Genomic DNA, 57,671 nt, shown 5'->3' on the forward strand with positions numbered 1-57,671 from the left:
GAGCCAGGATCAAACTCTCCATTGTCCTTTTCTATCTTCAGACAATTTCATGTCTTCTTGACTCTTTCTTTTTTCCTATCTTTATTGACGTGTTTACTGTTCAGTTTTCAATGTCCCTGCGCCCTCTCGTCGAGTGCTCATCTATAATACCATCTATCCTCTACCTTTGCAAGTCTTTTTTTTACTTTTTTTCGTTTTTTTTATTCCTATTTTTACAAAATTCTATTTTTCATTGGATTTATCAATGTTTTTTTATTTGTAATTTTATAAAGATTCACTCATAAATTTAAAAAATAAAACCCCATTAACTGAGTTAATCCTCCGTCATTGGGGTTTTGCTTGAATCACTAATCTTTTAATTATTTGATTTTTTTATAAAGATCAATAAATTCTTGTGCTAAATCAATAACAACTAATGCAGTCATTAAATGATCTTGAGCATGTACCATTAATAAGTTTAATGGAGCTTTTTCTCCTCTAATTTCAGCCTGAATTAATTCAGTTTGTGCATGATGTGCTTCATTTACAGTTTCTTTTGCATTTTGTAATGATTCATCAGCCTTATCTAAATCACCAGCTTTTGCATATTGAATAGCTTCGATAGCAGAGCTACGTGCACTTCCACTGTTTACGATAAGGTTAATAACTACTTGTTCTTGTTCATCCATTTTCAATTTCTCCTTTAACAAACAAATTCAGAATTACTCTGTATATTTATTTTATCAAATCAACTTTATAATTTCAACTATAAACACTAAAGAAAAGAAAAATGTTTAAGTGCTTTCAATATACCATCGCAATCAACATTATCCGTAATATAATCGGCAACTGCTTTTGTTTCATCAGCAGCATTACCCATGGCAATTCCTAATCCAACAAAAGAGATCATTTCAATATCATTTCGTCCATCTCCAAATGCAATCGTATCTTTAATATTTTTGCCTAAAGCTTCAACAAGCTTTTGAATTCCTTTTGCTTTAGATTCACCTTTTAAAGTTAAATCAAAAGATAATCCACTTTGATGCTGTTGAATATCAAAATAAGGTGATAATGTTTGATACATTATTTCTCTATCATCAAGAGAATTTAAAACAATCATCCCAATATATGTTTCAATCTCATCAATTTGATATGAATCAATAATAATTTCATCTTTCATTCCCCAATTATTCTTAAACTCAATATGTTTAGGATTTTGTTTATTTAAAACATAAATATGATCATTGCCTTCAAAATAGTATGCCAGGTTTCTTTCAACACATAGCTGATGTGTTTTTTCAATAGCTTCTTTTGGAACAACCTTTTTATATATTTCTTTCCCTTTATATTCTACATAAGCACCATTACAAGTTACATAACCACTAAAAGGATAATCCATAACTCCATCCACAATAAAGCATTTACATCTTCCAGTCGCTAAAAAAACATCATGTCCCTGTTTCTTTAGTTGATCCATCCCATAGCGGACATCATTTGGGATACGATATATACCTTTATTACATTCAATAAGTGTTCCATCTATATCAAAGAAAAATAATTTTTCCATACTCAACCTCCATACCTTAACATCATAACCTTTTTATAAAAAAGTGTAAACAAAAAAGGTATCAATAAGATACCTTTTCATGAAAATTATTCAATAACTTCAGTAACTGTTCCAGAAGCAACAGTTCTTCCACCTTCACGAATTGAGAATTTAGTACCATTTTCAAGTGCGATAGCATGGATTAATTCAACTGTTAATTCTACGTTATCTCCTGGCATAACCATTTCTACACCATCTGGTAATTCGATAACACCAGTGATGTCAGTAGTTCTGAAATAGAATTGTGGTCTATAGTTAGAGAAGAATGGTGTATGACGTCCACCTTCATCTTTTGATAAAACGTAAACTTGGCATACGAATTTTTTGTGTGGATGTACTGATCCTGGTTTAGCTAATACTTGTCCACGTTGAATTTGATCTCTGTTGATACCTCTTAATAATACCCCTACGTTATCTCCTGCTTCAGCGTAATCTAATAATTTACGGAACATTTCGATACCAGTAGCAACTGTATTTTGAGTTTCATGAATACCAACGATTTCGATTGGGTCATTTAATTTTAATTGTCCTCTTTCAACACGTCCTGTAGCAACTGTTCCACGTCCAGTGATTGTAAATACGTCTTCAACTGGCATTAAGAATGGTTTATCAGTATCACGAGTTGGAGTTGGAATATAAGTATCTACAGCATCCATTAATTCATGAATAGCTGGTACCCATTTTGGATCTCCTTCTAATGCTTTTAAAGCTGATCCACGAATAATTGGAGTGTCATCTCCTGGGAATCCGTATTCATTTAATAATTCACGAACTTCCATTTCAACTAATTCGATTAATTCGTCATCATCAACCATATCACATTTATTTAAGAATACGATGATGTAAGGTACACCTACCTGACGAGATAATAAGATGTGTTCTCTTGTTTGTGGCATAGGTCCATCAGTAGCAGCTACTACTAAGATAGCTCCATCCATTTGAGCAGCACCAGTGATCATGTTTTTGATGTAGTCAGCATGACCTGGACAGTCAACGTGTGCATAGTGACGAGTTGCTGTTTGATATTCAACGTGTGCAGTGTTGATTGTGATTCCACGTTCTTTTTCTTCAGGTGCAGCATCGATTGCAGCATAATCCATTGCTTGAGCATTTCCTTCTTGTGCTAAAACAGTAGTGATTGCTGCAGTTAAAGTTGTTTTACCATGGTCAACGTGACCAATTGTTCCAATATTAACATGCGCTTTAGAGCGGTCAAATTTTTCTTTAGCCATTTAAGCTTCCTCCTATATAAATTTCATTAAATTTTTACATATACATTCTAAATGATTTATCTCAAAAATGCAATACTTTTAGTGGATTAATTATTTCCACCATTTTTCTTAATAATACTTTCTGCAATTGACTTAGGAACTGGTTCATAACGATCAAATTGCATAGTGTAATTTCCACGTCCTTGTGTAAATGATCTTAAATCAGTAACATATCCAAACATTTCAGATAAAGGTACACTTGCTTGTACTAAAACAGCGTTTCCTCTTTCTTCTTGTCCTTCAATCATACCACGTCTAGAAGAGATATCTCCCATAACGCTTCCTAAGTATTCAGAAGGTGCAGTGACTTCTACAGCCATAATTGGTTCCAAGATAACTGGATCACATTTTTTACCAGCTTCTTTTAATGCTAAACTTGCAGCTACCTTATATGCCATTTCTGATGAATCGACATCATGGTAAGACCCATCAAATAATGTTGCTTTAATATCTAATACTGGATATCCAGCAATCATACCATTATCTAATGCTTCTTCAAGACCAGCTTTAACAGAACCAATGTATTCTCTAGGGACAGTTCCACCAACTACAGCATCAACGAATTCAAATCCTTTACCTTCATTTGGTTCGAATTTAATCCATACATGTCCGTATTGTCCACGTCCACCAGATTGACGTACGAATTTACCTTCACAATCAGCAGTTTTTCTAATTGTTTCACGATAAGCAACTTGTGGTGCCCCAACATTAGCTTCAACTTTGTATTCTCTCTTTAAACGATCAACGATAACGTCTAAGTGTAATTCCCCAACTCCGGCAATAATTGTATCACCAGTTTCAGGATTTGTAGTGACTCTAAATGTAGGGTCTTCTTCAGCTAATCTTGCTAAACCGTTACTTAATTTATCTTGGTCTTGTTTTGTTTTTGGTTCAATTGCTAATTCAATAACTGGTTCAGGGAATTCCATTTTTTCTAAGATAATGAAATTCTTTTCATCACAGATAGTATCCCCAGTTGTTGTATTTTTAAATCCAACAGCTGCAGCAATATCTCCAGCGTAAACTTCGCTAATTTCTTTACGTGTATTAGCATGCATCTGTAAGATACGTCCTAAACGTTCTTTTTTATCTTTAGAAGAGTTTAAAACATATGATCCAGATTCAATATGTCCTGAATATACACGGAAGAATGTTAATTTACCAACAAATGGGTCAGCCATAATCTTAAATGCTAATGCAGAGAATGGCTCATCATCACTTGCATGTCTTTCGATTTCGTTACCATCTTCATCTTCACCTTTAATTGATGGAACATCAGTTGGTGCAGGTAAGAAGTCGATAACAGCATCTAACATTAACTGTACACCTTTGTCTTTATAAGCAGATCCACATAATACTGGGAATAATTCAACAGCTAATACTCCTTTACGGATTGCTGCTTTAATTTCTTCTTCAGTAACTGGTTCTTCTTCTAAGACTTTCATCATTAAATCATCATCAAAAGATGCAGCTGAATCAATCATTTTTTGACGATATTCTTCTGCTTGAGCTTTCATATTTTCAGGAATTTCAGAATAAACAACGTTTTCACCCTTAGCTCCTTCAAAATGAACAGCTTTCATTTTAATTAAGTCAATAACACCTTCAAATGTATCTTCGGCACCAATTGGTAATTGAATAGCTACAGCGTTAGCATCTAATCTTTTTCCAATAGATTCAACAGACATTAAGAAATCTGCCCCAGTTGCATCCATTTTGTTACAGAAGACAATTCGAGGAACTCCATAAGTTGTTGCTTGACGCCAAACAGTTTCTGTTTGTGGTTCAACACCAGCTTTTGAGTCTAATACAGTAACAGCACCGTCAAGTACACGTAAAGAACGTTCTACTTCAACAGTGAAATCGACATGGCCTGGAGTATCAATGATGTTAACACGGTATCCATTCCATTGTGCAGTTGTTGCTGCTGAAGTGATTGTAATACCACGTTCTTGCTCTTGTTCCATCCAGTCCATTTGTGAAGCACCATCATGTGTTTCACCAATTTTATGAATTTTTCCAGTGTAATAAAGAACACGTTCAGTTGTTGTTGTTTTACCAGCATCAATGTGAGCCATGATTCCAATATTACGAGTTTTTTCTAACGAAAATTCACGAGCCATATTTTTCTCCTTTCAAATATTTCCTCTAAATCATATATTACCAACGGAAATGTGCAAATGCTTTATTAGCTTCAGCCATCTTATGAGTATCTTCTTTCTTTTTCACAGAAGCACCAGTTCCATTAGAGGCATCAATAATTTCATTAGCAAGACGATCAATCATGCTTTTTTCGTTTCTTAAACGAGAATAGTTAACTAACCATCTTAATCCTAATGTCATTCTTCTTTCTGGAGATACTTCAACAGGTACTTGATAGTTAGCTCCTCCAATACGTCTTACTTTTAATTCAAGTACAGGCATGATATTGTTGATTGCTTGATCAAATACTTCCATTGCAGGATTTCCAGTTTTTTCTTCAACTTTTTTAAATGCTTCATATAAGATGTTTTGAGCAACACCTTTTTTACCATCAAGCATGATATTGTTAATTAATTTTGTAACTACCTTAGAATTATAAATTGGATCAGGTAGTACATCTCTTTTTGCTACGCGTCCTCTTCTTGACATCAGTTTTTCCTCCTATCTCTTATTTTTTAGGTTTTTTAGCTCCATAACGAGAGCGTCCTTGCATACGATCTTTTACACCAGCACAGTCCATAGTACCACGAATAATATGATAACGAACCCCTGGTAAGTCCTTAACACGTCCTCCACGAATTAACACAACGCTGTGTTCCTGTAAGTTGTGCCCAATTCCTGGAATATATGCAGTAACTTCCATTCCGTTTGATAAACGAACACGGGCATATTTACGTAAAGCCGAGTTAGGTTTCTTTGGTGTCATAGTGGCAACACGAGTACAAACACCACGTTTTTGAGGTGAACTAATATTAGTTGGTTTCTTTAATAATGAGTTGTAACCTCTATTTAACGCAGGTGATTTTGATTTAGATGTTTTTTCACTACGTCCTTTTCTGACTAATTGATTAATTGTAGGCATGTTTTTCTCCTTTCCTTTCTTCTTAACACACAATTCCGGGTGTTTCATTTTTTGATGAGATAAAATGCACTCTTAGTCGAGTACCGAAAGCAATTATATACGACAAAATTTATAAAGTCAACACTTTTTACTCTTTTTATCAAAGAAAAACAAGATCTTTTTTAAGACCTTGTTTCTTTATTTTATTCTGTTGTTGAAAATTCTTCATCAATTTCAGTACTGCTTAACAAACTTTCTGATAAAGTTTCAGCTTGTAAATGTTCAGCTTCTTCTAATTCCTTTTCTTTGCGTGCTTCTTCTAACTCTCTAGCAATCGTTTCAGGTGATTTTAAAGGTCCTCTTAATCCTGTACCAGCAGGTAATAATTTACCAATAATAACATTTTCTTTTAGACCTTTTAATTCATCAATTTTTCCTTTAATTGCAGCATCCGTTAAGATTTTTGTTGTTTCCTGGAATGATGCAGCAGATAAGAATGATTCTGTTTCAAGTGAAGCTTTTGTGATCCCTAACAAGATTGGTCTTGCAACAGCAGGATGTTTTCCAGCCTTTAAAACTTCCTTATTCAATTCTGTAAATCTTTGAACATTAATATGTGTTCCAGGCAATGCTCCAGTATCTCCACCTTCAACAATACGCATCTTTTTCAACATTTGATGAATAATAACTTCAATGTGTTTATCTGAAATTTCAATACCTTGTAAACGATAAACTTTTTGAACTTCTTTCAAGATATAATTTTCTACAGCTTTGACATCAGCAACAGCTAATAATTCTTTTGGATCAATTGATCCTTCAGTAATTTTAGAACCAATACCAACTTCATCACCTACAGAAACTCTTAATTTTGCACCATAAGGTGTTAAATAACTCTTTGTTTCAAGTAAGTTAGAAACGACAACTTCAGCTCTACCATTGTTATCAATGATATTAGAAACTTCACCATCAATTTCAGAAATAATAGATTTTGCTTTTGGATTTCTTGCTTCAAATAACTCTTGAATACGAGGTAAACCTTGAGTGATATCGGCACCACCAGCAACTCCACCCATGTGGAATGTACGCATTGTTAACTGTGTACCAGGTTCACCAATTGATTGAGCCGCCATAATACCAATAGCTTCTCCTAATTCAACTTGTTCACCAGTTGCTAGATTACGACCATAACATTTTCTACAAATTCCATTTTTCGCTTTACATCCAAAAATAGAACGAATTTCAACTTCTTTAATACCTGCATCAGTAATATTCTTAGCAATCGCTTCATCAATCATTTCGCCAGCTTTAACAAGCGTTTCACCTGTTTCAGGATGAACAATATCCTTTTGAGAATAACGTCCCACTAGACGGTCATATAATGGCACAATAACCGAATTATCTGAAGTATTGTACAATTCTGTAACAACAAATCCCTGATCTGTACCACAATCATCTTCAGTAACAATGACTTCTTGAGCAACATCAACCAAACGTCTTGTCAAATATCCTGAATCGGCTGTTTTTAAGGCTGTATCAGTAGATCCTTTACGAGCACCATGTGTAGAGATGAAGAATTCAGATGCAGTTAAACCTTCTCTAAATGAAGATTTGATAGGCAACTCAATTGTTTCACCTTTTGGATTAGACATCAATCCACGCATACCTACTAACTGTGTAAAGTTTGAGATATTACCACGGGCACCTGAATCAGACATAATGAAGATTGGATTACGGTCATCAGCTTCAAACTCATCTTTAACGACAGCCTGAACCTGATCTTTAACAGATTCCCATAACTTAATAACGATATTATGTCTTTCTTCATCAGTGATTTTCCCTTTACGATATAATTTCTTGATTACTTCAAGTTTTTCATCAGCTTCATCAAATAAAACGTATTTACTTTGTGGAACCTGAATATCATAAACAGAAACTGTAATACCAGCAATTGTAGAATAATAGAATCCTTGATCTTTTAATTTATCCAACATCGCTGTTGTATCACTAATTTTTGTAGGATCAAACATTTCATTGATAATGTTTCCTAAAGCTTTTTTACCCAATGGTTTAATTAAAGGTTGTGCTTTAATATGTGCTTTAATATCAGTACCCATTGGTACGAAATATTTATCTGGTGTTGCAACTAAATTTTCTTTACTAGAATCATTGATAAATGGGAATGCCCCATCAAAAATCTGGTTAAAGATAATTTTACCAACACTTGTAATTAAATAGCTATTATTTTGTTTTTCAGTAAATGTCTTATTCTTTAAAGATTTTCCTCTAATTGCAATTCTTGTGTGTAAATGTACAGTTTTTGCATCATATGCCATTAAAACTTCATTCACATCTGCAAAAACAGTTCCTTCACCAACAGCCCCTTCATCTTCTAATGTTAAGTAATAGTTACCTAACACCATGTCCTGAGAAGGTGTAACGATAGGTTTTCCATCTTTTGGTCCAAGGATATTGTGAGAACCTAACATTAACTGTCTAGCTTCTTGAATAGCTTCTTCCCCTAATGGAACGTGAACTGCCATCTGGTCACCATCAAAGTCAGCGTTGAACGCTGGACATACTAATGGATGCAAACGAATAGCACGTCCTTCAACCAATTTAGGTTCGAATGCCTGAATACCTAATCTATGCAATGTAGGCGCACGGTTTAATAAGACTGGATGTTCTTTGATGACTTCTTCAACGATTGGCCAAATCACATCATCCATCTTATCAATTAATCTTTCAGCAGCTTTGATATTTGTTGCAATCTGCTCTCTCACTAATCCACTAATCACAAATGGTTTAAATAAATTCAATGCCATTTCACGTGGAATACCACATTGATACATTTTTAAGTCTGGACCAACAGCGATAACTGAACGTCCTGAATAGTCAACACGTTTCCCAAGTAAGTTTTGACGGAAACGTCCTTGTTTTCCTTTTAACGTATGGCTTAATGATTTTAATGGTCTTCCTCCAGCACCTGTAATTGGTTTAGAACGACGTCCATTATCAATCAAAGCATCAACTGCTTCCTGTAACATACGTTTTTCATTTTGGACAATGATTGATGGTGTTCCAAGTTCTAATAATTTCTTTAAACGATTATTACGTGTAATCACACGACGATACAAATCATTCAAATCACTTGTCGCAAAACGTCCACCATCCAACTGTAACATTGGTCTTAAATCAGGTGGAATAACTGGAAGCACATCAAGAATCATCCATTCAGGCTGATTATGTGAAGTTCTGAAAGCTTCAATAGCTTCTAGTCTCTTCAATAATTTAGAACGTCTTTGTCCCTGTGCTTCTTTTAAATCTTTTGTTACTGATTCAAATTCTTCATCTAAATCAACTTTTTGAAGTAAGATTTTAATCGCTTCTGCCCCAGTTTTGGCTTCAAACTGATGACCAAATTTTTCATAACAGTTACGATAATCTCTTTCAGATAAAACTTGTTTATATTCTAAAGGTGTACTTCCTTTATCAGTGACAACATAAGAAACGAAATAAATGATTTCTTCAAGTTGTTTTGGTGACATATCAAGAATAAGCCCCATTCTTGATGGAATACCTTTTAAATACCAGATATGTGCGACTGGAGTCGCAAGCTCAATATGTCCCATACGTTCACGACGTACAGAAGATTTTGTGACTTCGACACCACAGCGATCACAGATTACGCCTTTATATCTGACTTTCTTATATTTTCCACAGCTACATTCCCAATCCTTAGATGGTCCAAAGATTCTTTCACAGAATAGACCATCTTTTTCAGGTTTTTGAGAACGATAATTAATAGTTTCAGGTTTTTTAACTTCACCATAAGACCATTCACGAATTTTTTCTGGAGAAGCTAATCCAATCTGGATTGCTGAAAAGTTATTGACATCTGCCATTCATTGTTTCCTCCTATTCTTCGTTACTTTCTTCTTCATCATCAGTGAAGAGTTCATCAATTACAGAATCCAAATCATCAAATGATTCTTCATCTTCAGAGAAATCACCTTCTACCTCAGCCACTTCTTCTTCAGTGACTTCTGGTTGTTCAGGAGTTGTATCAATTGAAGTTGGGAAACGACGTTCTTCATCTTCAATCTTTCTTGCATCTATTTCTTGACCATCTTTATCTAACATACGAATATCTAAAGCTAATGCCTGTAATTCTTTTGTTAAAACTCTAAATGATTCTGGCAAACCAGGTTCAGGTAATTTTTGACCTTTTACAATGGCTTCATAAGTTTTGACACGACCAACAACATCGTCAGATTTAACCGTTAAGATTTCTCTTAATGTATAAGCTGCACCATATGCTTCAAGTGCCCAAACTTCCATTTCCCCAAATCTCTGTCCACCGTTTTGAGCCTTACCACCTAAAGGCTGTTGTGTAACTAATGAGTATGGACCTACTGATCTGGCATGTAATTTATCGTCAACCATGTGGGCTAATTTAATCATATACATAACCCCAACTGAAATATTAGAATCAAAATATTCTCCAGTCATACCAGAAATAACTGGTTGTTTTCCATCAACTGACATTCCAGCTTCTTTCATGATATTCTCAAGATCTTTTGAGTTAATACCATCAAATGCAGGAGTTGCAAAGTACATTCCTAACTCTCTAGCAGCATATCCTAAATGTAATTCCAATACCTGACCAATGTTCATACGTGATGGTACCCCTAATGGATTTAACATGATATCAAGAATTGTACCATCTTCCAAATGTGGCATATCTTCGATAGGTAAGATCTTAGAGATAACCCCTTTGTTACCATGACGTCCGGCCATTTTATCTCCTTCAGAAATCTTACGTTTTTGAACGATATACACTTTAACAACTTTATTAACACCTGGTTGTAATTCATCACCATTTTTTCTAGAGAAGATTTTAATATCATGAACAATACCAGCACCACCATGAGGAACTCTTAATGAATTATCTTTGACTTCTCTTGATTTTTCACCAAAGATTGCTAGTAATAATTTTTCTTCAGCAGATAATTCTGCCTGTCCTTTAGGTGTTACTTTACCAACTAAGATATCCCCTTCTTTCACTTCAGCACCAATCATAATGATACCTTCGCTATTCAAGTTTTTACGGGCATCTTCCCCAACGTTTGGAATATCACGCGTAATTTCTTCAGGACCTAATTTTGTATCACGACATTCAATACTATATTCTTCAATATGAATAGATGTATAAACATCTTCTTTCACTAATCTTTCAGACATGATAACAGCATCTTCGTAGTTATAACCATTCCATGTCATAAAACCAACCAATACGTTTTGTCCAAGGGCTAATTCACCTTGTTCCATAGATGGACCATCAGCTAAAATTTCCCCTTTGACAACTTTATCTCCAGCTTTTACGATTGGTCTATGATTAATGCAAGTTCCCGCATTGGAAATCGCAAATTTTGTTAAACGATACTTATGTGGACCTGTATCTTCTTCAACAATAATCTTTTTCGCATCAACATATGTGACAATACCATCTTTTTTAGCCACAACTGCAGCTCCAGAATCTCTAGCAGCCTGATATTCCATACCAGTTCCTACAAGAGGTGTGTGTGGATTTAATAATGGTACGGCCTGACGTTGCATGTTGGCACCCATCAAAGCACGAGTCGCATCGTCATTTTCTAGGAAAGGAATACATGAAGTGGCTACAGAAACGATCTGTTTTGGAGAAATATCAATAAAATCAATTTCTTCAGGCTTAGCCATAATATTTTCTCCCAAATGACGGGCAATAACTTGTTCATCCAAGATTTTTCCATTTTCATCATGTTGAACTTTTGCTTGTGCAATGACATAATTCTTTTCTTCATCGGCTGTTAAATAACGCACATCATTTTCGTCAATCACACTATGATTCACTTTACGATATGGTGTTTCAATAAATCCATATTTATTGATTTTTGCATAAGAAGCAAGTGTAGAAATTAACCCGATATTTGGACCTTCAGGTGTTTCAATTGGACAAATACGACCATAGTGAGAGGCATGAACGTCACGGACTTCATAACCAGCACGATCTCTTGATAAACCACCTGGTCCTAATGCTGATAAACGACGTTTATTTGTTAACTCGGCTAATGGATTAATCTGATCCATAAATTGAGATAACTGAGATGATGAGAAAAATTCTTTCATAGCGGCAGTTAATGGACGAATGTTAGTTAATGACTGAGGAGTGACACTATCAATTTCAGATAATGACATTCTTTCTTTAACGACTCTCTCCATTCTTGATAAACCAATTCTAAATTGATTTTGAATTAATTCACCAACAGAACGTACACGTCTATTTCCTAAATGATCAATATCATCTAATAAACCAATACGACTCATTAAGTTGACTCTATCGTCACTTGCTAAATCTAATGAATCATAAATATCAACAAGATTCAACATATATGAATAGGCAGCAATCATATCAGAAATTGTAATATATTTACAATCTAATGATAAATCTGTCCCAACAACTCTCATTTTCTTTGATTTTGTTTCATCAACATAGACTTCAAGCACTTGAATACGTCCATGTGATTTTAAGAAATCATTTGTTTTAATGTCCATTGTATGAGCTCCAGCCTGGAAAACAGGAGCTAAAAGGTCAACTTTATCTTTTGTTAATAAAGTTCCTTCTTTCATGACAACATTTCCATCTATATCTATAACATCCTGAGCTAAAACACGGTTTGTAATTCTATCTAATAAACTCAATTTTTTGCCAAGTTTAAAACGTCCTGCACGCGCAAGATCATATCTTTTTGCATCAAAAAATCTTGTATATAATAAAGTATTAGCACCTTCTAGCGTTGCAGGTTCTCCTGGTCTTAATTTATTGTAAATTTCAATTAAAGCTTCATCAGTATTGTGAGTTGTATCTTTGGCTAGAGTATTTCTAATAAACTCATGATCACCTAACACTTCAATAATATCTTCATCACTGCTTAAACCTAAAGCACGTAATAAAATTGTACCAGGAATTTTACGTGTACGGTCAATACGTACATTTAAAATATCTTTTGCATCATTTTCAAATTCAAGCCATGTTCCTCTTGAAGGAATCATGCTTCCTGTAAAGACTGTCTTACCACTTTTATCCATGGCATCAGCAAAATATGCACCTGGTGAACGCACTAATTGTGAAACAATAACACGTTCAGCACCATTAATGATAAAAGTACCAGCATCAGTCATTAATGGAAAATCTCCCATAAAGACTTCGTTTTCTTTAATTTCGCCAGTTCCATTATTCACTAAACGTAAAGTAGCACGAATAGGAGCAGAATAATTTGCATCTCTATCTTTAGCTTCATCTACTGAATATTTTGGCTCATCAAAACGGCAATCAACAAACTCTAAAGTTAAAGTTTCATTAAAATTGCTAATAGGATAAACATCGTTAAAAACTTCTTTGATACCTTCGTTCTTAAACCATTCATAAGAATTTGTTTGGATTTCTACTAAATTTGGTAATTCTAAAGACCCACTAATTCTTGAATAATTACGACGATTAATACGACTTTTTGCCTGAGTTACATTTTTTTCCAAGCCCGCTTCACTCCTTATCAATTATCTCTATCTCCTTATTTAAAGCACGCAAAAAACACTGCTTTTTATATATGAGTAGGCATTTTATTATACTAGCATAGAGGCCAGTTGAAGTCAATACCAAATCATAAATTTCAAAATAACTTTTGAAACAGTAAAAAACAGTGTTATTTTACAGATTTTAAAATAAAATATCCTTTATCACGTTTTATAATTTCACAATTCCCAAAAACATCTTCCATTTTTTTCTTAGCTGAAGGAGCGCCTTGTTTTTTTTGAATAACAATAAATAATTCTCCTTGATTATTTAAATGATCATAGGCTTTTTCTAATATTTCAAAAACAATCTTTTTCCCTGCACGAATAGGCGGATTAGAAACAATAATATCAAATGTATCTTTTACATTTTCATAAACCGAGCTTTTATAAGCAATAATATCATTTTCCTGATTATATTCAATAGACTCATTAGCCAATGCAATAGCACGTTCATTCACATCAACCATTTCAACATGTAACCATGGATAGACTTTCTTTAAAGAAATACCTAAAGTCCCATAACCACAACCAACATCTAATAATGTTTTTTGATGAGATTGTATATTCATGCTTTCCAATAAAACACGCGAACCATAATCAATACGTTCTTTTGAAAAAACGCCACTATCACTTATAAAAACCAGATGATGTCCTCTATATTGAAAAGAAATTTGTGTTTTTTGAGATTTTAAATCAATATTATTTGTATAATAATGTGTCATCTTCTATTCTCCTAAGATAAAAAGCCCTTTGACAAGGGCTTTTTTATTCCAAGAAATTATTTAACTTCTACAGTTGCACCAGCAGCTTCTAATTGTTCTTTAATCTTAGCTCCTTCTTCTGCAGGAATATCTTTCTTAATTTCAGCTGGAACTTTGTCTACTAATCCTTTAGCATCAACTAATCCTAAACCAGTGATTTCTCTTACTGCTTTGATAACAGCAACTTTAGTAGCACCAACATCAGTTAATGTTACAGTTACGTTAGCAGGTGCAGCATCTGCAGCAGCTTCTCCACCAGCAACAACAGCTACAGGAGCAGCAGCAGTTACATCAAATTTTTCTTCGATTGCTTTTACTAAATCATTTAATTCTAAAATTGTAGCTTCTTCTAAATAAGCTAAGATATCTTCATGTGTTAATTTTGCCATTTTATTTTCCTCCGTTCATTTTTAACTATTCAGCAGCAGCTTCTTCAGCTGCATCTCCACCTTTTGCATCAGCAACAGCTTGAATAACTCTTGCCACTTTTGCAACAGGTTCTTTCATACATGCAAGTAACATTGAGTACATACCTTCACGATTAGGTAATTTTGCCACTGCCATAACTTCTTCTTTTGGTAAGAATTTACCTTCGATATAAGCAGCTTTAATTTGTAATGCTTCATGGTCTTTTGCAAAATCAGCTAAGATTCTTGCAGGAGCCACTGCATCATCTTTACCAAACGCTAAAGCATTTGGACCAACAAGGTATTCTTCTAATTCGTTCATACCTTCTTGTTCAACAGCTCTTTGAACTAATGTGTTTTTATAAACTTTAAATCCCACATTTTCAGCTCTTAAAGCTCTACGTAATTCAGTAACTTCAGCCACTGTTAATCCACGATATTCTACAACAACTGTTGATTGTGAAGCTTTTAATTGTTCACTAATTTCAGCAACAACCTGTTGTTTCGCTTCTAAGATTTCTTTTGACATTGTTACACCTCCTATTGATTTTATATATGCAACAATATATCCGTGAAAAACTCCCTCAGTAAACACGAGGGAGTTGTCAATTCTTTGACAATATCACCTCGGCAACTTCATTAAGGTTTCCCCGTTGCTGTCTACGGTATATTGATTGCGTCTTTTTGTTATGATTTCAATTACATTGAAGCAACTTTTACTGAAGGACCCATAGTTGAAGAAACAACGATGTTCTTCATATAAGTTCCTTTTGCAGAAGATGGTTTAACTCTTAATAATAAGTCGTAAACTGTTTTAAAGTTTTCTGCAAGTTTTTCATCATCGAAAGATACTCTTCCGATTGGCATATGAACATTACCATCTTTATCAGTACGGTAAGTCACTTTACCAGCTTTTGTTTCTTGAACAGCTTTTGCTACATCCATAGTGACTGTTCCAGTTTTAGGGTTAGGCATTAATCCTTTAGGCCCTAAAATACGTCCTAATTTTCCTAATTCAGCCATCATATCAGGTGTTGCAATCATAACTTCGAAATCAAGCCATCCTTTTTGGATATCTTCAAGAATTTCTTTTCCACCTACAACATCTGCTCCAGCAGCTTTAGCTTCTTCAACTTTAGCTCCTTGAGTGACAACTAAAACTTTTTTAGTTTTTCCAGTTCCGTGTGGTAATACAACTGCACCACGTAATTGTTGATCAGCATGTCTTGTATCTAATCCTAATTTAAATACAACATCCACACTTGCATCAAAATTAACTTTACTTGTTTTCTTTACTAAAGCAACTGCTTCATCAATTGGGTAAGCTTTACCTTTTTCAATAAGAGCAGCGGCTTCTTGATATTTTTTACTTCTTTTAGCCATTTTCTTATCTCCTCTTCATTAAATTAAGCATCTAAGCCTTCAACTTTTACACCCATATTACGAGCAGTACCAGCTACGATTTTCATAGCTCCTTCTAAATCGTTAGCATTTAAATCAGGCATTTTGTATTCAGCGATTTCTTTTAATTTTTCAGCTGATAAAGTTGCAACTGTTTGTTTAGAATCAGAAGCAGCTTTCTTAATTCCACATGCCTTTTTGATCATTTCTGCAGTTGGAGCAGTTTTTAATACGAAATCAAAACTTTTATCTTCATAGATTGTCAAAACAACTGGTACAGTTTCTCCCATACGATCTTTAGTTTGATCGTTGAAAGCAGTACAGAATTTTGGCATCTGAATTCCAGCACCTGCTAAAGCTGGCCCTGGTTTTGCTCCCCCAGCAGGGAATTGAATTTTCATAACTCTTGTGACTTTTTTACTCACGCGACACACCTCCTATAAAAATTTGTCCGTGCTGTGGTACAGGACAGTCAATCCTCCCACGCATAGTAACACATATTGCGTCGTTTAATTATTATACATAATCTATTAAGGAATGCAATAGTTTTTTATTGAATAAATCAACTTTTTTATCAAAAAAAGACCATATTTCAGGTCTTTTCATTATAATTCAACTTTTTCTAACTGAACAAGCCCAATTTCCATTAAATTTTGATTACCTAAGAAATCAATCAAAACAGAAGCTTCTTCTTTTTCATGATCAATAGATTCCACTTTTCCCTGTTTTCCAGCAAATGGACCAGAAACAACACGAACTTCATCACCAACACCAAAATCAACTTCAACTTGAGATGTTTTGATACCCATACTTTTTAAAATAGGATCAATTTCTTCCTTAGGTAATGGGAATGGTTTCGCTCCACCACCAGAAGATCCAATGAACCCAGTTACTCCTGATGTATTACGAACAATATACCATGCTTCATCTGTCATGATCATTTCTACCAGTACATAACCAGGAAACATATTTTTCGTTTTATTAATTTTTTTACCATCTTTAATTTCAGTTTCTACGTGTTCAGGAATCACAATATTAAATAGACAGTCCTGTAATCCCATTGATTCAACACGTTTTTCTAAATTTTCTTTAACTTTATTTTCATGACCTGAATATGTATTCACAACATACCAGCGTCTTCCTTCATCATTCATTCCAGACATCTTAATTCAACCCCAATGCTTTTAAAATTAATGCAATAACTGCATCGCTACCATAAAAGTAAATTCCAAACAAAAAGCAAAAAACCAAAACAACAACTGAATTATAAGCCAATTCTTTTTTTGTTAACCAATGAATATTCTTGATTTCAGCACGAATACCCTTTAGTGTACACCATTCTTTGATTTTCATGTCTACCTCCTATTTTGTTTCTTTATGGATTGTATGTTTTCCACATTTTTTACAATATTTTCTTAACTCAAGTCTTTCTACATTTAATCTTTTATTTTTAGTGACTGAATAATTACGTGATAAACACTCACTACAAACCAAGATTACTTTTTGTTTCATGTTCATCACTCCTTTACCGTTAATATAATTTAACATATTTATTTTAGCTCGTCAATGGCAACTATTTTCTTTGAATAGCGATAAACCGCATTATAGACACTTTTTACTGAAATATGAAGCTTTTTTGCAATTTCTACTTCGTCATAACCAGCCTTTTTGTAATTCATAACCATCTTTTCACGTTGCGATGTTTTGGCATCAATCTGTAAAGCATAGTAAGTGGCTGTTTCTTTAACAATCAGATGAACTTCAGGCTGATAGCGCTCATGAATATCAGCGACCAGATCTATATAGCGTGTATCTTCATCTTCACTCGTATAACTATCCAAGGAAAGAATTGTCATTCCTGCACGATAACAAACATCCTTATTCACACGCATTAAACTTAAAATGCGTTTGGTAATAGCAATCTTCATAAATGTCGATAAGCTTGCTTTTTGGTCATCACGATAACTATCCAGAATATCATGAAAACCCATCATAGCCATTTGAATAAAATCTTCATATTCATAACCATTTATAAAATATTTTGTAAAAGCTAATACCCATTTTGAAACTCTGCGATAATAGCGTTTATAAAGTATATCTTGAGCTTCCTCACTGCCACATCGCATTAAATAAACCAATTCATCATCATAATTGTAGCCTTGCATGCTACCTCCTTTCTACTTTAAAGGATGACGTGAATTGTAAATCTGATAAAGTATAATCGCTGAAGCAACAGAAGCATTTAAAGACGTAACATGTCCCGTCATAGGTAAAACAACATTCATATCACAATGCTTTTTAACCAGACGTGATATACCAAACCCCTCTGAGCCAATCACAACGACAAGAGGCATATTGTAATCAATGGCACGATAGTCCTGTGATTCATCTAAGTCACAACCAACGACCCAAAAACCTTTTTCCTTTAAATCGTCTAAAGTTCTTGATAAATTCGTCACTTGTGCAACTTTCACATAATCAATGGCTCCAGTAGATACTTTAGCTACGGTTGCAGATAATCCTACACTCCTATTTTTACCAATAATAACACCATCGACTTCAATAGCATCACAAGTTCTTAAAATAGCTCCTAGATTATGTGGATCTTCCAAACCATCAAGCATCAGCAACAATGGTTGTTTCCCTTGTGGAATAGCATTGAAAATTTCTTCAAGCGTATAATAACGATAATCTTGTACTGCTGCCACAATACCTTGATGAACAACAGATCCAACAAGTTGATTTAACTCATCTTTATGACGCACCATATGCACCTTCACATGTTTAGCTTTTGCAAGGGAAAGAACTTTATCATCTTTTGCATTTTTCATCAAATAAACCTCATAAACTGGTTTATTTCCCTTTAAAGATTCTATAACTGTGTTTTTTCCATAAATATATTGTGTCATATTTTTCACTCCATGCGTCTCAAATTTTTCTCATGTTTTTCTCATTTTCACAAACAAATAATTTAAATAACTCAAAAATTTCTGTTATTCTCTCTTGCTTTTTTAATAAATACAAATGTCCTATTAACGCTTCAAAACCTGTCGACTGATTATAGATAAATACTGATGTATTTTTCGGTACATGTCGACTCTTTGCATTTCTCCCTCTTTTATAAATACTTATTTCTTCTTCACTTAACCATTGTTTCAAAATAGCTTCCTGCATAAATGCCGCCTGAGCTTTGGCACTGACAAATGACTTAGAGGCCTGCTGTAATAAATCTGGCTTCATGATGCCTTTTTCAACCAATAGATATTCTCTCACATAAACCTCAAAAACACTATCACCTAAATACGCTAAAGCTAATACATTTATTAATTCTGGTTTCATTATAAAATTCCTTTATTCTGTAATTCTTGTCTTAATAAATCTGCCTGTTCAAAATTCTTTGCACTTTTTTCTTTTTGCCATTGCTGATATAAAGCAATTTCACTATCACTTAACTGTTTTGGATTATAAACAAATCCCATTGTATCTAACATACAAAGCAACGTCTGATAATTCTTTGATATTTCTAAATCATCTTTTTCTTTGACTCTCATCAATTGATTCAAAACTTTCACTTGTCCTAAAATTTGTGACAATGCTAATGAAGTATTCAAATCATCACTCAATGCTTCCACCATTTGATCCACAATATTTTTATAATAATCTTTATGATCAATATGTTGAATCTGTAAATATAAAGACACTTGTTTAATAATATTTTCTACTTTTTCAACTTCTTTTTTCACATTATTCAAAACTTCATCTGTAAAATTCAATGGATTACGATAATGTGTAGAAAGCATGAGCCATTTATAAACATTGCAGCCAAGCTGTTCTAATAAATCTTTAGCCCATAAAACATTTCCTAAAGATTTTGACATTTTCTGATTATTAATGTTAATCATCTGATTATGCATCCAGATATGTGCAATCGGATGATGATGACATGCCATAGACTGTGCAATTTCATTTTCATGATGTGGGAATTTTAAATCCTGTCCACCACCATGAATATCAATGCGTCCATTTTCAAAGATATCATTAATCATAACAACACATTCTGTATGCCATCCTGGTCTTCCTTTAGACCATGGACTATCAAATTGAATTCCTTCATCTGTTTTTTTCCATAATGCAAAATCTGTTGAGCTTTCTTTTTTATCATTATCATCCACACGTTCACTTGCTCCAGCAATCAAATCTTCAATTTTAATCCCTGATAACATCCCATATTCATGAATTTTTGTAACTCTAAAATAAACGTCACCATCAACTTCATATGCATATCCCTGTTCAACAAGACCAGCAATAAAATCAATAATAGGCTGCATCGTTTCAGTTACACGTGGAGCATAAGTTGGAAACAACAAATTTAAACCTCTACGAACATCTTCATAGGCTTTAATATATTTATCTGTTAATTCTTTTTCACTGACACCTTCTTCTTTAGCAGCTTTTATGATTTTATCATCTACATCCGTAAAATTAGAAACAAATGTCACCTTATAACCTAAATATTCAAAAGTTCTTCTCAATATGTCAAACACAATCATTGGACGTGTATTACCAATATGCACATAATTGTAAACCGTTGGTCCACAAACATAAATACTGACTTCTCCCTTTTTAATTGGAACAAACTCTTCCTTTTGATTTGTGAGTGAATTAAACAGCTTCATTCCCTTTCCTCCTTAAATAAAAAAGCATATGATAAAGATTTCACTTCTATTAACCTTATCAAATGCTTTATTAACTCTTTATCTATCAATACTATAACAAATTCATATGAGTTAATCAAGATTAATGATGAACTGTCAAAGATTCTAAATACTGTAAAGCCACACCACTTTGTTCATCATATACATTTTCTGGAGCTTGATAACTATAAATATAACTTGCTTCCTCAGTAAAATATACCATTTGTACAAATTTCATACCCGAAGCCTGATAAGTCCCTGTAAACCGATAACACTCGATACCACTTGGAATAACTTCCTTATAATAATAAACATCAATGGCACCTTCTTCTTCCAATTGTCCTCCATATAATTGAGGCAATTCATTTAAAACATTATCCGTATCATCAATGATTGTTGCGTAAATATACATTTCATCATTTTTTGTAAATCGAACATCTTTTTGATTTTCATTGTTCACATTTAATTGAAAATCTTTAGGGTAATAGAAGGAAACCTGATCAGCGACTTCATAAAGAGTTCCATCTCTTTCTAAAGATATATCTGTTTTCTCTTTTTCACATGCAAAAAGAGTCACAACCAATAATAAAACCGCCAAAATTTTGATTGAGATCTTCATTTTCCTCCCTCCTTATGGAAACATTGTACTAAACTCAACTCTGAAAATCAAATAAAATTTCTTTATCAAACAAAAGAGATAGGTTTCCCTATCCCCTTTATTAATCTAACAATGAATTAAAAACTTTCAAATAGGCATCAGCACTTTTATCCCAATCAAGTTTCGCTTCCATTGCACGATGAACCAATCCTTGCCATTTTTCTTTATCCTGATAAACCTTTAATGCATAGTCAATAATGTCCATCATTTCATGTGCATTATAATTTTTAAAGCTGAATCCATCACCTGTATTTTCATACTCATTATATGGTTCCACGCTATCCTTTAATCCACCTGTTTCTCTGACAATTGGTATTGTTCCATAACGAAGTGACATCATTTGTGATAAACCACAAGGTTCAAATAATGATGGCATCAAGAACATATCACAACCAGCATAGATACGACAAGATAAACCAAAGTCATATTTAAGATTTAATGATAACTTTTGATTATGATAAGCTGCTATTCCTTTAAGTGGTTCTTCATATTTTTGATCACCAGCACCTAAAATCACAACTTGAACATCACGTTTCATCAATTCTTCCATACGATTAATAATTAAATCTAATCCCTTTTGCCAAGTCAATCTTGTGACAATACCAATTAATGGGACATCTTTATTTTCTGGCAATCCACATTCTTTTTGTAAAGCTAATTTATTAATAACTTTCTTTTCATCAACATTTGTAATGTCAAAATGTTCTACAATTTCAGGATCTGTGGCAGGATTGATTGTTTCATAATCAATACCATTTAAAATACCATACAAATCATGACGACGCATTTGTAAGATATTCTGTAATCCTTCACCAAAGCTATCTGTTAATATTTCTTTAGCATAAGTTGGTGATACAGTCGTAATAATATCACTATAATAAATAGCTGCTTTCATCATATTGAAACATCCATCATTACGGCAGTTACCATTATAATAGAGATAATTATCTAATCCAAAATGATCACTTAACAATGCAGGATCACATTTTCCCTGATATGCAATATTATGGATTGTGAAAACAATTTTAATACCTTGATAATATTCATAATATGCATATCTTTCTTTATATAATGTGGCAATCATAGCCGTTTGCCAATCATGTAAATGTAAGATGTCTGGTTTAATATCAATGTGTGATAACAATTCTAAAACTGCAAAGTCAAAAAATGCAAATCTTTCATTATCATCATCATAACCATATAAACCAGGTCTTCTAAAGTATTGTTCATTATCAATGAAATAATAAGTGACACCATCATATTCAGCTTTAAAAACACCACAATAGCATTTTCTCCAACCAACCCAGATATCATAGTTTGTCACATATTCAATTGTATCTGCCAATTTCATATCCTGATATTTAGGCAAAACAACAATACATTCATGTCCTTTTTGAACAAGTGCTTTTGGAAGTGATCCTAAAACATCTGCTAAACCACCTGATTTAATATAGGGATTCGCTTCACTTGTTGCAAATACGATTTTCATTATACAACATCCCCTTCTTTAACATAAAGTGGTTCTCCTTCACCAATAAGCTCTGTTTTCTTTTCTACACGAGCATCTTTATCAATAACTACATTTTCCAAATGAGCTCCTGCGCAAACTTTAGAACCATTTAATATAATACAATTTTTCACAACGGCATTTTTACCAATTGTAACATTTCGTGATAAAATACATCCATCAACTTCACCGTCAATGATAGCCCCATTAGCCACAAATGATTTTTTAACAATGGCATTCTTTAAATATTTTGTAGGTGGTGTATCATTTGTATTGGTAAAGATTGGCCAAGTACTCTTAAAGACTTGTGTTGAAACATCCATATCCAAGAATTCCATGCTCACTTTATAATAAGCTTCATAAGAATCAATGCATCTTGCAAATCCTTTATATTCATAAGCCATGATTTTTCTTTCATCACATAAGTAAGCAAGTGTATCTCTTAAATTAAAGAATGAACTAATCTTTTGAGCATAGCTAATTAATTTTAATAATGTCTTTTTATTAATAACATATGTTTCTAAAGAAATATTTCTCTCTTTTCTATTTCCTTTATTATTCTTGATTTCCATAACTTGTTTACCTTTTAAACGTAAGAAATCAGAACCAACAAATGTTTCATCAGCATTATCGATTTTTTGATAAACCATTGTAATTTCAGCACCAGATTTTGCATGTGCATCAACAACATCAGCATAATTCATTGTTGTAATAATATGAGCTGGTGCAATCACAACATAATCTGCTTTTGATTTTTCAAGAAAAGCAATATTTTCCACAATATTATTAATATCATGATTATACATTGAACTATTTGCATATTTTTCATTATATAAAAGTGAAACTCCTCCAGATTTAGAGTTAAAATTCCAAGAGTTTCCATTTCCTAAATGTTTAAACAATGATCTTGGTTTTTCTTTAATAAGAATACCCACTGTATCCACATTAGAATTTGACATATTTGATAAAACAAAATCAATAATTCCATAACGACCTAAAAAGCTTACTGAAGCTACTGGCCTTTTTTCTGTTAAACCTTTATATGAAACATCAGAGTGTAAATTTATATATCCAACTACTTTTGCCATCTCGTTAACCCCCTCTTATTATGCATTGTCACTGACAAGTTCCACTTCTTTAGCTTCTTTATTGATGACGTCAGTTGATTTAATGACAACACCTTCATCAACAATAGCTTTGTAGATTTCTGCACCCTCTTCTACCAATACACCTGGCATTAAGACAGAATCAACAACCTTTGCACCTTCACCGATATATACATTGTTGAATAAGACAGAACCTTCTACATCACCATTAACGATACAACCTTGAGTAACAAGTGAATGCTTAATTGATGCTTCTTCACCAATAATTTGAGGTTTACTCAATGTATCTTCAGTATAGATTTTCCAATCCTTTTTCACATTATAAAGATCTAACTCTTTATCATCTAACAAGTCCATATTGGCTTGCCATAAACTTTCCACAGTTCCAACATCTTTCCAATAACCAGAGAATTCATAAGCATATAATTTTTTCTTATCTTCTAACATCATTGGAATGATATTCATACCAAAATCATGTTTACTATTGTCATCTTTTGCATCTTCAATCAAATATTTTCTTAATTCTTTATAAGTAAAGATATAAATACCCATAGATGCCAAAGTTGATTTTGGTTTTTCAGGTTTTTCTTCAAATTCATAAATTGAACCATCTTTATTTGTATTCATAATACCAAAACGACTTGCTTCTTTTAAAGAAACATTTAAAACAGCCACTGTTAAATCAGCACCTTTTTCTTTATGTGCTGCCAACATTTCAGCATAATCCATCTTATAAATATGGTCTCCTGATAAAATCAAAACATATTCAGGATCATATTGATCTAAGAAACTGATATTCTGATAAATGGCATCAGCTGTTCCTGCATACCATGTTGCTCCAACTCCACCTCTTTCACGAGCTGGCAAGATAGCAGCTAATGAGTTATTTCCATCAAGTCCCCACTTAGTTCCAGCACCTACATATGTTCCAAGCAAGACTGATTCGTATTGTGTCAAAACTCCAACAACATCAATTCCAGAGTTCGCACAATTACTTAAAGGAAAGTCTATAATTCTATACTTTCCTCCAAAATGTACAGCAGGTTTCGCTACTTTTGCAGTTAATGCTTCAAGACGTGTTCCACGTCCTCCAGCTAAAATCATCGCAACAATTTCTTTTCCCATAATTTTTCCTCCTCAATTGTGATTGTGAAAGTGCTTACCTATACCTCTATTTTATCACAATCTTTTTTAAAAAAATACTATTTCATGTCAATTTTAATTAAAAATTTTTATCAAATTTTTATCAATTTCATTCTGTTTTTAAATAATATTGAACTCATCAATATTTTTTTATTTTTAGCAACTTTTCTAAATTTTTTCATATAGTGAATAGAGGTGATTAGAATGTCTCCTAGAATCTTATACAACGATTCTGATGTTGATTTACTGGCACGCATTATGAAAGCTGAAGCATTAGGCGAAGGTGAAGAAGGTATGTTGATGGTCGGTAATGTTGTCGTAAATCGTGTCGTAGCTAACTGCGATGTTTTTAAAGATACACGCACAATTTCTGAAGTTGTTTATCAAAAAAATGCTTTTTCTGGGGTCGGACAACCATTATTCAATCAACCTGTTAACGCCAAAGAAAAAGAACTGGCTTTACGCAATATTGATGGTTATCGTATTGAACCAGCTACAAATGCCTTATGGTTTAAAAATCCTGGCAGCAATGTCTCATGCCCCCAACAATTTTATGGCGAACTCAGCGGACGTTACAAAAATCACTGTTTCTATGCACCTGGTGCTAAATTAAATTGCGACTTATAGGAGGATATATGGATACAAACAATCAAACAATCGTTCCCGGATCTCAAACTTCATCTCTACCAACTCCCATTTCTGAACAGACTTATTTAGAAAATATTTTACGTTTAAATATCGGAAAACTTGGTACTTTTTACTTCACATATACTGGCAGTGAAGACTGGCGCGATCGTGTATACAAAGGTATTATCGAAGAAGTAGGACGTGACCATTTTGTCGTACGTGACCCCAAAAATCAAAAATATTATATTTTTCAGTTTGTCTATTTCGTTTGGGCCGAATTTGATGAACCTATCAATTTTAATACACGATAGCAATTAAAAAAACCAATAAAGTTTCGTTCTTTATTGGTTTTTATTCACTTACTTTCTTTAATTCCTGATTTTTTAATTCAATCAGATATTTTCTCACTTTCGAGATAAAATGCAATGACCCCGTTACCACAATATGCTGTTTTTTTATATAAGCTGTCTGCATAGCCTCAATATAACTTTTAACAATTGTTAATTGAGGACGTGGTTCTATGGTCGATAAATCAATAGCTCTTTCATCCTGAAACGTTGTCACATAGACAGGATAACCTGCTTTTAACATTTCATCAATCATCTCATCAACATCACGATCATTCAAACAAGAAAAGATAATCGCTACATCCTTTTCTTTTTTGACTCTTAATGTCTGCAACAAAGCTTGGATTCCAGGCATATTATGTGCTCCATCAATATCAACCTGTACATCATGATAAGATAATGTTTCATAACGCCCTTTCCATGAAGCCTGTTCAATCGCTGGTTGTGTAACAACAGGATCAAACTTAATAAGTTTTGAAGCAATAGTTAAAGCAAGTCTGGCATTTGTCACCTGATAGATTCCTTGATTTTCCAAGGTAAATGCCATATCACGATATCTAAAATGAAATGGATAACGTGACACCTGATATTCTGGAACGACATACATCACTGCTCCCATAGCATCACATTGTTCTTGAAATCTTGCTAGAATTGTTCCCTTTGTTTCACTGGTAATAAACATCTGATTCGGTTTTATGATACCCATTTTTTCATTAATAATATCATAAATATCCCCTAATTGTTTTTGATGATCAAGCCCTATATTCGTAATAGCACTGACAATAGGATCAATGACATTCGTTTTATCATTCAAACCACCAATACCCGTTTCAATGATACGATAATCCAAATCCAAAGATTGAAAATAAGCCAACATGATTAAGACATCAATTTCAAACATAGATAACTGATCTTCTTCAATGATGCGATAATATTGATTCACGTATTTCAATAAATCTTCATCACTTATAGGAACATCATCAACACGAATACGATCATTATGACTGATCAAATAAGGTGATGTAAAAGTTCCAACTTTATACCCATGAGCATTTAAGATACTTCTTAAATAATTCACAGTTGAACCTTTTCCATTGGTTCCAGCAATATGTATCATATTTTTTTGTTTCATTAAAATGTGACATTTATTTAAGGTTTCTCGAAATTGATCAATTGTTCTTTTACTTCTTTTTGATTCTATATATGCAATGGCATCATTCACATGAGTAAACATTAACGAATCCTCCAATCTATCGGTTCTATCCCTTGACTTATTAAAAACTGATTCGTTTTAGAAAAAGGTTTCGAACCAAAAAAACCACGATAAGCTGATAAAGGTGAAGGATGAGGGCTAGTAATGACACAGTGTTTTGTCTGATCAATCATTTTCGCTTTATCAATAGCCTGTCTTCCCCACAATATAAATACTAATGGCTTCTCTCTTTGATTCATAGCCTCAATAATATGATTGGTGAAAATTTCCCATCCTTTTTCTTTATGAGAATTAGCACGATGAGCTTGTACTGTCAAAACAGTATTTAATAATAACACACCCTGATGTGCCCACGCAGATAAATCACCATGACGAGGAATATCAATTCCAACATCATCATGTGCTTCTTTATAAATATTAACCAGACTCGGTGGAATTTGCACACCCTTTGCGACACTAAAAGCCAAGCCATTAGCCTGATGTTCTTCATGATAAGGATCCTGCCCAATAATGACAACTTTAATATCGTCATAATCTTTAAAATTAAAGCAATGAAAAATACGATTGCGAGGTGGATAAACCGTATGTATCTGATATTCATGATTCACAAAAGCTTCTAACTGCTGATAATAAGGCTGTTGACGTTCATGATCAATAATTGTTTTAAAATCCATTAAAGAATAAACCTTTCTACAATTTCAGCAATGACACCTTCATTATTGTCTGCTTTTGTGACAACATCACAAACTTTTTTCACATCTTCCACAGCATTACCAGCTGCAACTGATAAACCAGCAACTTCTAACATTGGTAAATCATTATAATTATCCCCTACAGCAATGCATTCAGATAAATCAACACCAATGATTTGAGCTAAATGTTTTAATCCCTGTCCTTTATCCACACCAATCTTATTAAATTCCATATAACGATTAGAAGAATAGCTTACTGCACACATTCCCTCAGTGATAGCTTTCATTTGAGGTTCCAGACTCATTAAATAAGGCACATCTGTATTTTGGAAAAGGATTTTTGAGATAGGCTCATCTTTTAGAAAATCCATTGTATTTTCAGTCATGATTTCACATTCAACCTGTTGTTCACGAATACGCTTCGCTTCAGATTCAGATAAATTATAAACATAGACTTTATCCTTTGTATAAATATGCTGGCAGACATCTTGCTGTAAACCAAATTCAAAGATTTCTTTTGTCTTTTCAAAAGAAAGTCCTTCAAAATATAAAAGCTTATTATCTTTGTTTTCTGTTAAAGCTCCACCATTGAAAGATAAGACATATTCTTGTGGTATATCATACAATCCTAATAATTTTAAATCACGTTGAATAGACATGAAACCACGCCCAGTTGCTGGGACAAATTTCACTCCTTTTTCTTTCGCCATTCGTATAAAATCAATATTTCTCTGACAGATCTTATGTTGATCATTCAACAATGTTTCATCCATATCACTTGCGATCACTTTATATTTCACTTTTATTTTTCCCCCTTTAAAATAAATTTTTCAATCACTTCTTTAACAGCTCCCTGATCATAGTCCACCGTTGTAACATAATCACTGATGGCTTGAATATCTTGAGCTCCTCCAGCCACACAAACACCTAAACCAGCTTCCTGAATCATCGAAACATCATTATAATTATCACCAATCGCAATCACATTTTGTTTATCTATATGGAGATAATTAGCTAACCATTTCAATGCTGCCCCTTTACTGACACCTAAAGGATTAAATTCTAGATAACGATATGATGAATAACTGATTGAAAACTGTTTTTTGATATCCTCTGGTAAATCTTGTTCAACACTCTTTAAATAATCCATATCAGGTTTGACATATAAAAATTTCGCAATCTTTTCATTTTTTAAAAAATCCATATGATAATCATCTATAACCGTAAACGCTGCTTTTTGAGCTTTTTTTCTTGCAATCTCCGTTGGATCTGGTTTAAATAAATAACAATGATTTAATGTAAAAATCATAATACATACATCATAATTTTCTCCTAAGTCAAAAAGTTGTTTAGCCTGATCAAAAGTTAATCCCTGAAAAGACAATATTTGAGCATTTTGATTTTCTACAATCAGCCCACCATTAAAACAAATAGAATATTCATGGGCCTGCTTGGCTGTTCCAATTTCTTCAAGAATATCTTCAATCATTGAAAATGAGCGTCCCGTCGCTGGCACAAACTTAACATCCTTAAGCTGTCTGATAGCTTCCTGATTAAACTTAGGAACATGATGATTGACTAACAATGTTTCATCTAAATCAGATAAAATCATTTGATACATGATCATTCCTCCTCATATAAAAACGCCATGAATAGAGGCACTCTTTGACGCCATTCGCTTTCATTATGTCCAGCCCCTTCAAAATAATGGGCTTCCAGATGTTCTATTCGAGATTGTAATTGCTCGTAAATGATTTGATTGCTTTCTATGTACCATTGATTAATCTTTTGATCATCACCACTTTCAAATTCACCCAAGTCCAAATAAAAACGATTATCCTGACTATATTGTTGATGCCTGATCACATCTAAAAATTCATCAACATAAAACCAGAAAGCGGTAGATAAAGCCGCACACTTTTTAAAAACATCAGGATAACGAAGAGCCCCATAAGCACTAATGACTGCCCCCATAGAGCTACCCACAATACCAGTATTTTCTTTTTGGGTACGAAAACGTTGATCAATATAAGGTTTAAGCTCATCTTTTAACCAGTCAATATAAGCTTTTCCTTCTCCACCAATAATCATACCTTTTTGACCCGTTTCCTGATAAGACAATGCTTCATTAATCTTCCATGGACCATACTCATCCATACGTTTAAAACCTGTTTCATTGCATGGAATGGCGACAAGGATGATTTCCATTCCTGTTTGTTTGACATACTCTAAAAATCCCCAACTTATACCACAATAAGAGGAATAATCAAAGAAAGCATTTTGTCCATCTTGAATATAAAGAACAGGATAATCTTTATTTTGTTGATAATAATCATCTGGTAAATATACAATAATTTCACGTTCTCGCTGTAATGTTTTCATGGGAAAACAAAAAGATACAAACATTTCACAACCTCCTTTGATAAGACAAAAAAATAAGCCCGAGCTTATTTTTTTGTTTCTGGTAATTTAATAACCTCTTCTCCATCATCAGGAAAAATATATTGCTCTCTGGCATATCTGGCAACATAATCATCATCCGCTAAAAGTTCCACTTCTTCAGATAATTCTTTCTTTTCCTTTTCTAATTCTGCCTTTCTTTCTTCTAGTTGTGCGAGCTGCTGCTTTTGACCTATGACACGATAAGCATTCACTCCTAGGGTATAAATCAGCAAAGCAGAAATACCAATATAGACAAAGCCTAAGAGTTTTTTATATCTTGGTGTTTTCTTTTTTGCCATTTTCTCTTCATCCTTCCTATTCTTTTTTGTATTATACCATTAATATAACGAAAAAAGAAGATAAAAGGTGAGAATATTCTTTTGAAAATAGATACAATCTTTTCTAAAAAGTACAAAAGATAATACGCATAATAATGACTATATAACAAATATCCCATCAACATAAAAATAAAAAAATAAAGTCTTAAAATTCCTTCATTCAAGAACACCAAACCATAGAAATAAAGCATTCCAAAACAGATACCTATCAGACATTGACAAATGTATCTTAAAAACATGGGAACACCATACAACAAACGATTCATGATATGATAAACACCCGTCATGATAAAACCAAATAAAAAGGAATAAAACAGACATTGAAACTGTACAATTAAAGACATTATTTCAAGAGTTTATTAAACATTTTTTCTTTAGGATGTTGCTTTTTCTTATCTGAAACATAACTGATACTATCAATATTGCCACGAATACTGACTTCATTTTGATCTTGATCTAAACGCACTAACGTCAGTTCACTTCCTGTAATATTTAAATAACCTAGGGATGTTTCAATCAAAAATTCATATGCATCAAAACTTTCTATTTTTTTAACTCCTGTTAACTCTAAACTTTTACGATCTTTTAAACATACATGATGATAAGGCGTCTGTTCAAAATGTAAACTATTATCCATATTCAACCCTCCTACATCAACATATGTATATCAAAAAGAATTATGCTAAAAAGAGGTCTACAAAATTGTAACCTCTGGCTTTTTCTTCTCTTCTATAATTTCATATAACATATGACTATCATCTTTTAAAACATGTTCTCTTAATTCTTTGACTTTCACCACAAGAATACTACGTCCAAATTCTACTTCAATGATGTCATCTATCTTTAATTGAGTGGAAGGTTTTGCGACCTTTCCATTCACTTTAACACGTGAAGCTTCACTCATTTCTTTGGACAAAGTTCTTCTTTTAATAATTCTTGATACTTTTAAAAATTTATCTAAACGCACGATTCTATTTCCTCCTCAATAATATCTTTCACAAAATCCAGCAAAGTCTGATCCATTAAATAATAAGGTGTCTGATGACTTAACATAATCAAAGCCCCTTGTATTTCCTGTTCACAAAGCAATGGATAAATAGTCACTTGTTCCTGCTTACCATAAAATTCCATCGTCGTTTCAATATGCTGTTCTTTTTGATCTAATAATAATAGAAAATCTTTTGTTAAATCACGTCTTTGATATTTAGCCAGTCCATCTGATGAACAGACCACAATACATCTTTTATCACACAGTAAAAATGTATTATGATACTTACTATAAAGACGTTCTAATAAGATTTGAATTGTGGGACTTAATTTATGCAAGATAGAAAATTTTGTTAAAACAATGTGATTATGTTCTACTGCAAACGAAACACTTTCTCCTTCTTTCAACATTAACTGTTTTCTAATTTCTTTAGGAATAACAATTCTTCCCAAATCATCAATTCTTCTAACCATTCCAGTTGTTTTCATGACTCTTTCACCTCAAATATTCATTTGATATTAGTATATCCACTCCCAATTCTTTTAATCTTTGATATTCTTTAAAATCAGGAATTGTCCATGAAGCAACAAGAATATTGTGTTGTTTTAATTGTTTGATTCTTTGGCTATTTAAAAAATCATAACGTGGATGAAAAGCACCAATATGATATTTGAGAAGCTCCTGATATTTTTTATCATAATTTTCTTCCATTAAATATCCTACATATCCTTGTGGATAAAGACTTTTCATTTTTAATACTGATGGTAAATAAAATGATGAATAATAAATTTTCTTTTCAACACCTAACTGACAGACCAGCTGATGCACTTTTTCTTCAAGCTCAGTATAATGAATAACATCTGTCTTAAGTTCAATATTGACTAAAAAATCTTTATCTTGAATAAAAGTCAGCAAATCTTTTAATAATGGTAAAGGATAATAACCAGCAGATCCATGAGAAAATGAAAATCTTTTTAATTCATCATATGTGTAGTCTTGAATATATCCTTTTCCATCACTTGTTCGATCAATGGTTTCATCATGAATCAAAACCAGTTGACCATCCTTGGTCATATGAACATCTGTTTCCACGCCATCAAAGCCTTTTTGGTAAGCTTGAACAAAAGCTTCCATGGTATTTTCTGGATACTGAGCACTATATCCTCTATGAGCGAATAATTTCATATCTTTATCACCTGCACTATGCTATAATATTATACTATAAATGTGAGGTGTTACAAATGATTAAAGCTATATTTTTTGATATTGATGGAACTCTTTTATCACACTCAACACAAAGTGTTCCTGAATCTACCAAATTAGCTCTGCAACTATTAAAAGAAAAAGGAATTTATACTTTTATCGCAACAGGAAGACATATTTCTGAAATCAGGGATTTACCTTTAGATGATTTAGAATTTGAAGGATATATTACACTTAATGGTCAATACTGTTACAACAAAAACAAAGTGATTTATGATTTACCAATTGATCCACAAGATATTCAACAAATTCTTTCTTTCATTGATCAAAAACCATTTCCATGTATTTTTGTTGAAGATGATAAAATGTATATCAATTACCACAATCAAGCTGTTGAAACGGTTCAAAAGGCCATTTCTACTCCTTTACCTGAATTAGGTGATTTAAAACGTGGTTTGACTTATCCTATTTATCAAGTCATTCCTTATGATATTACAGTTGAACAAGAACAAGAAATTCTCCAACAGATGCCCCACTGCCAATATACACGTTGGCATGATTTAGCCATTGATATCATTCCAAAAAAAGGTGGTAAACAAAATGGCATCTTAGAAGTTTTAAAAAGCTATCATATCTCACTTGAAGAAACAATGGCATTTGGTGATGGGCATAATGATATAGACATGTTAAAGTTAGTTAACATTGGTGCTGCAATGGGAAATGCAAAGGATGAAGTCAAAGAAGCCGCTGATGAAGTCACTGATGATATTGATCATGATGGTATTTATCAGGCACTCAAAAGACATCATATCATCTAAATATTCATTTATCATTTTTGATAAAAGGACAAGGCATGAAAACCTTGTCCTTTGATTTATTGTGTTAAAACTTCAGTAATCACAGGTACAACTTGTTTCTTTCTTGAAATAACACCAGGTAAACTTGCCTGCTGATCAACAAGTTCAACATGGAAAGCTGTTTCCACATAATCTTTACGAGGCCCTGCGACTAAAACTTCACTTGTCGCATTAATAACATCAGTTAAAAGCAACATTGTAAATTCCATATGATTATCTTTTGCAACCTGTTCCATATAATCAAGCATATCTTTTTTATATGGAGCAAATCCTTCAATATCCATTGTATTGACTTGTGCAACACCTGCTGATAAATCACCAAATGTAAACTTCTTATAATCCTGATTGAAGATTTCTTCAACAGTTTTACCAACCAATGAAGTTCCTGCTTTAAACATACTCATACCAAATTCTTGAATATCTACTCCAGCTATAGCTGCAAGTTCTTTAGCCATTTTGGTATCGGTTGGTGTACATGTCGGAGATTTAAATAACAATGTATCACTGATAATAGCCCCTAACATTAAACCAGCCATATCTTGAGGAATCTCAACACCAGATTCTTTATAGCATTTTGCTACAATTGTTGCAGTACATCCAACTGGTTCAGCTCTAAATAATACTGGTCCAACTGTTTGAATATCAGCAACTCTATGATGGTCAATGATTTCTAAAATTTCAGCTTCTTCAATGCCATCAATAGCCTGACTTCTTTCATTGTGATCGACTTGAATGACTTTCTTCTTCATTCCATTTAACACCTGATAACGTGAAATAGATCCAACAACTCTACCCATAAAATCAATAACTGGGTAACTACGATAACGTGTTTCACTCATGACTTCTTTAACATAATCGACTGTATCATCAGTTGAAAAAGTTGTTAAACCACCTTTTTGCATCACATATTCTACTGGCACAGCCTGAATAATTTGTTGTGATGCCATGAATGTATTAAATGGTGTTGAAATGACACTCATATGTGCATCTGCACAACGCTGTAATAATTCTTTAGAGATAGAAAGTGATCCAGTTAAAATAATCAATGATATCTTTTTATTCATTAAATGTTCAATCGCTTCATCACGATCTCCACCTACAATGACAACATCATTTTCATGCACACGTTTACTAGCTTCTTCGCCAGTCATAGCGGCAATATGAATTTCGCCTTTGATTGTCTTTAACTGTTTATCCAAATAAAGAATACTTGCATCCAATGTATCAATCACATTTTCAATTGGTGTATTTGCTTCTTTTAGAATTTGACTGTCCCATTGATCCATATATCCTTCAATAATATTAGAAGTTGATAATAATCCCAATAACTGACTATGATCATCTAATACTGGAGCACTTTTTAAATTCTGCTGTTTCATTAATGACCATGCTGTTTTTAATGTTAATTCTTTTGAAAAGACTGTCACTTTATCATATTCTAAGTCTTCAACTGTCTGTTTAACAGTTTTTAATAAAACTGGAATCTCTGTATGGAATCTTTTTAAAATATATTCCGTTTCCTTATTAATTTCTCCTAATCTGACTGGTACCGCATTATAACGTCCAATTGTAAATAAATAATTGGCATAAGCAATCGCACTACAAATAGAATCACTATCTGGATTTTTATGCCCACTGACAAAAACAATATCTTTCATGTCTATCCCCTTTCTCTACATTTTCTTTAAATAACGATAAATTGTCGGTTCACTAACAGCCAATTTTTCAGCAACAAGTACAATTGCACCCTTGACTTTAAATGTTCCTTTTTCCTGTAAGTATTTGACAACCTTGATCTTTTCTTCAACATTTAATCTTTCAACTAGAAAATAACTTGGAAAGCCCATTTTTTCCAGGCATTCTTTAATATATTTATCAATCATTTCATCCAATGGTGATGATAAAATCTCAATTGGATTATCAAGCTTAAATTCTACGTCTTTACGTTCTTTAATACCAAGAATTCTTTTTAATGTCGTTTCTATATATTCATAATCAGAAATATTGACATTGACACAAAGCATTCCTACAGGCATTTCCTGCCCATCTTCTTTGATAAAGTATGTTGCTGAACGAAGTAATTTTCCATCACTACCTGTTGTTTTATAATTCATGACATAATCATGATCTTTATATTGTTTTGTTTTTAAGTAATGAATAGATAAATTAGATAATTTAGCACCTATTTCTCTACCAGAAATATGACTATTCGCAATCGCAACAATTTCCTGTTCTTTGGAAGTGAGATCATGAAGCGCTACTTCCACATTATCACCTAAAGCCTCCCCTAAAAAATCAACTAACTTTGCATAGGGTTCTAATAATTTATACATGAATTTCGCCTCCAATGTGATTATACACTATATTTTCAAAAAGAGATAGCTTTTTTATCATGATAAAAACTAATTATGAAATTTCTATAGATGCATCAATCATATATTGATCATCACTCCCATTATATTCTGTGAAAGATAGCTCCTCAAAAAGATTGTGACAAGAATTTCTGCAATGATGCCACATATCATACCATTCATACAGGACTTCGCTTTTTGAGGAAAGTCTTTACGCCAAATGATATATAAAACCAATCCTGCAAGTGGCGCAAAAAAGGAGATCAGAGAAAATAAAAAACTAGGTGCATCTGTTTCATGATAGACATATGGTGAATTTTGTAAGGGATAGCCACAATTTGGACAATACTGCATATCCTCCTGAACCTCTTTTCCACAATAATGACAATACACAAAAACCACTTCCTTTTCTACAATCTTTTTATGACATCATTATCATATTCAATTTTTTAAAATAACTCTTCTTCATATTATTATATCATTTTAAATTCAATAACAAAACAAACATAATCCAAACTATAAAACAAAAGACTTAACTTCTTTTATAGAAATTAAGTCTCCTATCATTTTAATCAATAACTTTCATACCACCATATTTTCTGATTTTTAAAATATGACAGCTTCCTTCACCAAAATATTTTTCAATTCCCTGTTTATATGCTTCAACATAATCATCTTCTACAAAAGCTTGAATTGTTCCAGCAAAACCACCACCATGAACACGACATACTCCATGTGCTCCTAATAAATTTTCAGACAATGCGAGAGCTAAAGAAACAGCCTGTTGTCCAACATAATGATTAGAATAAATATTTTGAAGATATTTAAACGAACTTTCTCCTGAAGCTTTGACAATTGTCTTAAAAGTATCAAAGTCTTCCTGTTTTAATGACTGAACAGCCTGTTGAACACGTTTATTTTCTTTAAAGACATGAATGGCTCTTAAAACAGCACGGTCATTGACTGCTTCTCTGACTTCAGTTAAATGTTCATAAAATTCTTTTTCGTCCACATCTCTTAAGTATTCCTGATGGAAGAAATGATCGACTTCTTTCAATTCTTCAGGAATAGACGCATAATCTTCTGTTAAATCAGCGTGTGAAGCATGGACATCAACAATACACAAACTATGATGGAAACGTGGAAAATCAACATTTATTTTTTCTACAATAGGATTTTCATTATCCTTGAAATCAATATGAATCAAACTTCCCACTGAGCAGGCACATTGATCCATTAATCCACATGGTTTTCCAAAATAAACATTTTCACTATATTGACCAATTTTCGCAATTGTGACAGGATCTACTTTCATATCATTATACATACCTGATAATATTGTTCCAATCATCACTTCAAAGGCAGCTGATGAAGATAATCCAGATCCTTGTAAAACATCACTTGTCATATATCCCACAAAGCCACCAATTTTATGTTGAAGTTGTTGGAATCTAGCAAGAATACCACGAATCAATCCTTCTGATGACTCTTTTTCATTTTCTCTTAATGTCAAATCATCAATGTGAATAGCTTCAATATCATAATCATCAGATAAAATTTTAATCTTTGTATCATCTTTTGCAACGACTGCAATGATATCTAAATTAATAGCTGCAGCTAAAACTTCACCATGTTGATGATCAGTATGATTTCCACAAACCTCGCTTCTTCCAGGTGTGCTATAAATGCTGACTTCCTGATCACCATATAAATCAATGAATTTTTCAATAGCTTGAACATATCTTAATTTTTGATGTTCTAATTGTTCTTGATCAACATAAATATCTAAAAATGTATCATTATAAACATTGTTTTGAATATCTTGAATAATTAAACTTGCTTTTTTCATTATTGAATAACTTTAAACTGATATGATGTTATTTCATCATATGTTTCTCCTTTCTTTAATAGTGTTGTTGGATGTTCTTCTAAATGAATCGCATCAGGCATATTCTGTGTTTCAATACATACAGCATCTCTTGCATAATAGCGTTCTCCATATTTTCCTAATCTTCCATCCAAATAATTAGCTGTATAAATCTGAGCTTGTGGTAAAGTCGTTGACACAATCAATTGTCTTCCTGTTGGCTCATGAGTTAAAATCACCTGATTGCTTTGCGTATCAAAAAGAAATGGATGATCAAATCCTTTACCAATTTTTAACTGTTCATCATCCTGTTCTACTCTTTCACCAATAAGTGCAGGTTGTCTGAAATCAAATGGTGTTCCTTCAACATCTTTCAATTCACCAGTTGTTAAACCATCAGAGTCAACGCAGGCAAATTGGGATGCATGAATCTGTAAAGTATGCTGATAGATGTTTTCTTTGTGTCCTGACAAATTAAAATATGAATGATTTGTAATATTAATAAGTGTATCTGCTGATGATGTTGCCTGATAATGAGCTGTTAAAGTATCATCTTTTAATGTATATATGACTGTTAAATCTAAATCACCTGGATAACCTTCTTCTCCATCTTTTGATAAATAGTGAAGTTTTAATGTGTGTTCATCTTCAATTGTATAATCAAAAACCTGATAACTAAATCCTTTGATCCCACCATGTAAATGGTTAGGACCGTTATTAACAGCCAAATGGTAATCTTGACCATTTAAACTAAATTGTCCTGCTTTAATTCTATTAGCAACTCTTCCTACCAACGCTCCTAAATAAGCATCTAATGTCTGGTATTGTGTAAAATCATCATAACCTAAAACGACATCATCTTTATGTCCATTTTTATCTGCCATGATAACTTTGATAATTGTACATCCATAATTGGATACAACAACTTCTAATTGTTCATTTTTCATAGAAATCAAATCAATTTGATCATCTATATGTTTGATCACTTCAATCATTATTATCCTCCTCCTTACATAATGACTCTACAAAACTACAAAACGCTTCAATACCTTCATCATTCATTTTAAAAACACCAGCATCTTCTAAAACTTCTACAAACTTTATTGTGAGAGCTGTTTTCAAAACATCATCAACCGTATCTTCTTGAATCTGATAGTTTTCTTTGATTTCATTATACCATAATTCATGTTTCTGTAATTCAGGATATTCACTGATTTCTTTTTTTCCTAATAGACAGTCTTTTAATAATTCCAATTCCACTTTCAAACGTGCTGGTAAAACTGCTAAGCCCATCACTTCTATTAAACCAATATTTTCTTTTTTAATATGATGCAATGAAGCATGAGGATGAAAAATACCATCAGGATGTTCTTGAGAAGTTCGATTATTTCTTAAGACAAGATCCATTTGATAGTCATGATTTTTCATTCTTGCGATTGGAGTGATGGTATTATGTGGTGTTTGATCACTGTGTGAAAGAATATCTAGAGATGGATTAGAATAATTCTTCCATGCTTTTAATGTTTTTGTCGCAAATTCAACAATTTTTTGTGAATCTTGGCAAGTTACTCTGATTGTTGAAAGTGGCCATTTTAATATTTCAATCTTTAAATCAGGATATTTATCCCATGACATTGTTTTAATAACATCTGCATTATTCATTGGAAACTCATAACATCCACCCTGATAATGATCATGTGTTAAAATTGATCCTCCTACAATTGGTAAATCTGCATTAGAACCTAACATATAATGAGGAAACTGTTCAACAAAGGATAACAGATGTTGAAACGTATCTTGATTAATCACCATAGGAATATGTTCCTTATTTAAAACAATACAGTGTTCATTATAATAAACATAAGGTGAGTATTGTAAATAATAATCTGTATCATTTAATTTCAATGGAATAATACGGTGGTTTTGTCTGGCAGGACGATTAAAATCACCGCTAAAACCTACATTTTCTTTGCATAGTAAACATTGAGGATATCCACTTGTTTTGACTAACTTTGCTTTTGCAATATCTTTAGGATCTTTCTCTGGTTTAGACAGATTAATCGTAATATCTATATTGCCATATTTATAATATTTTTGAAATTTAATATTCTGGTCCGTTCTGTTTTTACGAATATAATGAGAATCAATAGAAAGCTGATAAAAATACTTTGTCGCATCCTGAGGAGAATGAGTATAGCGTTGACGAAATTCTCGAATCACCTCACTAGGTCTAGGCATCAGACAATTCATAATGCGTGTATCAAATAAATCTTTTTCCACAATACTATCTTCAATAATTCCCTTATCCACTGCATAGTCTAACATCTTTTCTAAAATACCTGTACTGTCACTAATCGTTTCATGAATATCTTCTTTATAAAATTCATTCATTTTTAATAAATCCAACAGTAAATTGACTGTATAGTCCACATCTTCCTCTTGAATCAGATGATGATCTAACCCAAATTGTATTAACTGATTAATCTCATGGTTCATATTTTGATCCTCCCTTTTCTTACCTATACCATACCACGCTTTTAACAAAACTTCAAACATTATTTACTTATTTTTAAGTAAAATTTTACTTATAAAGTTATTCTATGAATTTCATGGCTTTTTATAACATTTTCCTATATAATATAGAAAACAAGGAGGTAATTATGGCCACTTTAAAAGATATTGCCCAAATGGCTCAAGTTTCAATTGCGACAGTTTCCCGCATCTTAAACAATGATCCTACATTAAGCGTTCCTCAACAAACAAGAGAAAATGTCTTAGAAGCCGCAAAAGCACTGCAATACCAAAAGAAAAAGAAAAATGACCCTGGTATTCATATTTGTCTGATTCAATGGTATTCTTTACAACAGGAAATCAATGATCCCTACTACTTAACTTTACGTCATGGTGTAGAAGATTATTGTGCCAAAAACGGAATTATTTTAAGAAGAATATTTAAAGATGATGTGAACATTGAAAAGTCTTTAAAGGGAATTGATGGGATTATTTGCCTAGGTAAATTTAGTAAAAGTCATATTGAAACTTTAAAAAAATATAATGATGCTATTATTTTATTGGATATGGATTATGAAAATTTAAAAGAATGTTCAATTGTTTTAGATTTTGATTTAGCTTTAAAACAAACTCTGACATATTTAACAGATCTAGGTCATCAAAAGATTGGTTATCTTGGTGGTGTTGAATATTTAGATGATGGACAAGCTTATGATGATATAAGAAAAAAATCTTTTATCAAATATGCTAAAGAATATCAAATAGAATATGAGGATTATATGATTGAAGGAGAATTTACCAGTGAATCAGGTTATGCTATGATGTCAAACATGATTCAATCTCATCATTTACCAACAGCTCTTTTTGCTGCCAGTGATCCGATTGCGATGGGCGCAATGAAAGCTTTGAATGATTATGGTTTCCATATTCCTGACGATATTTCTATTATTGGTTTTGATAATATTGATGCCAGCAATTATACATATCCGCCTCTTACAACTTTTTATGCTCCTGCATTTGATATGGGACAATTTGGAGCCAGATTACTTCATCAGGCTATTAAAGATCATACCAAACTCTTACCAATGCGTATTCAACTCCCATGTTATTTAGTAGAAAGAGAATCATGTCAAGCTTTATAATTTCTAACAAAAATCATATGATAAACTTCGTGTTTATCAACTGAAATAATCAATTTTTTAAAAAAATATATATTGGATAAATAAAAAAACAGGACTGATGAAGCAACCCTTATGATTTGGATAATCCGATCATAAAGATCACTTCATTTCCCTGTTTTATTTTTGTTTTAATGCTTCATCAATCGCTTGAGCTGCTTTTTTACCAGCGCCCATAGCCAAAATAACTGTAGCTGCTCCAGTGACAACATCGCCACCAGCATAAACACCATCTTTAGATGTTTTCATTGTTTCTTCATCCACAATGATTCCACCCCATTTTTGAGTATCTAAACCAGGTGTTGTCTGTCTGATTAATGGATTAGGACTTTGACCAATAGAAACAATCACTGTTCCCGTTTCAATAACAAAGTTAGAACCTTCCTTAACAACTGGTCTTCTTCTACCACTTTCATCAGGTTCACCAAGTTCCATTTCTACACATTCCATAGATTTAACCCAACCATCTTTGCCTTCAATTTTGACTGGATTTGTAAGTAACTTGAAAATAATGCCTTCTTCTTTAGCATGATGTACTTCTTCAGCTCTGGCTGGAATTTCTTGTTCACCACGACGATAAACAATATATACATTTTTTGCTCCTAAACGTTTTGCAGTTCTTGCAGCATCCATTGCGACATTTCCAGCCCCAATAACACAAACTGTTTCAGTAATTTTCACTGGTGTCGGATGATTTGGGAATTCATAACCTTTCATCAAATTGACACGTGTTAAAAATTCATTAGCTGCATAAACACCATTTAAATTTTCACCAGGAATACCTTGGAAACGAGGAAGTCCAGCGCCACTTCCAACAAAGATAGCTTCATAACCTTCTTCTTGTAATTCATCAATTGTTATAGAACGTCCAACAACAACGTTTGTTTCAAATTTGACACCTAAATCAGCGACCCCATCAATTTCCTTTTGAACCAAATCTTTAGGTAAACGGAATTCAGGGATTCCATATGATAAAACGCCACCTGTTTTATGCAAAGCTTCAAAAACAGTCACATCATATCCTTTTTTCGCTAATTCTCCTGCACAAGTCATACCTGCAGGGCCACTTCCGACAACGGCGACCTTTTTTCCATTCTTTTCAATATGATTGTCTTTCTTTTGACCATGATCTCGATGATAATCAGCAACAAATCTTTCTAATCGTCCAATTCCTACTGATTCTCCTTTGATGCCACGAACACATTTCCCTTCACATTGATTTTCTTGAGGACAGACACGTCCACAAATAGCTGGAAGAGCATTTTCCTGTGTAATAATGTCATATGCTTCTTCAAAGTTTCCTTTTGCAACTTCGGCAATAAATTCAGGAATAGGTACACCGACTGGACAACCATTCTTACATGGACTATGTTTACAATTTAAACATCTTGTAGCTTCTTCCATAGCCTGTTCTTTTGTATATCCTAATGCAACTTCCTTAAAGTTCTGATTTCTAATCTGAGGTTCCTGTTCAGGCATTTTCACCTTTTCTAATGACATATTAGGCATTATTGAACACCTCCCATTAAATTACACATACGATTTGCTTTTTCATCCATTTGATGTTCTTCTTCTTTAAACATTCTTTGACGTGCCATCAGTTCATCGAAATCAACTTGTAACCCGTCAAAATCTGGTCCATCAACACAAGCAAACTTAATTTTACCATCAACAGTTACACGACAACATCCACACATACCTGTTCCATCAATCATAATTGGATTTAAAGAAACTGATGTTTTTATATTATGGGGTTTTGTAACAGCAACAACTGCTTTCATCATTGGCACTGGTCCAATCGCAATCACTTCATCAATCTCTTCACCTTGTTCAATCAAATCAGCTAACACTTGAGTTACAAAGCCTTTTCTACCAAGTGAGCCATTATCTGTTGTTATATAAACATTTTTACAGAACTTTCTAAATTCATCAGCCCATAAAACATATTGTGCTTCTCTTCCACCAATAATCACATCAACCTCAACACCCATTTGTGCTAAAGCTCTTAACTGTGGATAAAGTGGTGCACTTCCTACACCACCAGCAACACCAATAACATGTTTTGAAGCATGTAATTTTGTTGGTTCTCCTAAAGGTCCTACAAAATCTGTAATTTCATCACCTTCATTTAATAAAGATAATGCTTTTGTAGAATATCCAACAATTTGATAAATAATTGTAATTGTTTCTTTTTTTCTATCATAATCAGCAATTGTCAATGGGATTCTTTCTCCATCATCACCCACTCTTAAAATGATAAACTGTCCTGGTTCACATTTTCTCGCAACATGGGGTGCATGAACAACCATTAACTCTACAACATCATTTAATTTTTCTTTGTGTAAAATCTTATACATTTCGATCAACCCCTCTCGTAGTTTAAAAAATTATATCACAGGGATAATTTTTTCGCAATACAACATCATCATTATCTCTTGACCACTATAGGATTCATAGCTTATGATATGAAAAAAGGAGAAATGTTTTATGAATAAAAAACTTATATTTTTTGATATAGATGGGACTTTGTTGGATGAACAGAGTGGATCTGTGCCAGCTTCTACAATTGAAGCTATTGAAAAAGCTCAAAAAAATGGTCATCTTTGTTTTATTAATACCGGTCGTCCTATTTCTACAATTGATAAGATCATCACTGATCTTCCTTTTGATGGATATGTCTGTGGTTGTGGAACCTATATCGAATATCAACAAAAAATATTATTTCATACTGAATTAGATTTTGAACTAAGAAAAAAAGTGATTCAAAGCATTGATCAATATCAGGTCGATGCAATGTTAGAAGGAAAAAATGGTGTTTATTTTTCACAACATTTAAAGCACCCTTTTATTCAAGCTATTAAAAAGAAATATCAGGATCTTCATTTTCAAGTTCACAGTTTTTCTAGTCATGAGGATGTTCCTTTTGATAAACTCACTGTCTGGTATCAACCTGACACACCAATTGAAGCCTTTAAAAAAGCATTAGAAAACGACTTTCTTATTATACAAAGAGATATTGATTTCTTAGAAATTGTGCCTCTTCCATATTCTAAAGCAACTGGTATTCAATACTTGATTGATCATCTTGGATATACCTTAAAAGACACTATAAGTATGGGTGATTCCCTTAATGATTTACCTATGTTAACTTATACACATGAATCAGTTGCTATGGGAAATAGTCATCCTCTTTTATTGGACCAAGTCACTTACATAACAACCCCTGTTAACCAGGATGGTATTCAACATGCTTTAGAACATTTTCATCTTATATAAAAGTAAAAAGAACGTGGGGAAACGTTCTTTTTGCTTTTATAGACGAATTTGATATATAGGGAGAGGGGTCGTCTATATTTTATCATATTATATGTCTTTTCTTAAGACACTTATATATTAACCCAGCCATATGAATTCATTGTGAATTTCATAAGAACTTTATGTGAACTTTTTTAAATATTGCCATTTTAAACACAAAAAAAGAACGTGGGGAAACGTTCTTTTTACTTTTATAGACGAATTGGTATATAGGGAGAGGGATCGTCTATATTTTATCATATTATATGTCTTGTCTTAAGACACTTATATACTACCGAGAACTTATGAATTCTCTATGAACAATTTCTTAATTCACAGTTTTTCTTGATTAGTATTGTGCTTCTACATTTGCTTGTACAACATAAATCTGATTTGGTACACATATAATACTTTTTGAACTTCCTTCTTTAACCCAACCAACTTTTTCACAATCATGATTAGGACAATCAACATTGACTGCACGATATTGATGATCTTGCACTTCTAAATGAAATTCACCATAATCTCCTTCAAAAGTATATGTCTGATTCTTTGATATATCTATTGTTTCAATAATTTCATCATGATAATGGATTTCTATAATACCACCTTTTTTATCTTGAGTCAGTTGATAAATAAAATAGATTGCGCCAATCACAATACATAAGCCAATAATAAAAATAATGTCTTTCTTTTTCATATATGATTTCCTTTACTTTTATTTTCTTTATTATGGTAATCAAGAGTGACACATAAGTCAATAATTTTATGAAATTTAATCTTTGTTATTTCATAATTGATAAGATAGGTGTATAATATTTATATAGAAATATTATAAATAAGGAGGAATCTTGATATGGTTAAAATCATGTTAGCATGTAGCGCTGGTATGTCAACTAGCTTACTTGTCACAAGAATGCAAAAAGCTGCAAAAGAAAGAGGTTTAGAAGCTAAAATTTGGGCTGTTAGTGAAACTGCTCTTACAACAGAATATGCTGCTGATCCATGTGATGTTTTACTTATTGGACCTCAAGTTCGTTTCCGTTTAAATTCTATCAAAGAACAAGTTAAAAACGCTATCCCTGTTGATGTTATTGACATGCGTACTTATGGTATGATGGACGGTGAAAAAGTTTTAGACCAAGCTTTAAAAATGCTAGAAGATTGGAAAAAATAAGCGTTAAACATTCGCTAACATATGAATACTTAAAAAGGACATTTCTAAATGTCCTTTTTTTATTTAATCTAAATCTTCTCCATTAGATGCAATAACTTTTTTATACCAATAAAATGAGTCTTTACGACTTCTAGAGAAATCACCTGTTCCATCATCATGTCTATCCACATAAACAAATCCATAACGTTTTGCATATTGTCCTGTTCCTGCTGAAACCAAGTCAATTGGTCCCCAAGTTGTATAACCAATTAATGGAACACCATCTTCAATAGCTTCTTTCATAGCAGCAATATGTGGTCTTAAGTAGGCAATACGATAATCATCATGAATAGAGCCATCTTCTTCAACCTTATCAAATGCTCCAAGTCCATTTTCAACAATCATTAATGGTGTATGTGGGTAACGACCATTTAATAATTTTAATGTATAACGTAATCCGTCTGGATCAATTTGCCATCCCCAGTCACTTGCTTTTAAATAAGGATTTTTAGCACCAACTGTCATATTACCTTTAGCCATTTCTACATCCTTATTTACAGTGATACAGTTAGATTGATAATATGAGAATGTATAGAAGTCAACTGTTCCTTCTTTTAAAATTTTCTTATCTTCTTCAGTAATATAAGAAGTATCAATACCGTTTTCTTTAAAATAGCGCCACATATATGATGGATATTCACCACGAACCTGAACATCACCACAGAAATTGTTCTTGAAATCATCTTCATCATATGCAGCTAAAATATCTTTAGGATTTGGTGTCAATGGATAAACTGTTGTATGAGCAATCATGTTTCCTATCATAAAATCAGGGTTAATTTCATGTCCTGCTTTTACAGTTAACGCACTGGCAACAAATTCATTATGTAAAGCTTCAAACATTTTTTGTGGATCACTCTTTAATTCATTCAATGGAATACGGTGATCTGAATTGACATCTTCAGGATCCATCATTCCTAAACCATAAAGATTTCCAATTCCTCCTTCACCCATACATGCAATATTGATTTCATTAAAAGTTAACCAATATTTCACTTTATCCTTATATCGTTTAAAGCATGTTGTTGCATACTTTACAAATAAATCAATCACTCTTCGATCAGTAAACCCATTATATTTTGTGACAATATTCCATGGAATTTCATAGTGACATAAAGTAATCAAAGGTTCCATTCCATGTTTATGACATTCATTAATCACATCATCATAAAACTCCAAACCTGCTTCATTTGGTTCTTCATCATCACCATTAGGGAAAATACGTCCCCAGTTAATTGAAAATCTAAAAACATTCCATCCCATTTCAGCAAACATAGCAATATCTTCTTTATAATGGTGATAGAAATCTACAGCTTCATGACTTGGATAAAAGGCTGTAGGATCTGTTTTTGGTAAAAATGTTCTTGGTGTATTCACATCTCCACCTAATAACATATCAGGCACACATAAACCTTTTCCATCTTCTAGATAAGCACCTTCACATTGGTTGGCAGCAACTGCTCCACCCCATAAAAATCCTTTAGGAAAACCCATTTTTTATTACCTCCATTTCCTTATAACTTTATTATACAATATTTTTTTCTATTTGTAAGAAAAAAGAGCATAGCCATAAGGTTATGCTCGATTTATATTATTTTGCATCTTTAGGTGCAAATTTTGATTCATAATCGTAAATAGTACGTAAGATTTCTTCCATATCTTTTACGATTGGCATTCTTGGGTTAGCTGGAGTACATTGATCTTCATATGCGTTCATAGCAATTCTATGAATTGATTCTTCCCAAGCAGCTTTATCAATACCTTGAGATTTAACGTTAGTTGCAACACCAACTTTAACACATAATTCTTCACATGCATCAGCGAACATTTGAACACCTTCTTCAGGAGTTTTTGGTTTTAATCCAATTAATTGTGCTAATTCCATGTATTTAATATCAGCTTTATAGTTTTCAATTTTTGGCCAGATATTTAATTTAGTTGGAACTGTACCATTGTATCTAATAACATGTGGTAATAAGATACCATTTGTACGTCCATGAGGAATATGCCATTCTCCACCAATCTTATGAGCTAATGAGTGGTTCATTCCTAAGAATGCGTTAGCGAATGCCATACCTGCGATAGTTGCAGCATTGTGCATTTTTTCTCTAGCGATTGGAGTTCCTTTTGTAACTGATTCTTCTAAGTAATCAAATACCATCTTAACAGCTTGTTTAGCCCATCCATCAGTAAAGTCAGAAGCTAAGATTGAAACATAAGCTTCAACAGCATGAGTTAATACGTCAATACCAGTATCAGCAGCAATTGCTGGTGGTAAACTCATAACGAATTCTGGATCTACGATAGCTACAGTTGGAGTTAATGCGTAGTCAGTTAATGGATATTTCTTATTAGCTTTCTTATCAGTAATAACTGCGAATGGTGTAACTTCTGAACCTGTTCCTGAAGTTGTTGGGATACAGATTAATCTTGCTTTCTTACCTAATTCAGGGAATTTGAATGCACGTTTTCTGATATCCATGAATTTTTGTTTGATATCATCGAAGTTAACTTCTGGATGTTCATACATTAACCACATAACTTTTGCAGCATCCATTGATGATCCACCACCTAATGCAATGATAACATCAGGTTGGAATTTTCTCATTAATTCAACACCTTCGTTAACTGTATCAATACTTGGATCTGGTTCTACATCGAAGTATAATTCTAAGTCAACTTTATTACGTCTTCTTCTGATAACGTCTTCAATCTTTTCAACATATCCAAGATTGTACATACCTCTATCAGTAATAATCATGGCTTTTTCCATGTATTTCATATCTCTTAAATATCTAATTGAATTTCTTTCAAAGTAGATTTTTGGAGGAAGTTTAACCCATTGCATATTGTTGTTACGTCTCCCTATTCTCTTAATATTTAATAAATTTACAGCACTAACGTTATTAGATACTGAGTTGTGACCATAAGATCCACATCCTAATGTTAATGATGGAATGAAGGCATTGTAAACTGAACCAATTCCACCGAATGTAGATGGAGCATTTTCGATAACACGAATTGCTTTACATTTTAAACCAAATTCTACTGAAATATCATGATTTTGTGTATGAATAGCAGCAGAGTGTCCTAAACCGTTGAATGCTACCATAGCAGCAGATTTAGCAATACCATCTTCAGTTGAAGTTGCTTTTAATACAGCTAATACTGGAGATAATTTTTCTCTTGTTAATGGTTCATTTGGACCAACTTCTTTACATTCAGCAAGTAAGATTTGAGTATCTTCTGGTACTTTAAATCCAGCTTGTTCAGCGATCCAAGTTGCTGCTTTACCAACAACCGCAGCATTAACAGTTCCAACTTCGTTAACTTTATCACTGTATGCTTCAGCACCAAACATATATTTTTCAAGTTTAGCTTTTTCTTCAGCATTTACCCAATATACTTTAAAACGAGAAATTTCTTCTTTAAATTCATTATAAATTTCTTGGTCAACGATTGCAGCTTGTTCAGAAGCACAAATCATACCATTATCAAATGATTTTGATAATACGATATCATTAACTGCTCTTTTTAAGATACAAGATTTTTCAACATATGCAGGTACGTTACCAGCACCAACACCTAAAGCAGGTTTACCACAAGAGTAAGCAGCTTTAACCATTGCGTTACCACCAGTTGCTAAGATTGTTGCAACACCTGGATGGTTCATTAATGCGCTAGTTGCATACATTGATCCACGTACACCAATCCATTGAATACAATCTTCTGGAGCTCCAGCAGCAATTGCAGCATCTCTCACTACTTTTGCAGCTTGAACTGAACATTCATATGCAGATGGATGGAATGAGAAGATGATTGGGTTTCTTGTCTTTAATGAAATTAATGATTTGAAGATAACTGTTGAAGTTGGGTTTGTTGTTGGAACAATACCACAGATAACACCAACTGGTTCAGCAATTTCAGTAATTCCAGTTAAAGGATCTTCGTTGATAATTCCTACAGTTTTCAAGTGACGAAGATTACTTGTTACATATTCGCAGGCGAATAAGTTTTTAACAGCTTTATCTTCAAAGACACCTCTTCCAGTTTCTTTAACAGCTGCTTCTGCTAAAACACCATGTTGATCTAATCCAGCAACAGAGCATTTAGCAACGATGTAATCTACAGCATCTTGATCAAAAGATTCAAATTTGTCTAATGCAACTAATGCTTTTTGTACTAACTCATCAATATGAGCATCAACTTGTTCATTAGTCCATTCAGCCTTTGGGGCTTCTTTTTTTACAGCTTTTTTTTCTGCCATAACATTTCCTCCGACATCATAAAATTATTTACACGTCTAATATACTATATTCCTTGTGAAAAAACAAGCAAGAGTATATATTTTTCATAATAAAAAAAGCGAAAAAACAATGTAAACCTTTTCAATTTATAAAATTATTTTTCCCAATAAAAATCAATATTTTCCATATCTTTTCTTTTCATTTTCAAAAAAGTCAACCCATATTTATAGGTTGACTTTTCAATGAACAATTAGTCTAATGCAGCAATCATAGCTTTATATGAATCTTCTTGTAAAGAAGCTCCACCTACTAATGCTCCATCAATATCAGGTTGTTCTAATAAAGCTTTTAATCCTTCTGGTTTTACAGATCCACCATATTGGATTCTCACTTGATCAGCAACTTCCTGACCATATAATTCAGCAACAACACTTCTAATATATGCACAAACATCTTGAGCAATTTCATTAGTTGCAGTTTTTCCAGTACCAATAGCCCATACTGGTTCATAAGCAATAACAACACGACTTGCACAGTTTGGACATACATCTTTAAATGCAGCTACTGTTTGAGTTTTCACAACATCTTTAGTTGTTCCTGCTTCATATTCTTCTAATGTTTCACCAACACATACAATTGGAGTTAAATCATTTGATAAAACTTGACGCATTTTTGCATTCACTGTTTCATCAGTTTCACCAAAATATTGTCTTCTTTCAGAGTGACCTAAAATAACCCATTCTACTCCAATTTCTTTTAACATGCTTACACTCACTTCTCCAGTATAAGCACCACTATCTTTAAAATGACAGTTTTGAGCAGCAACAATTAAGTTTTTAGCTGCACCTTTAGCAGTCTGTAAAGCTAAATATGGAGTTGCAATTCCCCAATCAGCTTTATCAGTGCATGCTCCATCAACCGCTTCAACAAAAGCTTTTGTTTGGGCAATTGTTTTATTCATTTTCCAGTTTCCTACGATAATTGGTTTTCTCATCTTTATAATCCCCTTATTATTTATCATCAATTGCAGCAATACCAGGTAATACTTTACCTTCCATATATTCTAATGAAGCTCCTCCACCAGTTGAGATATGAGAAACTTTATCAGCATATCCAAGTTGCATAACAGCAGCAGCACTATCTCCACCACCGATAATTGTATTAGCATCTGGTAAGTTTGCTAAAGCTTCGCATACTGCGATAGTTCCTTTAGCGAATGGTTCCATTTCAAATACACCCATTGGACCATTCCATACAACAGTTTTAGCTCCTTCTAAAGCAGCTTTGATATTTTCAACTGATTTAGGTCCAATATCTAATCCCATGTATCCTTCTGGAATATCTTCACCACATACTTTGATATCACCTTCAGCAGCAAATGCATTATTGATTACTGAATCAACAGGTAAGATTAATTTATCTCCACCTTTTTCAATAATTTCTTTAGCAACATCAATACGATCATCTTCAACTAAAGAATTACCAATTTCATGTCCCATAGCTTTCATGAAAGTATAAGTCATACCTCCACCAACGATAACTTTATCAGCAATCTTTAATAAGTTTTCAATAACTAAGATCTTATCAGAAACTTTAGCTCCACCTAAAATAGCAACCATTGGTCTTTCAGGATCACTAACAGCTTTTCCAATATAAGCAATTTCTTTTTCAACTAAGAATCCAGCAGCAGATGGTAAATGAGCAGGAATTCCAGCAGTAGAAGCATGTGCTCTATGTACTGAACCGAATGCATCTTCAACGAATACATCTCCAAGTGATGCCCAATATTGACCTAATTCAGGATCATTTTTGCTTTCACCTTTTTCATAACGTGTATTTTGTACTAAGATGACTTGAGCATTATCAGCTTCTTTAACAGCATTTTCAAGTTCAGGTCCTCTTGTACAGTTTACAAATTTCACATCTACTCCTAATAATTCAGATAATCTAGGAGCTACAACAGATAAATCATTTTTAGCTTTATCTTCTTCAGTTTTTACTTTACCTAAATGTGAGAACAATACGATAGCTTTTGGTTTTTGTTCTAACAAATATTTTAAAGTAGGTAATGCGGCAACAATTCTGTTGTCATTTGTAATTTCTCCTGTTTCTTTGTTTCTAGGTACGTTGAAGTCAACACGAACTAAGACAGTTTTTCCAGCGACTTCAATATCTTTAATTGTTTTTTTGTCCATTTTTCTCAACCCTCCATGTGCAAATTATAACATTCTTACAACTGATTTTCAATTGCTTTTATAGTTGTTAAAGCAATAAGAATTGTCATTTTTTGTAAAAATAGAAAAAGCTGTTTTTATATTTTATGTGAACTCAAAATAATCTCCGTATAATCGTCATTTATTGACTCATTCTATAAAAACACTTTCACCAACACATGATATTGACATATATTAATAGTGGTGATTTTATGTATGATGATATCCTTCAACATATCTATAATCCACAAACTCTCATTATTGATTTACGTGATGAATTTTCTTTTCGTCAACTTCATTTAAAAAATGCTATCAATATTCCTGGGGATGATTTAAAAAGTCAAATTCCTTATTTACCTCATGATAAACTTCTATATTTTATCTGTGATACTGGAAAAACTGCTAAAAAGATGGCAGAACAATGCCAACAATTAGGTTTTCAATGTCAATATTTTCCACATAGCTTTCAATCCTTACTGATTTTAAAAAATGAACAATATTTTTAATAGATAAAAAAAGGAAAGACTTATGATTGATACTCAAGTCTTTCCTTTTTATCTATGACCAATAAAATATTATTGATTATTTAATTGATAAAAAGCTTCTGTTGATGCATAACAAGATTGATCTTTTAACTCATCTTCAATTCTCATCAACTGGTTGTATTTTGCAATACGGTCTGTACGAGAAGCAGAACCAGTTTTAATTTGACCTGCATTTGTTGCTACTGCAATATCAGCAATTGTTGTATCTTCTGTTTCTCCAGAACGATGTGAAACAACAGCTGTATAGTTTGCTTTTTGAGCCATTTCAATAGCTTCTAATGTTTCAGTTAAAGTTCCAATCTGATTCACTTTAATCAAAATAGAGTTAGCAACACCTTTTTCAATACCTTGTTGTAAACGTTTTGTATTTGTCACAAAGAAGTCATCACCAACCAATTGAACACGATCACCTAATTTTTCAGTTAAGTAATCCCATCCTTCCCAATCATCTTGATCTAATCCATCTTCAATAGAAATAATTGGATATTTATCACAAAGTTCAACATAGAAATCAACAAGTTCTTGAGACGTAAATGATTTGTTGTTTTCTCCTGGTAATGTATATTTTCCATCTTTGTAGAATTCACTGCTTGCAACATCCATAGCTAATTTCACATCAACACCTGGTTTGTATCCGGCTGTTTCAATCGCTTCTAAGATTGTTTGAATTGCTTCTTCATTAGATGCTAAGTTAGGCGCAAAACCACCTTCATCACCAACGGCAGTGTTTAATCCTTTTCCCTTTAAAACTTTCTTTAATGCATGGAAAACTTCAGCTCCCATACGAATAGCTTCTTTAAACGAAGGTGCATTGACTGGCATAATCATAAATTCCTGGAAATCCACATTATTATCCGCATGTGCCCCACCATTAATAATATTCATCATTGGCGTAGGTAACACATGAGCATTCGCTCCTCCAATATAACGATATAAAGGAACATGTAATTCATCAGCAGCACATTTGGCAACAGCTAATGACACACCTAAAATCGCATTGGCTCCTAAACGACCTTTATTGGGTGTTCCATCTAAATCAATCATCATCTGATCAATTTTTCTTTGTGCAGTGACTTCTTCACCTACAACTGCTTTTGCAATTTCCTCATTAACATTTTGAACAGCATTTAAAACACCTAATCCTAAATATCTGTTGGCATCTTTGTCTCTTAATTCAACAGCTTCATGAACACCTGTTGAAGCACCACTTGGAACAATGGCTCTACCAAAAGCACCACTTTCGCTTTTCACTTCTACTTCTACTGTTGGATTCCCACGTGAATCCAAGACTTCTCTTGCATAGACACTGACGATTTGACTCATTTTACTTTCCTCCTAATAAGTTTCATTGTATGATCTATATCACATATAAGTTAGTTATAACTAACTATTAATAGAATAACACATTTTCTGATCTTGTGCAATCTTTATACTTTCAAAATCACTTATCACTCATAGTATTTACATATCTTCATTGTTCTATACAAGTTAAAAAAGACAACCCATTATTTTTTAAAACGTATTGTTAATCTTTCCTCCTGGTCCAGCATTGATAATCATTTCTGGGAAATTTGTATATTGTTTAAAGTTTTCCTGGAACATTTCAACAAGCTTTTGAGCTGTCATATCATAAGCATCTTTACTAACCCATGTTGTTCGAGGGTTTAATAATTCATGAGGAACTCCCGGACAAAAGAGTGGAATGTTTAAATTAAAGAATGGATCAACTTCATAGCTAACATAATCTAATTCTCCATTAATGGCCGCTTCAATCATTGCTCTAGTATATTTTAATGGAATTCGACGTCCTATACCATAAGAACCGCCAACCCATCCAGTATTAATCAAAAAGACATTAGATCCTGCTTTGGTCATGCGTTTTTGAAATTGTTTCGCATAAAGTAGTGGATCCATTGGTAAAAATGGTTCTCCAAAACATGTAGAGAATGTTGCCTGTGGCTCAGTAATACCATTTTCCGTACCAGCCAGTTTACTTGTATAACCTGATACAAAGTGGTAAACAGCTGAATTTTGATCCAATTTAGAAATAGGTGGCAAAACACCAAAAGCATCAGCAGCTAAAAAGAATATTGTCTTAGGGATAGGTCCCATACCACTTGGTTCAATATTTTTAATAAATTCAAGTGGGTACCCCACACGTGTATTTTCTGTAATAGAATCATCATCAAAATCAATAATTCTTGTATCTTCAAATAAACAGACATTTTCTGCCATAGCTCCAAATCTAACAGCATCCCAAATATCTGGCTCATTTTTTTGTGAAAGATTGATACATTTTGCATAACATCCACCTTCAAAATTAAAAACAGAAGTTCGTGACCAACCATGTTCATCATCACCTATCAATTGACGATGAGGATCTGTTGATAACGTTGTTTTTCCTGTTCCTGACAATCCAAAAAATAATGCCGTATTTCCATCTTCCCCAATATTAGCTGAACAATGCATTGTAAAAACATTGCGTTGAGGTAACATATAATTCATGACACAGAAAATACTCTTTTTGATTTCTCCAGAATATCCAGTTCCTGCAATCAAAACAATCTGTTTTTCATAATCAATCATAACAGCCACATCACTATTTAAACCAACTGATGCATCAACATGACAATCAGGAGCAACCAATACTAAATAATCCTCTTGAAAATGTTGTAATTCACGTGGTGTTGGTTTAATTAATAAATTAGAAATAAAAAGATTTTGACTTGCTTTTTCATTAATAATTCTAAAACCATAAGAATACTTTGGATTTGCGCCAGCATAACCATCAAAAATATATAAATCCTTATCTTGAAAATGTTGAATAATTGCCTGATAAACTTTTTCAAACTGTTCTCTAGATGCAGGTTGATTCACTTTTCCCCAAGCAATTTTATCATGAACAGCTGGTGTATCTACAACATATTTATCATGAGGTGAACGTCCCGTTCTTTGACCTGTTTCCACACATAAACATCCAGCTCGACTTAAACGTCCTTCTTTTTTAATTAAAGCTTTTTCAATCAATGATCCCGCTGGAATATTTCTAAAAACATTTCCTGTCGTACTAATCCCATATTTTTTAATTCCATAATCATCCATACAAACACTCCTTTCTTTTTTAAGACTTCTTTCTTTTATTTTATAAAAAATAATTTCTCACCACAAGAAAACTCGTTTTTTCAAATAAAAAAATAGGACTCTTTCGAATCCTATCTATTCACTGAAGATGCAATTTTATGATATGTCCAACGTTTACCTCTAATCGCAATTGATAATGCCATAATATTTTCAGGTAAAGCAATACCACACCAACCAGCATCACCAATATGTTGGATATCAATACCACAACGTTTATTGACTAATGCAATTTGTCGAATTGTTCCTTCATCACTACCTTCTTGAGATGTTCCAATAGAACTTAATGATAAAGCTCCTTTAGATTTAATTAATTTACAAGCAGCAGTCACTTCTTCTTCTGATAAACCAGGCACTGTATAAACAGCAGGCATTAAAATAATATCAGCACCTGCATCAATAAATCTTTCAATACTATCTAAATCAACTAATGCTTCATCAATTCCTGAAGAATGCATTTTACCTGCAATAATCATTCCACCAAAGTATTCTTTTGCAAGTTTAATAGCATTTTCAATAGATGCATTACTTACACCTGTTCCAGGATTTCCTGTTAAACAGATAAAATCAAATCCCAATTCTTTAGCTTTTATAAATGTTTCTTTTGTCGCATGACGACCACTAGAAATTTCTAATCTGTTTTCCATCATTTTGGCATTTTCATCAATTGGTTCAAGATTACACCCTACTGGTCTACCTACTAATTTCTTTAATAATTTCACAGGTTCATCTGTTTCAGGTAATCCATTAATATGAGGATTATTGCAATCAAATACATTTAATAAAACCATATCACTTCCAAAAGAAACAGCTAATTCAGCATTTGTTAAATCACCAAGTAAAGGTGGACAAGCCACAACTGTTTCAGTCATAATTGTTCTTCCTTCACTGGCTAGAATAGATTGTTTCAATTCATCTTTGTTCATTGATAACATTTCACTTGTTGTACAATTTAATAATCTTTTCATTTCCCGTATCCTCCTGACACATATTATATCGCTTTATCAAAACGCTTTCAACTTAATTTCTCAAGACTTTTTCAGGATTCAAAAATATCATAAAATATCTCAACATGATTATGATACCAATTCCATTGAAAATCATTATGATCCATCAATAAACATCTTTAAAATAGATATTATATTTGATTATCAAAAAACTAGGCTAAGCCTAGTCTTGAGGATATGTATCTAAATAATGGACAACTATTTTTG

59 protein-coding genes and 1 other annotated feature (1 of these 60 running past the window's edge) are annotated in these 57,671 nt (G+C 32.9%); of the genes, 7 read left to right on the forward strand and 52 right to left on the reverse strand.

All coding sequences use genetic code 11. The annotated features are described in order from the left end of the window. Nucleotides 1–359: 359 nt before the first annotated feature. The 24 genes from B5E79_RS04915 to B5E79_RS05030 form a co-directional block, all read right to left on the reverse strand. Complete coding sequence (locus tag B5E79_RS04915) at nt 360–668, reverse strand: PTS lactose/cellobiose transporter subunit IIA (protein WP_087244283.1); 309 nt, start codon at nt 666–668, stop codon at nt 360–362. An 86-nt stretch (nt 669–754) separates the two neighbouring features. Further along, nucleotides 755–1,546: a Cof-type HAD-IIB family hydrolase gene (locus tag B5E79_RS04920; protein ID WP_087297181.1), complete on the reverse strand. Its 792-nt coding sequence runs from the start codon at nt 1,544–1,546 to the stop codon at nt 755–757. Nucleotides 1,547–1,632: 86 nt separating this feature from the next. Next, a complete protein-coding gene (tuf, locus tag B5E79_RS04925; RefSeq protein WP_087244285.1) occupies nt 1,633–2,817 on the reverse strand; it encodes an elongation factor Tu in 1,185 nt (394 codons plus the stop codon). Between the two features lie 86 nt (nt 2,818–2,903). Next, nucleotides 2,904–4,979 carry an elongation factor G gene (fusA, locus tag B5E79_RS04930; protein WP_087244286.1) on the reverse strand — a complete coding sequence of 692 codons (2,076 nt, stop codon included), beginning with the start codon at nt 4,977–4,979 and terminating at the stop codon, nt 2,904–2,906. 37 nt (nt 4,980–5,016) lie between these two features. Further along, nucleotides 5,017–5,487: a 30S ribosomal protein S7 gene (rpsG, locus tag B5E79_RS04935; protein WP_087244287.1), complete on the reverse strand. Its 471-nt coding sequence runs from the start codon at nt 5,485–5,487 to the stop codon at nt 5,017–5,019. Between the two features lie 19 nt (nt 5,488–5,506). Then, nucleotides 5,507–5,920, reverse strand: a complete 414-nt coding sequence (gene rpsL, locus B5E79_RS04940) for a 30S ribosomal protein S12 (RefSeq protein ID WP_087244288.1) — start codon at nt 5,918–5,920, stop codon at nt 5,507–5,509. Nucleotides 5,921–6,102: 182 nt separating this feature from the next. Continuing rightward, complete coding sequence (gene rpoC, locus B5E79_RS04945) at nt 6,103–9,801, reverse strand: DNA-directed RNA polymerase subunit beta' (protein ID WP_087297182.1); 3,699 nt, start codon at nt 9,799–9,801, stop codon at nt 6,103–6,105. A gap of 13 nt (nt 9,802–9,814) precedes the next feature. Continuing rightward, nucleotides 9,815–13,474: a DNA-directed RNA polymerase subunit beta gene (gene rpoB, locus B5E79_RS04950; RefSeq protein WP_087297183.1), complete on the reverse strand. Its 3,660-nt coding sequence runs from the start codon at nt 13,472–13,474 to the stop codon at nt 9,815–9,817. A 167-nt stretch (nt 13,475–13,641) separates the two neighbouring features. Next, entirely contained in the window at nt 13,642–14,235 is a 594-nt protein-coding gene (locus B5E79_RS04955) for a class I SAM-dependent methyltransferase (protein ID WP_087297184.1), read from the reverse strand. Nucleotides 14,236–14,291: 56 nt separating this feature from the next. After that, nucleotides 14,292–14,663 (reverse strand): 50S ribosomal protein L7/L12, encoded by a 372-nt coding sequence (gene rplL, locus B5E79_RS04960; protein WP_087244292.1) that lies wholly within the window; start codon nt 14,661–14,663, stop codon nt 14,292–14,294. Nucleotides 14,664–14,688: 25 nt separating this feature from the next. Continuing rightward, a complete protein-coding gene (rplJ, locus tag B5E79_RS04965) occupies nt 14,689–15,210 on the reverse strand; it encodes a 50S ribosomal protein L10 (RefSeq protein ID WP_087244293.1) in 522 nt (173 codons plus the stop codon). Between the two features lie 35 nt (nt 15,211–15,245). After that, nucleotides 15,246–15,365, reverse strand: a sequence feature (ribosomal protein L10 leader region). A gap of 15 nt (nt 15,366–15,380) precedes the next feature. Beyond that, nucleotides 15,381–16,064: a 50S ribosomal protein L1 gene (gene rplA / locus B5E79_RS04970; protein ID WP_087244294.1), complete on the reverse strand. Its 684-nt coding sequence runs from the start codon at nt 16,062–16,064 to the stop codon at nt 15,381–15,383. Nucleotides 16,065–16,087: 23 nt separating this feature from the next. Beyond that, on the reverse strand, nt 16,088–16,507 hold the full coding sequence (gene rplK / locus B5E79_RS04975; protein ID WP_087244295.1) for a 50S ribosomal protein L11: 420 nt from the start codon (nt 16,505–16,507) through the stop codon (nt 16,088–16,090). 180 nt (nt 16,508–16,687) lie between these two features. Next, nucleotides 16,688–17,245: a transcription termination/antitermination protein NusG gene (gene nusG / locus B5E79_RS04980; protein WP_087244296.1), complete on the reverse strand. Its 558-nt coding sequence runs from the start codon at nt 17,243–17,245 to the stop codon at nt 16,688–16,690. Nucleotide 17,246: 1 nt separating this feature from the next. Then, complete coding sequence (secE, locus tag B5E79_RS04985) at nt 17,247–17,435, reverse strand: preprotein translocase subunit SecE (protein ID WP_087297185.1); 189 nt, start codon at nt 17,433–17,435, stop codon at nt 17,247–17,249. Between the two features lie 9 nt (nt 17,436–17,444). Then, nucleotides 17,445–17,594: a 50S ribosomal protein L33 gene (rpmG, locus tag B5E79_RS04990; RefSeq protein ID WP_087244298.1), complete on the reverse strand. Its 150-nt coding sequence runs from the start codon at nt 17,592–17,594 to the stop codon at nt 17,445–17,447. A 38-nt stretch (nt 17,595–17,632) separates the two neighbouring features. Beyond that, nucleotides 17,633–18,247 carry a sigma-70 family RNA polymerase sigma factor gene (locus B5E79_RS04995; protein WP_087244299.1) on the reverse strand — a complete coding sequence of 205 codons (615 nt, stop codon included), beginning with the start codon at nt 18,245–18,247 and terminating at the stop codon, nt 17,633–17,635. A 12-nt stretch (nt 18,248–18,259) separates the two neighbouring features. After that, nucleotides 18,260–18,991 (reverse strand): 23S rRNA (guanosine(2251)-2'-O)-methyltransferase RlmB, encoded by a 732-nt coding sequence (gene rlmB, locus B5E79_RS05000; RefSeq protein ID WP_087297186.1) that lies wholly within the window; start codon nt 18,989–18,991, stop codon nt 18,260–18,262. A 19-nt stretch (nt 18,992–19,010) separates the two neighbouring features. Beyond that, nucleotides 19,011–19,421, reverse strand: coding sequence for a Mini-ribonuclease 3 (locus B5E79_RS05005; RefSeq protein WP_087244301.1), 411 nt, complete (start codon nt 19,419–19,421; stop codon nt 19,011–19,013). Continuing rightward, a complete protein-coding gene (gene cysS / locus B5E79_RS05010; protein WP_087244302.1) occupies nt 19,421–20,758 on the reverse strand; it encodes a cysteine--tRNA ligase in 1,338 nt (445 codons plus the stop codon). Before cysS ends, B5E79_RS05005 begins: the two co-directional genes overlap by 1 nt. Before the next feature lie 121 nt (nt 20,759–20,879). Then, the gene (locus B5E79_RS05015; RefSeq protein WP_087297187.1) at nt 20,880–21,395 is read right to left on the reverse strand and encodes a hypothetical protein; all 516 of its coding nucleotides are present in this window, start codon (nt 21,393–21,395) and stop codon (nt 20,880–20,882) included. Nucleotides 21,396–21,495: 100 nt separating this feature from the next. Further along, on the reverse strand, nt 21,496–22,923 hold the full coding sequence (gene glgA, locus B5E79_RS05020; RefSeq protein WP_087244304.1) for a glycogen synthase GlgA: 1,428 nt from the start codon (nt 22,921–22,923) through the stop codon (nt 21,496–21,498). Beyond that, entirely contained in the window at nt 22,923–24,029 is a 1,107-nt protein-coding gene (gene glgD, locus B5E79_RS05025; protein ID WP_087297188.1) for a glucose-1-phosphate adenylyltransferase subunit GlgD, read from the reverse strand. Before glgD ends, glgA begins: the two co-directional genes overlap by 1 nt. An 18-nt stretch (nt 24,030–24,047) precedes the next feature. Then, nucleotides 24,048–25,172: a glucose-1-phosphate adenylyltransferase gene (locus B5E79_RS05030; RefSeq protein WP_087297189.1), complete on the reverse strand. Its 1,125-nt coding sequence runs from the start codon at nt 25,170–25,172 to the stop codon at nt 24,048–24,050. A gap of 222 nt (nt 25,173–25,394) precedes the next feature. Between B5E79_RS05030 and B5E79_RS05035 the strand changes: the two genes are divergently transcribed. Beyond that, the gene (locus tag B5E79_RS05035) at nt 25,395–25,817 is read left to right on the forward strand and encodes a cell wall hydrolase (protein WP_087244307.1); all 423 of its coding nucleotides are present in this window, start codon (nt 25,395–25,397) and stop codon (nt 25,815–25,817) included. 8 nt (nt 25,818–25,825) lie between these two features. Continuing rightward, a complete protein-coding gene (locus B5E79_RS05040) occupies nt 25,826–26,128 on the forward strand; it encodes a spore coat protein GerQ (protein ID WP_087297190.1) in 303 nt (100 codons plus the stop codon). A 40-nt stretch (nt 26,129–26,168) separates the two neighbouring features. On the opposite strand, the gene B5E79_RS05045 is transcribed toward B5E79_RS05040, so the two are convergent. From B5E79_RS05045 to B5E79_RS05095, 11 genes are read right to left on the reverse strand one after another with little or no spacing between them, the layout of a single operon-like run. After that, nucleotides 26,169–27,398 (reverse strand): bifunctional folylpolyglutamate synthase/dihydrofolate synthase, encoded by a 1,230-nt coding sequence (locus B5E79_RS05045; protein ID WP_087297191.1) that lies wholly within the window; start codon nt 27,396–27,398, stop codon nt 26,169–26,171. After that, nucleotides 27,398–28,051, reverse strand: coding sequence for a uracil-DNA glycosylase (locus tag B5E79_RS05050; protein WP_087244310.1), 654 nt, complete (start codon nt 28,049–28,051; stop codon nt 27,398–27,400). Before B5E79_RS05050 ends, B5E79_RS05045 begins: the two co-directional genes overlap by 1 nt. Further along, nucleotides 28,051–28,869 (reverse strand): Cof-type HAD-IIB family hydrolase, encoded by an 819-nt coding sequence (locus B5E79_RS05055; RefSeq protein WP_129736033.1) that lies wholly within the window; start codon nt 28,867–28,869, stop codon nt 28,051–28,053. The genes B5E79_RS05050 and B5E79_RS05055 overlap by 1 nt, the downstream gene beginning before the upstream one ends. Before the next feature lie 2 nt (nt 28,870–28,871). Beyond that, the gene (locus B5E79_RS05060; RefSeq protein WP_087244311.1) at nt 28,872–29,690 is read right to left on the reverse strand and encodes an HAD family hydrolase; all 819 of its coding nucleotides are present in this window, start codon (nt 29,688–29,690) and stop codon (nt 28,872–28,874) included. Nucleotides 29,691–29,692: 2 nt separating this feature from the next. Then, nucleotides 29,693–30,475: an alpha/beta hydrolase gene (locus tag B5E79_RS05065; protein WP_087297192.1), complete on the reverse strand. Its 783-nt coding sequence runs from the start codon at nt 30,473–30,475 to the stop codon at nt 29,693–29,695. Between the two features lie 41 nt (nt 30,476–30,516). Further along, nucleotides 30,517–30,810: a septum formation initiator family protein gene (locus B5E79_RS05070; protein WP_087297193.1), complete on the reverse strand. Its 294-nt coding sequence runs from the start codon at nt 30,808–30,810 to the stop codon at nt 30,517–30,519. After that, nucleotides 30,771–31,193 carry a spore cortex biosynthesis protein YabQ gene (gene yabQ, locus B5E79_RS05075; protein ID WP_087297194.1) on the reverse strand — a complete coding sequence of 141 codons (423 nt, stop codon included), beginning with the start codon at nt 31,191–31,193 and terminating at the stop codon, nt 30,771–30,773. The genes B5E79_RS05070 and yabQ overlap by 40 nt, the downstream gene beginning before the upstream one ends. Then, the gene (gene yabP / locus B5E79_RS05080; protein WP_087244315.1) at nt 31,193–31,486 is read right to left on the reverse strand and encodes a sporulation protein YabP; all 294 of its coding nucleotides are present in this window, start codon (nt 31,484–31,486) and stop codon (nt 31,193–31,195) included. Before yabP ends, yabQ begins: the two co-directional genes overlap by 1 nt. Nucleotides 31,487–31,543: 57 nt before the next feature. Next, nucleotides 31,544–31,816: an RNA-binding S4 domain-containing protein gene (locus B5E79_RS05085; RefSeq protein ID WP_087297195.1), complete on the reverse strand. Its 273-nt coding sequence runs from the start codon at nt 31,814–31,816 to the stop codon at nt 31,544–31,546. Then, nucleotides 31,807–32,325 carry an AbrB/MazE/SpoVT family DNA-binding domain-containing protein gene (locus tag B5E79_RS05090; protein WP_087244317.1) on the reverse strand — a complete coding sequence of 173 codons (519 nt, stop codon included), beginning with the start codon at nt 32,323–32,325 and terminating at the stop codon, nt 31,807–31,809. Before B5E79_RS05090 ends, B5E79_RS05085 begins: the two co-directional genes overlap by 10 nt. A 7-nt stretch (nt 32,326–32,332) precedes the next feature. After that, nucleotides 32,333–33,022 carry a glycerophosphodiester phosphodiesterase family protein gene (locus B5E79_RS05095; protein WP_087297196.1) on the reverse strand — a complete coding sequence of 230 codons (690 nt, stop codon included), beginning with the start codon at nt 33,020–33,022 and terminating at the stop codon, nt 32,333–32,335. A gap of 56 nt (nt 33,023–33,078) precedes the next feature. Here B5E79_RS05095 and B5E79_RS05100 point away from each other — a divergent pair, with 56 nt between their 5' ends. Further along, nucleotides 33,079–33,858 (forward strand): Cof-type HAD-IIB family hydrolase, encoded by a 780-nt coding sequence (locus tag B5E79_RS05100; RefSeq protein ID WP_087297197.1) that lies wholly within the window; start codon nt 33,079–33,081, stop codon nt 33,856–33,858. 56 nt (nt 33,859–33,914) lie between these two features. On the opposite strand, the gene B5E79_RS05105 is transcribed toward B5E79_RS05100, so the two are convergent. From B5E79_RS05105 to B5E79_RS05130, 6 genes are all read right to left on the reverse strand, one after another. Continuing rightward, nucleotides 33,915–35,555, reverse strand: coding sequence for a putative manganese-dependent inorganic diphosphatase (locus B5E79_RS05105; protein WP_087297198.1), 1,641 nt, complete (start codon nt 35,553–35,555; stop codon nt 33,915–33,917). 15 nt (nt 35,556–35,570) lie between these two features. Further along, nucleotides 35,571–36,230 carry a helix-turn-helix transcriptional regulator gene (locus tag B5E79_RS05110; protein WP_087244321.1) on the reverse strand — a complete coding sequence of 220 codons (660 nt, stop codon included), beginning with the start codon at nt 36,228–36,230 and terminating at the stop codon, nt 35,571–35,573. Between the two features lie 99 nt (nt 36,231–36,329). Continuing rightward, nucleotides 36,330–36,641 (reverse strand): zinc ribbon domain-containing protein, encoded by a 312-nt coding sequence (locus tag B5E79_RS05115; RefSeq protein WP_158095468.1) that lies wholly within the window; start codon nt 36,639–36,641, stop codon nt 36,330–36,332. A gap of 175 nt (nt 36,642–36,816) precedes the next feature. Then, nucleotides 36,817–38,097, reverse strand: coding sequence for a galactokinase (locus B5E79_RS05120; protein ID WP_087297200.1), 1,281 nt, complete (start codon nt 38,095–38,097; stop codon nt 36,817–36,819). Further along, nucleotides 38,097–39,110, reverse strand: coding sequence for an aldose epimerase family protein (locus tag B5E79_RS05125; RefSeq protein ID WP_087244324.1), 1,014 nt, complete (start codon nt 39,108–39,110; stop codon nt 38,097–38,099). The genes B5E79_RS05120 and B5E79_RS05125 overlap by 1 nt, the downstream gene beginning before the upstream one ends. Further along, the gene (locus B5E79_RS05130) at nt 39,103–40,611 is read right to left on the reverse strand and encodes a UDP-glucose--hexose-1-phosphate uridylyltransferase (protein WP_087297201.1); all 1,509 of its coding nucleotides are present in this window, start codon (nt 40,609–40,611) and stop codon (nt 39,103–39,105) included. Before B5E79_RS05130 ends, B5E79_RS05125 begins: the two co-directional genes overlap by 8 nt. 164 nt (nt 40,612–40,775) lie before the next feature. On the opposite strand from B5E79_RS05130, the gene B5E79_RS05135 reads away from it, so the two are divergent. After that, nucleotides 40,776–41,768, forward strand: coding sequence for a LacI family DNA-binding transcriptional regulator (locus B5E79_RS05135; RefSeq protein ID WP_087297202.1), 993 nt, complete (start codon nt 40,776–40,778; stop codon nt 41,766–41,768). Nucleotides 41,769–41,924: 156 nt separating this feature from the next. On the opposite strand, the gene gltA is transcribed toward B5E79_RS05135, so the two are convergent. Beyond that, nucleotides 41,925–43,313 carry an NADPH-dependent glutamate synthase gene (gltA, locus tag B5E79_RS05140; RefSeq protein WP_087297203.1) on the reverse strand — a complete coding sequence of 463 codons (1,389 nt, stop codon included), beginning with the start codon at nt 43,311–43,313 and terminating at the stop codon, nt 41,925–41,927. Beyond that, nucleotides 43,313–44,161 carry a sulfide/dihydroorotate dehydrogenase-like FAD/NAD-binding protein gene (locus B5E79_RS05145; protein ID WP_087297204.1) on the reverse strand — a complete coding sequence of 283 codons (849 nt, stop codon included), beginning with the start codon at nt 44,159–44,161 and terminating at the stop codon, nt 43,313–43,315. Before B5E79_RS05145 ends, gltA begins: the two co-directional genes overlap by 1 nt. A 130-nt stretch (nt 44,162–44,291) precedes the next feature. Here B5E79_RS05145 and B5E79_RS05150 point away from each other — a divergent pair, with 130 nt between their 5' ends. Beyond that, nucleotides 44,292–45,080, forward strand: coding sequence for a Cof-type HAD-IIB family hydrolase (locus B5E79_RS05150; RefSeq protein WP_087297205.1), 789 nt, complete (start codon nt 44,292–44,294; stop codon nt 45,078–45,080). 367 nt (nt 45,081–45,447) lie between these two features. Here B5E79_RS05150 and B5E79_RS05155 read toward each other — a convergent pair whose 3' ends face one another. Then, nucleotides 45,448–45,798 (reverse strand): NusG domain II-containing protein, encoded by a 351-nt coding sequence (locus B5E79_RS05155; RefSeq protein WP_087297206.1) that lies wholly within the window; start codon nt 45,796–45,798, stop codon nt 45,448–45,450. Nucleotides 45,799–45,954: 156 nt separating this feature from the next. Between B5E79_RS05155 and B5E79_RS05160 the strand changes: the two genes are divergently transcribed. Further along, nucleotides 45,955–46,275, forward strand: a complete 321-nt coding sequence (locus B5E79_RS05160) for a PTS sugar transporter subunit IIB (protein WP_087244331.1) — start codon at nt 45,955–45,957, stop codon at nt 46,273–46,275. Between the two features lie 63 nt (nt 46,276–46,338). Here the strand turns inward: B5E79_RS05160 and B5E79_RS05165 are convergent, their stop codons facing one another. The 4 genes from B5E79_RS05165 to B5E79_RS05180 all read right to left on the reverse strand — a co-directional run bounded on the left by B5E79_RS05165 (nt 46,339) and on the right by B5E79_RS05180 (nt 52,756). Further along, a complete protein-coding gene (locus B5E79_RS05165) occupies nt 46,339–47,808 on the reverse strand; it encodes a glycoside hydrolase family 1 protein (RefSeq protein ID WP_087297207.1) in 1,470 nt (489 codons plus the stop codon). A gap of 97 nt (nt 47,809–47,905) precedes the next feature. Next, the gene (gene adhE, locus B5E79_RS05170; protein ID WP_087297208.1) at nt 47,906–50,581 is read right to left on the reverse strand and encodes a bifunctional acetaldehyde-CoA/alcohol dehydrogenase; all 2,676 of its coding nucleotides are present in this window, start codon (nt 50,579–50,581) and stop codon (nt 47,906–47,908) included. Between the two features lie 230 nt (nt 50,582–50,811). Beyond that, nucleotides 50,812–51,555, reverse strand: a complete 744-nt coding sequence (tpiA, locus tag B5E79_RS05175; RefSeq protein WP_087244921.1) for a triose-phosphate isomerase — start codon at nt 51,553–51,555, stop codon at nt 50,812–50,814. Between the two features lie 16 nt (nt 51,556–51,571). Then, nucleotides 51,572–52,756, reverse strand: coding sequence for a phosphoglycerate kinase (locus tag B5E79_RS05180; protein WP_087297209.1), 1,185 nt, complete (start codon nt 52,754–52,756; stop codon nt 51,572–51,574). Between the two features lie 230 nt (nt 52,757–52,986). On the opposite strand from B5E79_RS05180, the gene B5E79_RS05185 reads away from it, so the two are divergent. Then, complete coding sequence (locus tag B5E79_RS05185) at nt 52,987–53,280, forward strand: rhodanese-like domain-containing protein (protein WP_158093943.1); 294 nt, start codon at nt 52,987–52,989, stop codon at nt 53,278–53,280. A 69-nt stretch (nt 53,281–53,349) separates the two neighbouring features. Here B5E79_RS05185 and eno read toward each other — a convergent pair whose 3' ends face one another. The 4 genes from eno to B5E79_RS05205 form a co-directional block, all read right to left on the reverse strand. Further along, nucleotides 53,350–54,642: a phosphopyruvate hydratase gene (gene eno / locus B5E79_RS05190; protein ID WP_087297211.1), complete on the reverse strand. Its 1,293-nt coding sequence runs from the start codon at nt 54,640–54,642 to the stop codon at nt 53,350–53,352. A 189-nt stretch (nt 54,643–54,831) separates the two neighbouring features. Beyond that, nucleotides 54,832–56,421, reverse strand: coding sequence for a phosphoenolpyruvate carboxykinase (ATP) (gene pckA / locus B5E79_RS05195; protein WP_087244925.1), 1,590 nt, complete (start codon nt 56,419–56,421; stop codon nt 54,832–54,834). Between the two features lie 110 nt (nt 56,422–56,531). After that, nucleotides 56,532–57,425: a DUF7916 family protein gene (locus B5E79_RS05200; protein ID WP_087244926.1), complete on the reverse strand. Its 894-nt coding sequence runs from the start codon at nt 57,423–57,425 to the stop codon at nt 56,532–56,534. 202 nt (nt 57,426–57,627) lie between these two features. Continuing rightward, nucleotides 57,628–57,671, reverse strand: the end of a protein-coding gene (locus B5E79_RS05205; protein WP_087297232.1) for an HAD-IC family P-type ATPase. It continues 2,278 nt past the right edge of the window; 44 of the gene's 2,322 nt are visible here — the last part of the coding sequence; its start codon lies off the right edge, out of view; it ends in the stop codon at nt 57,628–57,630.

Origin of the sequence: Massilimicrobiota sp. An134, assembly GCF_002160815.1 — a bacterium.
GTDB classification, from domain to species: domain Bacteria; phylum Bacillota_I; class Bacilli_A; order Erysipelotrichales; family Coprobacillaceae; genus Allocoprobacillus; species Allocoprobacillus merdigallinarum.

Coding starts and splice junctions, on each gene's coding strand:
- glgD (WP_087297188.1), bottom strand. CDS start 24,029: ATGGCAAAAGTAGTTGGATATATAAATTTACACTCTGATGTTTCATAT.
- B5E79_RS04995 (WP_087244299.1), bottom strand. CDS start 18,247: ATGCAAGGCTACAATTATGATGATGAATTGGTTTATTTAATGCGATGT.
- B5E79_RS05145 (WP_087297204.1), bottom strand. CDS start 44,161: ATGTATAAGATTTTACACAAAGAAAAATTAAATGATGTTGTAGAGTTA.
- B5E79_RS05100 (WP_087297197.1), top strand. CDS start 33,079: ATGATTAAAGCTATATTTTTTGATATTGATGGAACTCTTTTATCACAC.
- B5E79_RS05130 (WP_087297201.1), bottom strand. CDS start 40,611: ATGAACCATGAGATTAATCAGTTAATACAATTTGGGTTAGATCATCAT.
- yabP (WP_087244315.1), bottom strand. CDS start 31,486: ATGGATAATAGTTTACATTTTGAACAGACGCCTTATCATCATGTATGT.
- gltA (WP_087297203.1), bottom strand. CDS start 43,313: ATGCCTAATATGTCATTAGAAAAGGTGAAAATGCCTGAACAGGAACCT.
- B5E79_RS05015 (WP_087297187.1), bottom strand. CDS start 21,395: ATGAAGATCTCAATCAAAATTTTGGCGGTTTTATTATTGGTTGTGACT.
- B5E79_RS05180 (WP_087297209.1), bottom strand. CDS start 52,756: ATGGACAAAAAAACAATTAAAGATATTGAAGTCGCTGGAAAAACTGTC.
- B5E79_RS05030 (WP_087297189.1), bottom strand. CDS start 25,172: ATGGGAAAAGAAATTGTTGCGATGATTTTAGCTGGAGGACGTGGAACA.
- B5E79_RS04955 (WP_087297184.1), bottom strand. CDS start 14,235: ATGACACATTATTATACAAATAATATTGATTTAAAATCTCAAAAAACA.
- B5E79_RS05110 (WP_087244321.1), bottom strand. CDS start 36,230: ATGTATAAATTATTAGAACCCTATGCAAAGTTAGTTGATTTTTTAGGG.
- B5E79_RS05095 (WP_087297196.1), bottom strand. CDS start 33,022: ATGAAATTATTCGCTCATAGAGGATATAGTGCTCAGTATCCAGAAAAT.
- B5E79_RS05125 (WP_087244324.1), bottom strand. CDS start 39,110: ATGATTGAAGTGATCAAACATATAGATGATCAAATTGATTTGATTTCT.
- tpiA (WP_087244921.1), bottom strand. CDS start 51,555: ATGAGAAAACCAATTATCGTAGGAAACTGGAAAATGAATAAAACAATT.
- B5E79_RS05040 (WP_087297190.1), top strand. CDS start 25,826: ATGGATACAAACAATCAAACAATCGTTCCCGGATCTCAAACTTCATCT.
- secE (WP_087297185.1), bottom strand. CDS start 17,435: ATGAAAATCAAAGAATGGTGTACACTAAAGGGTATTCGTGCTGAAATC.
- B5E79_RS05155 (WP_087297206.1), bottom strand. CDS start 45,798: ATGAAAAAGAAAGACATTATTTTTATTATTGGCTTATGTATTGTGATT.
- rpoC (WP_087297182.1), bottom strand. CDS start 9,801: ATGGCAGATGTCAATAACTTTTCAGCAATCCAGATTGGATTAGCTTCT.
- B5E79_RS05105 (WP_087297198.1), bottom strand. CDS start 35,555: ATGAAAGATATTGTTTTTGTCAGTGGGCATAAAAATCCAGATAGTGAT.
- rplA (WP_087244294.1), bottom strand. CDS start 16,064: ATGGCTAAAAGAAGTAAAAAATATCAAGAAGCCGCTGCTCTTATTGAA.
- B5E79_RS05185 (WP_158093943.1), top strand. CDS start 52,987: ATGTATGATGATATCCTTCAACATATCTATAATCCACAAACTCTCATT.
- B5E79_RS05165 (WP_087297207.1), bottom strand. CDS start 47,808: ATGGGTTTTCCTAAAGGATTTTTATGGGGTGGAGCAGTTGCTGCCAAC.
- B5E79_RS05035 (WP_087244307.1), top strand. CDS start 25,395: ATGTCTCCTAGAATCTTATACAACGATTCTGATGTTGATTTACTGGCA.
- B5E79_RS05200 (WP_087244926.1), bottom strand. CDS start 57,425: ATGAAAAGATTATTAAATTGTACAACAAGTGAAATGTTATCAATGAAC.
- pckA (WP_087244925.1), bottom strand. CDS start 56,421: ATGGATGATTATGGAATTAAAAAATATGGGATTAGTACGACAGGAAAT.
- fusA (WP_087244286.1), bottom strand. CDS start 4,979: ATGGCTCGTGAATTTTCGTTAGAAAAAACTCGTAATATTGGAATCATG.
- nusG (WP_087244296.1), bottom strand. CDS start 17,245: ATGTCTGGAATGAATGATGAAGGAAGACGCTGGTATGTTGTGAATACA.
- B5E79_RS05135 (WP_087297202.1), top strand. CDS start 40,776: ATGGCCACTTTAAAAGATATTGCCCAAATGGCTCAAGTTTCAATTGCG.
- B5E79_RS05120 (WP_087297200.1), bottom strand. CDS start 38,097: ATGAAAAAAGCAAGTTTAATTATTCAAGATATTCAAAACAATGTTTAT.
- rlmB (WP_087297186.1), bottom strand. CDS start 18,991: ATGACACAATATATTTATGGAAAAAACACAGTTATAGAATCTTTAAAG.
- B5E79_RS05050 (WP_087244310.1), bottom strand. CDS start 28,051: ATGGATTTTAAAACAATTATTGATCATGAACGTCAACAGCCTTATTAT.
- rplL (WP_087244292.1), bottom strand. CDS start 14,663: ATGGCAAAATTAACACATGAAGATATCTTAGCTTATTTAGAAGAAGCT.
- glgA (WP_087244304.1), bottom strand. CDS start 22,923: ATGAAAATCGTATTTGCAACAAGTGAAGCGAATCCCTATATTAAATCA.
- rplJ (WP_087244293.1), bottom strand. CDS start 15,210: ATGTCAAAAGAAATCTTAGAAGCGAAACAACAGGTTGTTGCTGAAATT.
- B5E79_RS05090 (WP_087244317.1), bottom strand. CDS start 32,325: ATGAAAACAACTGGAATGGTTAGAAGAATTGATGATTTGGGAAGAATT.
- B5E79_RS05045 (WP_087297191.1), bottom strand. CDS start 27,398: ATGTTTACTCATGTGAATGATGCCATTGCATATATAGAATCAAAAAGA.
- B5E79_RS05160 (WP_087244331.1), top strand. CDS start 45,955: ATGGTTAAAATCATGTTAGCATGTAGCGCTGGTATGTCAACTAGCTTA.
- B5E79_RS05065 (WP_087297192.1), bottom strand. CDS start 30,475: ATGTTTGTATCTTTTTGTTTTCCCATGAAAACATTACAGCGAGAACGT.
- B5E79_RS05070 (WP_087297193.1), bottom strand. CDS start 30,810: ATGGCAAAAAAGAAAACACCAAGATATAAAAAACTCTTAGGCTTTGTC.
- rpmG (WP_087244298.1), bottom strand. CDS start 17,594: ATGAAACAAAAAGTAATCTTGGTTTGTAGTGAGTGTTTATCACGTAAT.
- B5E79_RS04915 (WP_087244283.1), bottom strand. CDS start 668: ATGGATGAACAAGAACAAGTAGTTATTAACCTTATCGTAAACAGTGGA.
- B5E79_RS04920 (WP_087297181.1), bottom strand. CDS start 1,546: ATGGAAAAATTATTTTTCTTTGATATAGATGGAACACTTATTGAATGT.
- rpsL (WP_087244288.1), bottom strand. CDS start 5,920: ATGCCTACAATTAATCAATTAGTCAGAAAAGGACGTAGTGAAAAAACA.
- tuf (WP_087244285.1), bottom strand. CDS start 2,817: ATGGCTAAAGAAAAATTTGACCGCTCTAAAGCGCATGTTAATATTGGA.
- B5E79_RS05005 (WP_087244301.1), bottom strand. CDS start 19,421: ATGAAACCAGAATTAATAAATGTATTAGCTTTAGCGTATTTAGGTGAT.
- yabQ (WP_087297194.1), bottom strand. CDS start 31,193: ATGTCTTTAATTGTACAGTTTCAATGTCTGTTTTATTCCTTTTTATTT.
- rpsG (WP_087244287.1), bottom strand. CDS start 5,487: ATGTCAAGAAGAGGACGCGTAGCAAAAAGAGATGTACTACCTGATCCA.
- eno (WP_087297211.1), bottom strand. CDS start 54,642: ATGAGTCAAATCGTCAGTGTCTATGCAAGAGAAGTCTTGGATTCACGT.
- cysS (WP_087244302.1), bottom strand. CDS start 20,758: ATGAAGCTGTTTAATTCACTCACAAATCAAAAGGAAGAGTTTGTTCCA.
- adhE (WP_087297208.1), bottom strand. CDS start 50,581: ATGGCAGAAAAAAAAGCTGTAAAAAAAGAAGCCCCAAAGGCTGAATGG.
- B5E79_RS05150 (WP_087297205.1), top strand. CDS start 44,292: ATGAATAAAAAACTTATATTTTTTGATATAGATGGGACTTTGTTGGAT.
- B5E79_RS05060 (WP_087244311.1), bottom strand. CDS start 29,690: ATGTATCAAATGATTTTATCTGATTTAGATGAAACATTGTTAGTCAAT.